The organism is Clostridium sp., assembly GCF_017888565.1.
Taxonomy (GTDB): Bacteria; Bacillota; Clostridia; order Clostridiales; family Clostridiaceae; genus Clostridium.
The window spans coordinates 1-57,671 of the sequence record NZ_JAGHFX010000074.1; the positions used below are offsets into that span (position 1 = coordinate 1).

At 29.3% G+C, this 57,671-nt stretch carries 38 protein-coding genes, 1 pseudogene and 1 riboswitch (1 of these 40 running past the window's edge); of the genes and pseudogenes, 33 read left to right on the top strand and 6 right to left on the bottom strand.

Annotated features, from left to right (window positions below; translation table 11 throughout):
* Window positions 1-478: 478 nt before the first annotated feature.
* The 15 genes and pseudogenes from J7M87_RS14245 to J7M87_RS14315 all read left to right on the top strand — a co-directional run.
* Window positions 479-1,039 (top strand): annotated as a pseudogene (locus J7M87_RS14245) (ATPase, T2SS/T4P/T4SS family); the annotation flags it as partial.
* Between the two features lie 16 nt (window positions 1,040-1,055).
* The gene (locus tag J7M87_RS14250) at window positions 1,056-2,258 is read left to right on the top strand and encodes a type II secretion system F family protein (RefSeq protein ID WP_291651827.1); all 1,203 of its coding nucleotides are present in this window, start codon (window positions 1,056-1,058) and stop codon (window positions 2,256-2,258) included.
* Window positions 2,259-2,582: 324 nt separating this feature from the next.
* Window positions 2,583-2,999 (top strand): prepilin-type N-terminal cleavage/methylation domain-containing protein, encoded by a 417-nt coding sequence (locus J7M87_RS14255; protein ID WP_291651829.1) that lies wholly within the window; start codon window positions 2,583-2,585, stop codon window positions 2,997-2,999.
* A gap of 171 nt (window positions 3,000-3,170) precedes the next feature.
* On the top strand, window positions 3,171-4,367 hold the full coding sequence (gene pilM / locus J7M87_RS14260) for a type IV pilus assembly protein PilM (protein WP_291651831.1): 1,197 nt from the start codon (window positions 3,171-3,173) through the stop codon (window positions 4,365-4,367).
* Between the two features lie 12 nt (window positions 4,368-4,379).
* The gene (locus J7M87_RS14265; protein ID WP_291651833.1) at window positions 4,380-4,928 is read left to right on the top strand and encodes a PilN domain-containing protein; all 549 of its coding nucleotides are present in this window, start codon (window positions 4,380-4,382) and stop codon (window positions 4,926-4,928) included.
* Window position 4,929: 1 nt separating this feature from the next.
* Window positions 4,930-6,210 carry a hypothetical protein gene (locus J7M87_RS14270; protein ID WP_291651835.1) on the top strand — a complete coding sequence of 427 codons (1,281 nt, stop codon included), beginning with the start codon at window positions 4,930-4,932 and terminating at the stop codon, window positions 6,208-6,210.
* An 8-nt stretch (window positions 6,211-6,218) separates the two neighbouring features.
* Window positions 6,219-7,127 (top strand): prepilin-type N-terminal cleavage/methylation domain-containing protein, encoded by a 909-nt coding sequence (locus tag J7M87_RS14275; protein WP_291651837.1) that lies wholly within the window; start codon window positions 6,219-6,221, stop codon window positions 7,125-7,127.
* 21 nt (window positions 7,128-7,148) lie between these two features.
* A complete protein-coding gene (locus J7M87_RS14280) occupies window positions 7,149-9,233 on the top strand; it encodes a hypothetical protein (protein WP_291651839.1) in 2,085 nt (694 codons plus the stop codon).
* A gap of 13 nt (window positions 9,234-9,246) precedes the next feature.
* Window positions 9,247-9,843: a type II secretion system protein gene (locus J7M87_RS14285; RefSeq protein ID WP_291651841.1), complete on the top strand. Its 597-nt coding sequence runs from the start codon at window positions 9,247-9,249 to the stop codon at window positions 9,841-9,843.
* A gap of 14 nt (window positions 9,844-9,857) precedes the next feature.
* Complete coding sequence (locus tag J7M87_RS14290; RefSeq protein ID WP_291651843.1) at window positions 9,858-12,668, top strand: VWA domain-containing protein; 2,811 nt, start codon at window positions 9,858-9,860, stop codon at window positions 12,666-12,668.
* Window positions 12,669-13,234: 566 nt separating this feature from the next.
* On the top strand, window positions 13,235-14,974 hold the full coding sequence (gene kdpA, locus J7M87_RS14295) for a potassium-transporting ATPase subunit KdpA (RefSeq protein WP_291651845.1): 1,740 nt from the start codon (window positions 13,235-13,237) through the stop codon (window positions 14,972-14,974).
* Window positions 14,975-14,990: 16 nt separating this feature from the next.
* On the top strand, window positions 14,991-17,057 hold the full coding sequence (kdpB, locus tag J7M87_RS14300) for a potassium-transporting ATPase subunit KdpB (protein WP_291651847.1): 2,067 nt from the start codon (window positions 14,991-14,993) through the stop codon (window positions 17,055-17,057).
* 15 nt (window positions 17,058-17,072) lie between these two features.
* Window positions 17,073-17,666, top strand: coding sequence for a potassium-transporting ATPase subunit KdpC (gene kdpC, locus J7M87_RS14305; RefSeq protein WP_291651848.1), 594 nt, complete (start codon window positions 17,073-17,075; stop codon window positions 17,664-17,666).
* A gap of 150 nt (window positions 17,667-17,816) precedes the next feature.
* Window positions 17,817-20,522 carry a sensor histidine kinase KdpD gene (locus J7M87_RS14310; protein ID WP_291651849.1) on the top strand — a complete coding sequence of 902 codons (2,706 nt, stop codon included), beginning with the start codon at window positions 17,817-17,819 and terminating at the stop codon, window positions 20,520-20,522.
* On the top strand, window positions 20,497-21,195 hold the full coding sequence (locus J7M87_RS14315) for a response regulator transcription factor (protein ID WP_291651850.1): 699 nt from the start codon (window positions 20,497-20,499) through the stop codon (window positions 21,193-21,195). The genes J7M87_RS14310 and J7M87_RS14315 overlap by 26 nt, the downstream gene beginning before the upstream one ends.
* A 235-nt stretch (window positions 21,196-21,430) precedes the next feature.
* Here the strand turns inward: J7M87_RS14315 and J7M87_RS14320 are convergent, their stop codons facing one another.
* Window positions 21,431-22,840, bottom strand: coding sequence for a glycoside hydrolase family 1 protein (locus J7M87_RS14320; protein WP_291651851.1), 1,410 nt, complete (start codon window positions 22,838-22,840; stop codon window positions 21,431-21,433).
* Window positions 22,841-22,987: 147 nt separating this feature from the next.
* Entirely contained in the window at window positions 22,988-24,367 is a 1,380-nt protein-coding gene (locus tag J7M87_RS14325; RefSeq protein ID WP_291651852.1) for a PTS transporter subunit EIIC, read from the bottom strand.
* Between the two features lie 275 nt (window positions 24,368-24,642).
* Window positions 24,643-24,740: riboswitch (purine riboswitch) on the top strand.
* 154 nt (window positions 24,741-24,894) lie between these two features.
* Between J7M87_RS14325 and guaB the strand changes: the two genes are divergently transcribed.
* Both guaB and guaA read left to right on the top strand, forming a co-directional pair.
* Complete coding sequence (guaB, locus tag J7M87_RS14330) at window positions 24,895-26,343, top strand: IMP dehydrogenase (RefSeq protein ID WP_291651853.1); 1,449 nt, start codon at window positions 24,895-24,897, stop codon at window positions 26,341-26,343.
* Between the two features lie 267 nt (window positions 26,344-26,610).
* Window positions 26,611-28,152: a glutamine-hydrolyzing GMP synthase gene (gene guaA, locus J7M87_RS14335; protein ID WP_291651854.1), complete on the top strand. Its 1,542-nt coding sequence runs from the start codon at window positions 26,611-26,613 to the stop codon at window positions 28,150-28,152.
* A gap of 92 nt (window positions 28,153-28,244) precedes the next feature.
* On the opposite strand, the gene J7M87_RS14340 is transcribed toward guaA, so the two are convergent.
* The gene (locus J7M87_RS14340; RefSeq protein ID WP_291651855.1) at window positions 28,245-28,973 is read right to left on the bottom strand and encodes a MurR/RpiR family transcriptional regulator; all 729 of its coding nucleotides are present in this window, start codon (window positions 28,971-28,973) and stop codon (window positions 28,245-28,247) included.
* A 437-nt stretch (window positions 28,974-29,410) separates the two neighbouring features.
* Here J7M87_RS14340 and J7M87_RS14345 point away from each other — a divergent pair, with 437 nt between their 5' ends.
* The 6 genes from J7M87_RS14345 to J7M87_RS14370 all read left to right on the top strand — a co-directional run bounded on the left by J7M87_RS14345 (window position 29,411) and on the right by J7M87_RS14370 (window position 37,463).
* Window positions 29,411-30,196 (top strand): carbohydrate deacetylase, encoded by a 786-nt coding sequence (locus J7M87_RS14345; RefSeq protein WP_291651856.1) that lies wholly within the window; start codon window positions 29,411-29,413, stop codon window positions 30,194-30,196.
* A gap of 69 nt (window positions 30,197-30,265) precedes the next feature.
* Window positions 30,266-31,828, top strand: a complete 1,563-nt coding sequence (locus tag J7M87_RS14350) for a PTS transporter subunit EIIC (protein WP_291651857.1) — start codon at window positions 30,266-30,268, stop codon at window positions 31,826-31,828.
* Between the two features lie 54 nt (window positions 31,829-31,882).
* Window positions 31,883-33,208 (top strand): 6-phospho-alpha-glucosidase, encoded by a 1,326-nt coding sequence (locus J7M87_RS14355; RefSeq protein WP_291651858.1) that lies wholly within the window; start codon window positions 31,883-31,885, stop codon window positions 33,206-33,208.
* 1,095 nt (window positions 33,209-34,303) lie between these two features.
* Window positions 34,304-35,491 (top strand): iron-containing alcohol dehydrogenase, encoded by a 1,188-nt coding sequence (locus J7M87_RS14360; RefSeq protein ID WP_291651859.1) that lies wholly within the window; start codon window positions 34,304-34,306, stop codon window positions 35,489-35,491.
* A complete protein-coding gene (locus J7M87_RS14365; protein ID WP_291651899.1) occupies window positions 35,484-36,140 on the top strand; it encodes a cyclase family protein in 657 nt (218 codons plus the stop codon). Before J7M87_RS14360 ends, J7M87_RS14365 begins: the two co-directional genes overlap by 8 nt.
* A gap of 117 nt (window positions 36,141-36,257) precedes the next feature.
* Window positions 36,258-37,463, top strand: coding sequence for an MFS transporter (locus J7M87_RS14370; protein WP_291651860.1), 1,206 nt, complete (start codon window positions 36,258-36,260; stop codon window positions 37,461-37,463).
* Between the two features lie 214 nt (window positions 37,464-37,677).
* Here the strand turns inward: J7M87_RS14370 and J7M87_RS14375 are convergent, their stop codons facing one another.
* Window positions 37,678-38,331, bottom strand: coding sequence for a hypothetical protein (locus J7M87_RS14375; protein WP_291651861.1), 654 nt, complete (start codon window positions 38,329-38,331; stop codon window positions 37,678-37,680).
* A gap of 429 nt (window positions 38,332-38,760) precedes the next feature.
* On the opposite strand from J7M87_RS14375, the gene gltS reads away from it, so the two are divergent.
* Window positions 38,761-39,957 carry a sodium/glutamate symporter gene (gene gltS / locus J7M87_RS14380; RefSeq protein WP_291651862.1) on the top strand — a complete coding sequence of 399 codons (1,197 nt, stop codon included), beginning with the start codon at window positions 38,761-38,763 and terminating at the stop codon, window positions 39,955-39,957.
* 198 nt (window positions 39,958-40,155) lie between these two features.
* Here the strand turns inward: gltS and J7M87_RS14385 are convergent, their stop codons facing one another.
* Window positions 40,156-40,578 (bottom strand): GNAT family N-acetyltransferase, encoded by a 423-nt coding sequence (locus J7M87_RS14385; protein ID WP_291651863.1) that lies wholly within the window; start codon window positions 40,576-40,578, stop codon window positions 40,156-40,158.
* 214 nt (window positions 40,579-40,792) lie between these two features.
* Window positions 40,793-40,972, bottom strand: coding sequence for a hypothetical protein (locus J7M87_RS14390; protein ID WP_291651864.1), 180 nt, complete (start codon window positions 40,970-40,972; stop codon window positions 40,793-40,795).
* A gap of 187 nt (window positions 40,973-41,159) precedes the next feature.
* Here J7M87_RS14390 and J7M87_RS14395 point away from each other — a divergent pair, with 187 nt between their 5' ends.
* From J7M87_RS14395 to pcrA, 9 genes are all read left to right on the top strand, one after another.
* A complete protein-coding gene (locus J7M87_RS14395; RefSeq protein WP_291651865.1) occupies window positions 41,160-41,978 on the top strand; it encodes an N-acetylmuramoyl-L-alanine amidase in 819 nt (272 codons plus the stop codon).
* Window positions 41,979-42,557: 579 nt separating this feature from the next.
* A complete protein-coding gene (locus tag J7M87_RS14400; RefSeq protein WP_291651866.1) occupies window positions 42,558-48,668 on the top strand; it encodes an NPCBM/NEW2 domain-containing protein in 6,111 nt (2,036 codons plus the stop codon).
* An 873-nt stretch (window positions 48,669-49,541) separates the two neighbouring features.
* Window positions 49,542-50,894 carry a glucose-6-phosphate isomerase gene (locus J7M87_RS14405; protein WP_291651867.1) on the top strand — a complete coding sequence of 451 codons (1,353 nt, stop codon included), beginning with the start codon at window positions 49,542-49,544 and terminating at the stop codon, window positions 50,892-50,894.
* Window positions 50,894-51,337, top strand: a complete 444-nt coding sequence (locus J7M87_RS14410) for a YaiI/YqxD family protein (protein ID WP_097033001.1) — start codon at window positions 50,894-50,896, stop codon at window positions 51,335-51,337. Before J7M87_RS14405 ends, J7M87_RS14410 begins: the two co-directional genes overlap by 1 nt.
* Window positions 51,338-51,465: 128 nt before the next feature.
* Window positions 51,466-53,514, top strand: coding sequence for a triple tyrosine motif-containing protein (locus J7M87_RS14415; RefSeq protein ID WP_291651870.1), 2,049 nt, complete (start codon window positions 51,466-51,468; stop codon window positions 53,512-53,514).
* A gap of 58 nt (window positions 53,515-53,572) precedes the next feature.
* Window positions 53,573-54,325 carry a lytic transglycosylase domain-containing protein gene (locus tag J7M87_RS14420; protein WP_291651872.1) on the top strand — a complete coding sequence of 251 codons (753 nt, stop codon included), beginning with the start codon at window positions 53,573-53,575 and terminating at the stop codon, window positions 54,323-54,325.
* Between the two features lie 198 nt (window positions 54,326-54,523).
* On the top strand, window positions 54,524-55,240 hold the full coding sequence (locus tag J7M87_RS14425) for a pseudouridine synthase (RefSeq protein WP_291651874.1): 717 nt from the start codon (window positions 54,524-54,526) through the stop codon (window positions 55,238-55,240).
* Between the two features lie 518 nt (window positions 55,241-55,758).
* The gene (locus J7M87_RS14430) at window positions 55,759-56,580 is read left to right on the top strand and encodes a DUF5692 family protein (RefSeq protein ID WP_291651876.1); all 822 of its coding nucleotides are present in this window, start codon (window positions 55,759-55,761) and stop codon (window positions 56,578-56,580) included.
* 381 nt (window positions 56,581-56,961) lie between these two features.
* A protein-coding gene (gene pcrA, locus J7M87_RS14435) for a DNA helicase PcrA (protein WP_291651878.1) crosses the window boundary here: on the top strand, window positions 56,962-57,671 show its beginning. Its footprint extends 1,516 nt past the window's final position; the window shows 710 of its 2,226 coding nt (coding positions 1-710); the start codon lies at window positions 56,962-56,964; its stop codon lies off the right edge, out of view.

Here is a 57,671-nt window from a genome sequence, read left to right on the forward strand (position 1 = left end):
TATAAGATTATTATTATTACCAAATGAAATATCACTTAGCTTATAAAAGTTAAGTGATATTTTGTTGTATATAAGAATAAAATTTGTAGAGAAATATTGACTATAAAAATTAAATCAAATATAATTTAATTATATATTTGATATATATATATATTCTCTCTTATAAAATTAATAATATTTGAATTCTTTAAAATCGCTTTGAAATAACACTCAATTTATGTTGGGTGTTATTTTTTTGTATAAAATAAAAAAGTCGTCCTAAGACGACTTACTTATATATGCCCAACATATTATTTATCCTATAGAATAAAATATCAAGAAAGATAATAAAAGTCAATTATTTTTTTGTCGTCAAAAATTCGTCAAAAATAATAATTAAATTTAATCAATTTTAATTAACTGAAATTTTTAATAATGTCTGTAAAAGTGGCTTTTTAAGTAGATATAAAGATTTTAATATAGATTATAACAGTTATAAAATATTTTAAGACAAGACCCAGATATAGTTATGATAGGAGAAATAAGAGATGAAGAGACTGCACAAATAGCAATAAAAGCAGCTATTACAGGACATTTAGTTTTAAGTACACTTCATACTAATGATGCTCCATCATCAATGACTAGATTAGTTGATATGGGAGTTGAACCTTATTTAGTTGCAACTTCGATTTCAGGAATAATTGCTCAAAGATTAGTAAAAAAAGTATGCACCAATTGTAAGGAAGAATATATGGCTTCAGATTATGAAAAACATGTATTTAATATAGAAAATAATGATTCTTTAAAATTATATAGGGGTAAAGGATGTGGCCATTGTAATAATACGGGATATAGCGGCCGAATAGGTGTATATGAAATAATGGAAATAACAAGAGAGCATAGAGATGCAATAAATAGAACGAGAGATTCAAATATTTTAAAAGATATATCTATAAAACATGGAATGACAACACTTGCAGATGAATGTAAGGAATTAGTTTTAAATGGGACAACTACTATAGAAGAACTTGCAACTATAACTTTATTAAGGGATATATAAGGGGTGATAAGAAGTTATGAAAAATTTTAAATATAGGGCTATGAAAAATGATGGAACTAAGATAGAAGGAAAATTTGAAGGTAGTTCAAGAGATGATGTAATAAATATGATAACTTCAAGTGGATATTATCCTTTAATGATAGAAGAAATAATTGAAAGTAAACAAATCGAGTTTAAGCTTTTCGAAAGAGTAACAACAAAGGATTTAGCAATTTTCTGTAGACAATTCTATACTATGCTAGATGCTGGAGTTACAATAACCAATTGTTTAAATATTTTATCTAATGAAATTCCTAATAAAAAGTTAAGAGAGCTCTTATCTATAATTGAAGATGATGTTAAAAAAGGAGAGCTATTATCAGAATCAATGGCTAAACATAGAAAGTATTTTCCACAGCTTTTAATAAGCATGGTAGAGTCAGGTGAAGTTAGTGGAAATCTTGATGAAATGATGCTTAGAATGTCTGTTCATTTTGAAAAGGAAAATAAGATTAATAATAAGGTTAAATCAGCAATGACATATCCAAGCATCTTAAGTATAGTTGCTGTAGTAGCAGTTGTCTTTATCATGACATTTGTAATGCCAACCTTTATAGAAATGTTTGAAGGAGAGGGAGTAGAACTTCCTTTAATAACAAGAGCTATGCTTGGAACCAGTAAGTTTCTAAGTAATAATTTAATTCTTATATTAATAACTGTAGCAATTATAGTTATACTATTTAGTATTTATAAAAAAAGTCCAAATGGAATGGTGAATATAAGTAAGTTAAAGTTAAAACTTCCCATAATAGGGGCTTTAAATAAAAAGATAATTGTTTCAAGATTTACAAGAACATTATCTACATTACTAGCATCAGGAGTATCTTTAGTACATGCCCTGCCAACAGTTGCAGGAGTATTAGAAAACAAAATAGCAGAAGATGCAATTTTAAAAATAAGAGAAAGAGTAGTAAGAGGAGATGGATTAAGTGCTCCAATAAGAGAAAATGCTATCTTCCCCAAAATGCTATCTTCAATGATAAAAATAGGAGAAGAATCAGGTTCCTTAGATGACATCCTAAACAAAACAGCAGACTTCTATGATGATGAAGTTGAACAAGCTATCCAAACAGCAACATCAATGATAGAACCATTATTGATAGTCATAATGGGAGTAGTTATTGGAGGAATAGTAATTTCAATAATGCTACCGATGTTTGATATGTACACTCAGATGTAATAAATTGAGAATTAAGCATAATGATATGTAAGTGATTCTTCATTTGGTAATTTGAAGCTGTGAAAATAATGTGGATGCCCCTAAGAGTTCTCGGAAAAACTACTGCGAAAGAGTTTTAGTTAACTCGCTTCGCTCAAATAATTAAGCAACACTAAGGCCTAGTAGTTCTTCCTTCACCAAGTACTTCTAACTACTCGCTACATGCTTATTTCACGTATTCTATTTATCTTCGCCAACTTATATTTGTATTTAAATTTAAATACTTATTTAAAATGATTTAAATTGAAAAATTTAATATAAATTAAAAATCAAGGAGGAATTTAAATGGTTAAAAATTTAAAAAACAAGAAAAAAAAGAAAGGGTTCACACTTATTGAACTTATAATAGTTATAGCAATTATAGCTATATTAGCGGCTTTAGCTATTCCTAAGTTTGGTGAAGTTAGAAAAGATGCTGCTTTTAAATCAGATATAGCTAATGCTAAAACAATTGCAAATGCAGCAACAACATTATTAGCTGAAGAATCATTAACAGGTCCGATTTATATTGACAACACAGTTACTTCAGGAAATAAAATTGAGGAATATTTACAAAATTCACCTAAACCAAAAAGTAAAGGATATGTACAGTATGTAGTTACTATAAGTGGAGAGAATGTGACTGTTTCAATGACTAAAACAGCTGATACAAATACTAGTTCATTACCTCTATTCCCAAATCCAGCAACATCAGTAAATTAATTTTTTTAGGTTTATTTAAAGCAAGATGCAGACCGATTCTGCATTTTGCTCATAAAAAGATTTTTAGCTCGCCTAAAAATAAACCTTAATTATTTCATTTCAATTTTGTATTAGCAAAAGAGAAGTTTCATTCTTTCATTTCAATTATCAATTGTTCCCGGAGGTGATTTAATGCCAAGTAAAAAGTTCAATTTATCAAAGTTAAAAGAAATAACTAGTATGGATGTAAAAGATATAGGAAAGCTTTTTAAGAAGGAAAAATCTGAGGATTTGAATTCTTCTTATGAAGGAAATAAAACTGAAAAGAAAAGTAAGTCTAGGGAAAGATCAAAGGCTGTTTTATCTATAGATTTAGGAACTAATTCTATAAAGTTAGTAGAGGGTAAATTTCAAAAGAAAAGGCTTATTTTAAATAAGTTAATACAAATACCAACACCAGAAGGTTGTATTGCAGATGGAAAAGTAATGAATCTTCAGGAGGTAGTGGATGTATTAGATTTTTTAATAAAGGAAAATAGTATAAAGGCCAAGGATGTAATATTTACAACTAATTCATCTTCAATAATAAATAGAGATATTTTAATACCTTTAGTTAAAGAAGAAGAGATGGAAACTGTAATTAGATATGAAATACAACAATATTTACCTATAAATTTAGATGATTATATAATTCAATTTATAGTTTTAGATGAAATTGTTGATGATGTAGGAGCAAAGCTGAAAATAAATGTAACATCATTTCCAGAGAGAATGGCTTTTGCATATTACAGTGTAGTAAATTCATTAGAGTTAAATCCATATGCATTAGATGTTACTTATAATTCAGTAAATAAAATAGCTAATTATGCTGAGTACACAGCAAAGAATGGACAAGTTGTGGGAGGTACTGTTGCTTTTGTTGATATGGGAGCAACCTCTATTAATGTGGCAATATTTAAAAATGGTAAATTAGATTTTACAAGAATGATAAAGTCTGGTGGGGATAATATAGATTATGCCTTAAGCCAAAGCTTGAATATGTCAATAAAATCAACAGAATCTATAAAAATAAAAGAATCAAATCTTTTAATAGACGATGACAAGGACATTTCAAACATAACTATAAAAAAAGCTGTTGATGAAATATTAGAGGAGTTAGAGAGAATACTTCAATTCTATAGTAATAAATCTAATACAACCATAGATAAAATTTATATTTATGGAGGTTTATCAAATTTACGAAATATCAATTTATATATGAAAAATAAGTTATCAATAAATACTCTTAGAATAGATGAAATAAAAAATGTAGATATAGCATCTAAGGATTTAATAAATGAAAATCTAGGTCAATATTTAAATGCCATAGGCGCAATTATAAGATTGTAAGGAGGACATTATATGATAAGAGATATGAACTTTTTTGCACCTTATCAAGGTCAGAAAAAAGAACAGAAAAATAAGAATATTTATGTTTACTCCTTAGCAGGTTTCTTATCTGTAGTTATAGTTGGGAGCTTGGCTTGGAATAGTACAAATATAATTTTATTAAATAGTAAGATAAAAAATTATAATGAAAAGTTAAGTCAAGAGGATATAAAAGAAAAGATAGCTAAATGGGATGATATTAGTAGAAAAGATGATATTTTAAATAGATATGATACTGAACTTAGTAAAATAGTAGGTTCATTAAAAACTAGGGAAGTTGTAACTACAGAATTATTAGATAAATTGAGTGCAACATTACCAACAGAAGTAACATTCAATAGTATAAACATAACTAATACAGAAATTTCTATCCAAGCTGTTTCAACAAGTAGAGTTGCAATAGGTGAAATAGAGCATAACTTAAAGAAACTAGATAATATACAAGATGTGTATATTGGTGGAATATCAGGGGATGAAATTTATACCTTTGATATAAAATGTGTATTAAAGGATGTTGAGTAAAATGAATATAAGTAAGAGAGAAAAGTATTTAATAGGAATTTTATTAACTGTATTAATATGTTTTGTTTATTATCAATTTATCTATACTAAGCAAGTTGGAAAACTAGCTACTAAAAGAGCTGAAAAAAATCAAGTTGAGCAAAGATATAATGATGTAATGGAGAATATATCAAATCTAGATTCTAAGGAAGAAAATTTAAAAATATTAAAATCAACAGTGCTTGATAAATCTAAAAATTTATACCCAACTATAATGCAAGAAAAAATAATAGTTGAATTAGATAAATTACTAAATGATAGCGGTCTTAAAGGAAATATTGCATTTAATCCTATAGAAGTAGCATCTGTAGAAAAAATGGTATCACCCGAAATTCAAAGGGCAGAAAGTTCATTAAAAGCCATAGCAGATGAATATTCAGGAGATGCAACAAAAGATGAAACTAGTAATATAGAATCTAATAATGAAAATAATAATACATCTACTGAAGGTAATGAGGGACAAGCACCTCAAGATTCTCAAGAAGTATCATCAGAACAAAATGGAGCAACATCAGAACAACTTAAAGTTGCAATTAATTTTTCAGGAAGCTATGAAACTTTAAAAAAGTTTATTTCTTCAGTACAAAACTATGAGAGAAAAATAGTAATTACTAATATAACAATATTATCAAAATCACAAGAAGAGCTAACTGGAGTTATGAATTTAGAATTCCATGCAGTACCTAAATTATCAGATGAAGATATGGAATATTTACTTTGGACATTAAATAATGTATATGGAAAAGAAATCTTATTTAGTAGTGGAGCGGCAAGTGGAGCTTATGCATCAACCATAGAAGAACAAAACAATAAAGAAGATATTAATGATTTTGTAATGATGTTAAGGTCATCTTTATCTGAACTACCTACAGTAACTATTGGAAGAGCTAAGGATGAATCAAGGGAAAGTTATATTTATTCAGATAATGATAAGGTTGAAGAAGTAGAAATAAGCTTTGATGAAGCAGCAGGGAAAACATACTATAAGTATAAAACAGCTAATTCATATTATCCTAAAGATAATTCCTCAGAGGGGAAAGAGTTTACCTCAAAATCAGATGATATAGTACTTGAAATAATGAGTGAAAAAAGAGGTGAAAGCTCAGATAATTCAGGAATAAAGTTAAAGGTAGTTAATAATACATCTAAAAATATTGAAATCATAGTTAAAGATGATGATACTTCAAATCCTAGAGTTTCAGTAACAAGTGAAGGTAATACTGTAAATGTTACTAAGAAGTAGGTGTTAATATGAAAAGTAATAAAGTAAAAGCAAAGAAAGGGATGACATTAATTGAGGTAATAATTAGTGTTGCCCTTTTATCAATATTAATAGTACCTTTATCAGGTTTAGTAATGTCCAGCTTAAAAAATAATATAAGTGCAGAGTATAGACAAAAGGCAAGCTATGTAGGGCAAAAGGTTTTGGAAGAGTTAAAGGCCTATGATGAAATAACTATAAAGGATGATACTGGGAGAAAGTATTTTGAACTTTTAGATGGAGATAAGATATTTAAAAATGCAAGTGAAGATATGTTTCAAGGCAGATTTCAAAGAACCATATATGGAAGTATTTCAGGTACAGAAGGAAGAGAAGAGGAAATTTATAATGTTGAAGTTGAATTGAAAAAGGATTTGAATTTTCAATATGAGAATGTGAATAATTTAGATAAAAATAATAATGCAGCTTTTGTGTTAAATTTTATTAAGGATAAGAGTGATAATAATAAAATAAAAATACAAGATAGCTCAGAGAATAGTTATGCTATTTCAAATGAATTGATAATGGAGATGAATAAAACTTCAAGTAGTCTAATTGTATATAAAAAAAATGAATCTACACCTTTAGTAACCGTTAATAAAATGAATGTAGATAATAATATTATTGTTTTATATATCAAAGAAGGCTTTTCTCAAAATGTAAATATAGAATTCAAAAATAACACAGAAGAAACCGTAGAAATTCATTTAATAAGTAATGATAATAATTTTTCTAAGTTTAAGATATATTCAAGCATTGGAGATGTTATTTTATATGAAGAGAAGCAAATAGAAGAGAATCCAGTTGCAGATATGTATAACTATAAAGTTACAGTTAAAGATAGCGAAAATAATATTTTGTTTGAAGGCTCTTCAAGTAAAAATGTGAATATAAAATAGGTTTATGGAGGTGAATTATAGATGAAGGCTAGAAAAAAGAAAAAAGGATCTACCTTTGTAATAGTAGTTGTAGTAATGGCAATTATTTTTACAACTGGTACAACAATATTAGCAGTTACAGCAAATGATTATAAGATGAGAATAAATCAAAGTAAAAAGCTTCAAAACCTTTATGAAGCAGATTCTGGATTAGATGTAGTTGAAAATATAATAATAAAAACCTCACAAGAAGCCATAAAATATGCAGATAAAGAAATTAAAAAGGAATTTACTGAATTAGATGATAAAGATAGAAGTAAAGATAAAATAAATGAATTATTTAAAGATAAGTTTTATGAATTCTTAACTGTAAGAAATAAAGAAGTTCTAAATGCAAAGGAAGTAGAGATTTTAGAATACTTAATTTTAGAGAAGAAATATATAAAATCTATACTCGAAAGTGGTAAGTTGGAATATGATTCAGCTATAAGTAATAAAGATAAGAGATTTATAATTGAAATACCAGAAGGTGGATATGTTAAAAATATTAATAATGGGAAAGTAAGTAATATAACTATAGAAGTTAAATCAAACTTTGAAAGTACTGAGGGACAATTAAAAAATAAAAAAACAGTTTCTACTAAGTATTCCATAACAGCTCCAGACTATAATTCAGAAATAACTTCAATAAATATTTATCCAGTTTTTGATGGAAAAGCAATAACAGCAGATGGAAATATGAATGTTGAAAGTTTAGGAAATAAAAGTATTGTAAATATAAGTGGAGATATATGGATACAAGGGAATAATAATTTAGGAACTAGTCCAGAATATACTTTTGATAAATACATTGGTGGTATAAAACTAGATAATACAAGTTTTAATGTTGATGGAAATATATATACTGCGAACACATTTCATTTAAATAACTTAGTAAATGAATCATCAGTAAATGGGGATATATATGCAAAAAATATTTATGTAGGAAAATCTATAAATTCAAATGTTTCTAAATTAAATAATATATCTTTTGAGAAAAATGTTATTGTAAATAATGATTTAGCTTTAAATGCTACAAATAGTAGTATATTAATAAAAAATAATTTTTATGGGATCAATGAAAAGACAACTGAGGTTTCAACAGCTGATAAAGCTCTAAATTCAAGTAGTATTATTGTAAATGACACAAGTGATACTTCTACAATAACAGTAAATAACGATTCATATATTATGGGAGTTGCATATTTAAATGCAACAGATGAAAGTGGGAAAAAATATCAAACAGGAGAATCAGTAGCAGTAAAGGGAAATTATCTAGCTTATACTGATGTTGATGATGTTTTAAATGGACAAGAGAATGTTACTTTAAAATATTATTCACCACTACAATTATTAGAAAGCAAAGATGGACAATATAATGCAACTATGAAGGCAGAGTATTTCTCAAAGTATTATTCTAGAGGTAATAATTCTTATAGATTTAATGATGGCGGAGTAAGTTTTAGAGGAAGTGTTAAATCTGTTGGGACAAGCATTGAAGATAGTAATGGAAACATATTAAAATCAAATATAATTGATAAAGACTTAAATTTAGTAAATGAACAAAGAAATGAATTTGCAAGAAATGTATTTGCTATGGGGGATGCTACAGGCTTTAATAATTTGTATGATGGACAAGAGGTTAAACGTAAAGTTAGTAATCAAATTGATTTTAATGAAATTAGAAGAGTTCAAGGAAACTCATTTGATACAAGTGAAGGTGTAGTTATTTTAAAAGGAGCTGAAAATGAGAATATTGAAATAAAAAATGGGGGAATTAATGGGAAAAATATAGAGATAAATAAGGGACTAATTATAACTAATGGAGATATAACAATAGAAGGCAACTTTAATTTTACTGGAAATATAATAACTACAGGAAATATAATTCTAAAGGGTGAAGGAGAAAAAAATATAACTTATGATCCACAAGTTGTAAGAAATATAATAGCTTTAAATAATGATTTATTAAAAGATATTTTTGTAAAATCACAAGGTGATAGAGAAGAAGTAAAGGTTACTTCATCATCAGAGCTTTATAGTGTTGATAAATTCCTTACAAAATCTTTATGGAGAATTGTTAAATAGAAGAGGTGGAATTATGAGAAAAAAGACAAAAGGCTTTACTGTATTGGAACTTATACTTACATTAAGTCTAACAGTTGTAGTTCTTGGAGTAGTTTACACCTTTTTCTTTAGTAATAGCAAGACATTAGCAAAAACAGAAATCAATTCTGACCTTCAATTAGAGTCAGAAGTAATTCAAAAAGAATTATTACTATATGGTACACAAGCAGAAGGAATAAGTAAACTCAATAATGTTACTATTAAAGATACTAATAAATACAATTATGAAGGCTCAATAGATGATAACGGAAAGTTAGATGTCACTGAATTAAGATTTAAAATAGGAGCAGAGTATTTTACATTTATATATGATAAGGGAAATAATAAATTAGTTTTAAAAAAAGTTAATGAAGATGGAACAGAAGTCACAGATTCTAAATTAAATCTTCCTAAAATATTATCATCTAATGTTACAGAATTTAAAGTTAGACCTTTAGATTATAGAATGAATCCAAATGGAAATTTTAATGATGCTACAGGTTTAGAAATTTCATTAGTTTTAAATAAGAAAAAGGGTTATTCGGATGTAACTATGCCAGTAAGTGTCATAGTTAAGTTTAGAAATAAATGATATGGGGGGATAAAATGGTTAGTAAAAGAAAGTTTAAGATAATAAGTATTATAACAAGTTTGTTTGTTATATCAACTTTAATATCCCTTAAGAGTTTGAATGTTAAAGCAAATAATGTTTCTTCAAAACCAAGTTTTACAATTACTAATTTAAGTGCAACACCAAATCCTGCAAAAGTTGGTGAAGATATATTAGTTTCAGGTAAAATAGTACCTGGAGATTTTGAAACAACTGTGCAGCCTAAAGAAATAGTTTTAGTGTTAGATACTTCTGGGAGTATGAGTGAAGAAATAACTTCTAATCAAAAATGTACTGAGCAAAAAATATTTAATTATTGTATTAAACATAATAAATTTGGTGATCATTATGAGACAAGCACTAGAATTGCTGAATTAAAGAAAGCAGCAAAATCATTTATTGATACTATGAAAGATGTACCTAATTTAAAAATTGGAATAATAAAATATGCATCAGATGCCACAATAGTATCAGAGTTAAAAAGCGTAAATGATTCATCATTAACTACTGCTATTAATGGATTGAATGCAAATGGTGGAACTAATATAAGAGAAGGATTAAGAAAAGCAACATATTTATTAAATAAAATAAATAGTAATGCAAACAAAACTGTTGTTTTAATGACTGATGGAAATCCAACATACTATTCTAAATATGATCAATTAGATGATACTGATCCTAGCACATATGGTACTGGTAATTCAACAACTAATGAAACAATGACATATACTAAGAATTTAGCTAGAGATCAAATAGGAGCTAGACAATATAATGCCTATTCAATTGGTTACGGATTAGATACTTCTGGGAGCACATATCTAAAGCAGATACATGCAGCTATGAAAAATTTATCGACTAATACAGATCTGAGTGAAAAGGATGGTTTTTTTTCAAAAAGTGATGGTTCAATAACGGAGATATTTAATCAAATAGCAGAGAATATAAAAAACAGCTATGAATTAAAAGAAGTTTCTTTAGATATAGACTTTAATCAATCTTTTAATCTTAATATAGGTGGGAGTGTAATTAAAGTTGGTAATATACTCTATGAAAGAACTTCAAATGATGAATATACTAGGAAGACTGGAAAGATAATTTACCATGCAGAACCAATTAATTTTAGTTTTATAGTAAAGGGGAGCCAAGTTGGGCAGTTACAATCAATATTAGATAATATAGATATTAACTTCTTGTTTGATAATGAAAATCTTACTGTAAATTCTAAGGTTGATGTAAAGGTAGATATAATATCGAATGAATTACCTAATATTTCAGCTAGACTTATAAGTGGAGATAATTTAGAAATTAAGAAGGATGAAGAAATAACTCTTAAGTATGAAATAAATCCACAAGATTTTATCTATAATAATTCAGCTAATTCAGGTGATATAGATGTTGTTGTAATTACAGAACTTGGTAGAAAACAAGGGAATTTAGATAGTTTAAAAAATGGAATAAAAAATAAATTGACAGATCCATTTCAAAGTGAAAGAAAGGCTAAATTTTCTTTTATAACATTCAATAAGAATGAAGTTAAAAAAGAAGCATCTTTAAAAAGCTTTGAGAATTCTAATAACTATTATCATGATATTAGACTTACTGTAGATAGTTTAAAAGAAGGAAGTGTGTTCGAATCTTCAACAAAAGATATTAGTGAAGCTTTAAATAATGCGTATGAGGAGCTAGAAAGAAATTCTAGGCCTACAGCAACCAAAAATATTGTAATAATATCTAATAATGATATTAACTACAGTAAACAAGCTGCAAATAATATAAAGAGTAAGGGATATAATATAGTAAGTTTATCTTTAGAAACTGAAAACTTAAATAAGAACTTATATAAACTTCATATTGATTTGGGAGGTAAATCTGACAGCATATTTAATATAAATAATAATTACAATAATATAAATAACTCAAGAATGGACTTAGTAAGAGAAAAAATAATGTCTTATTCTGCTGCTAAGCCATATGAATTTAAACCTGTTATAAACTTAAATTTAGGAAGTAATTTTGAGCCGGTATCAGGAATTGTAAGGTCTACAGAAATTGGTAAACAAAATATGGGAATAGTAGAGGTTCCAACTATAACTTATAATTTAACTCAAAATAATAATTATCATGCAGAAGGTAAGGTAATAGAAATTAAATTGAGAGCTAATAATCTTGTAAGTGGAACTTACACCTTTGGAAAGCAGTCGGATAATATTATGGTGTATAAAAGTATTTTAGGTAATACGATTGTTACTAATATAAATACTCCTATAGTTACTGTAAAGGAAGAAGTTAAAAATGTTACTCATGGATTATACAATGGAATTATAAGTAATGGAGCTACAGACAAAAAGGAAGTAAGTATCCAAGAAAATAATAATGGTACAAGCTTTGAAATGGCAAAAGCCTCAACAGTAACCTTTGGTTCTAAATTTACCATAGGTGGAAACAGTGTTGATTTTGCCTTAAATATAGATAATAAATTTATAACTGTAAGTACAAATGATATTAAGATATATAAAGTTTTAAAAGATTCCTCAGGCAATAGTATATTAACAGAAATAATAAATGGAAATAGAGTTATAGAGAATCAGGGAGATAATAAATTTAAAATATCTATTAATAATATTAAAGAAGGTAATCAAACTTCTGGCACAGATATACTAGTTATATATCAAGCTCGTGTTAAGGATGATATTTTAACGGCACAATCATTAACAAATGAAATTAAGTTTAGTAATTTATCAAAGTCAGTTAATATAATGACTCCACAGTCTTCTGATGAAAGGCCAAGCTTACCAGATTTATTCTAAAGCAAAAACATTATTTCTTAAGGGGGTCGCGTTTCGCGACCTCCATTGTATTTAATATAAAATAAATAATATTTCAAGGATCTCACGGTTCGTTAGGCTCTTGAATTTAAAATGAATTATCATTTATAGTATCTTAGTTTTAACTAAGAATGTCATAGGGTATGATAATATATATATGCTTAATGATAATTTATTTTAATTATATTGGAGGATTTGACCACGGATGAACTTAAAAATATTAAATGGAAGCAAAGCTTTTAAAAGCTTAAGAAAAGTATATGAATCATAATGAGACTATTTGCTAGTAATTATTTAAAAACTATATAAAAGACATGTATCTTCAAGGAGGTCGCGGAACGCGACCTCCTTTTTGGTACAATCAAAATAATCTTTATACAATCTTAATGTCATCCTTATTAATCCTAACACTATCTTTATATGGATTTTTATATAATTTTAGATGAAAGGGGGAAGGAAATAATGATAGTTGTTACTAGTTTAATTGGTTTAGTAGCCTTATCGCTATTTGTTTATTTAACTTATATTTTATTAAGAGGTGATAATGAATGATTAACTCAATAATACAGTATTCATTATATTTGATAATTTTAGTTGTACTAGCTATTCCATTAGGAAAGTATATTGGGAAGGTAATGAATGGAGAAAAAGTTTTCTTAAGTAAGGTATTAAATCCAATAGAAAACTTTATATACAAGATATTAAGAATAGATAAAGATGAGGAAATGGATTGGAAAAAGTATTCAGTTTCAATAATTGCTTTTAGTGTTATAGGATTTGTAATTTTATTTTTATTACAAATGGTACAAGGTATATTACCTTTAAATCCTGAGGGCATTAAAGGAGTTACTTGGGATTTAAGTTTTAATACAACATCAAGTTTTGTAACTAATACAAATTGGCAATCTTATTCAGGAGAAAGTCAATTGAGTTACTTAACTCAAATGCTCGGATTGACAGTTCAAAACTTTGTATCAGCAGCAGTAGGTATAGCAGTTTTATTTGCACTTATAAGAGGGTTTACTAGAGTGAAAGGAAAGACTATAGGAAACTTCTGGGTGGATGCTACAAGAAGTATAATTCATATTTTAATGCCATTATCAATAGTTGTATCATTATTAATAGCATCTCAAGGAGTTGTGCAAAACTTTTCATCATACCAAGAAGTTGAATTATTACAACCTATAACTCTTGAAGATGGAACAGTTATAACAAAACAAGTTGTACCTCAAGGACCAGCAGCAAGCCAAATTGCAATTAAGCAATTAGGAACTAATGGTGGGGGATTCTTTGGAGTTAATTCAGCTCATCCATTAGAAAATCCTACACCTTTTTCAAATGCAGTAGAAATGTTATCAATATTATTAATTCCAGCAGCTTTATGTTTTACATTTGGAAGAAATATTAAGGATAAGAGGCAAGGTAGAGCAATATTTATTGCAATGTTTTTAATGTTAGTTATTGCTCTTTCAGTAATATCAATAAATGAAGCAAATACAACACCTCAATTAGCTCAAAATGGAGCAGTAGATATATCTGCAATTAATCAAGCTGGTGGAAATATGGAGGGTAAAGAAAGCAGGTTTGGTATAGCATCTTCTTCTACATGGGCAGCATTTACAACAGCAGCATCTAATGGATCAGTAAACTCAATGCATGATAGTTATACTCCTTTAGGTGGAATGGTAACTATGTTACTTATGCAGCTAGGGGAAGTTGTATTTGGTGGAGTTGGTTGTGGATTATATGGAATGTTAGCTTTTGCAATTATAGCAGTGTTTATGGCAGGTTTAATGGTAGGAAGAACTCCTGAATATTTAGGAAAGAAAATAGAACCATTTGAAATGAAGATGGCAATGTTAGTTTGCCTTGCAACACCAATTGCAACACTAATAGGAAGTGGTATAGCAGCAGTAGTTCCAAGTGTATTAGATAGTCTTAATAACTCAGGTGCACATGGTTTCTCAGAAATGCTTTATGCATATTCTTCAGCAGGTGGAAATAATGGATCAGCCTTTGCAGGTTTTGCAGCAAATACACCATTTATAAATGTTAGTATTGGACTAGTTATGTTATTTGCAAGATTTGTACCTATGATAGCAACACTTGCTATTGCGGGTTCATTAGTTAAAAAGAAGAAAGTAGCAGTAAGTGCAGGAACATTACCAACACATGATGCATTATTTATAGGTCTTTTAGTGTTTGTAGTACTTTTAGTTGGAGCATTAAGTTTTTTTCCAGCACTTGCATTAGGACCAATAGCTGAATTCTTCCAAATGATAGGATAGAATGGGGGGATAATATATGAAAAATAATAATAGTATTTTATCTGATAAAAAAATGGTTAAAAGAGCAATAAAGGATTCATTTGTAAAGTTAAATCCTAAGATACAAAAAGAGAATCCTGTAATGTTTATAGTATATATAGCTTCTATTATAACAACTATTTTATATTTTATAGCTTTACTTGGAATTAAAGATAATTCTCCAAGCTTCATATTAGGAATAACAGTTTTACTATGGTTTACAGTTTTATTTGCAAACTTTGCAGAAGCAATTGCAGAAGGACGTGGAAAGGCTCAAGCAGATGCATTACGTTCAGCAAAAAAAGATGTTGTAGCAAGTAAAATACCATCAACAAAAGAAAAAGATAAAGTTGAAAAAGTAAATTCAACAGAACTTAAAAAGGGCGATATTGTTATTGTTTTTGCTGGAGAGCAAATTCCAGCAGATGGGGATGTTATTGATGGTGCAGCTTCAGTTGACGAAAGTGCAATAACAGGAGAGTCAGCTCCTGTTATTCGTGAAAGTGGTGGAGATAGAAGTGCAGTAACTGGTGGTACAACAGTAATTTCTGACTGGCTAGTAATTAAAGTAAGTAATGATCCTGGTGAAAGCTTTATGGATAAAATGATAGCTATGGTAGAAGGAGCAGCTAGAAAGAAAACACCAAATGAAAAGGCCCTTGAAATATTACTAGTATCACTTACAATAATTTTTCTTATAGTAACAGTTTCTTTATACACTTACTCAGTATTTATTTCTAATGAAGCAGGTATGGTAAACAGTACTTCAATTACTTCCTTAATTGCATTATTAGTTTGCTTAGCACCAACAACTATAGGAGCTTTATTATCAGCAATAGGTATAGCTGGAATGAGTAGACTAAATCAAGCAAATGTTTTAGCAATGAGTGGAAGAGCAATTGAAGCAGCTGGTGATGTTGATATATTAATGTTAGATAAGACTGGAACAATAACTCTTGGAAATCGAAAGGCAAGTGAGTTTATACCAGTTGATGGAGTAGATATAAAAGAGTTAGCAGATGCAGCTCAATTAGCATCACTTGCAGATGAAACTCCAGAAGGAAGAAGTGTAGTAGTTTTAGCTAAAGAACAGTTTGGCATTAGAGGAAGAGATATGAGTAGTCTTAATGCAACCTTTATCGAATTTACAGCTAAAACAAGAATGAGTGGAGTAGATTTTAATGGAAATGAAATAAGAAAAGGAGCTTCAGATGCAGTTAAAAAATATGTATTAGAAAAAGGCAGTTTCTTTTCAAAGGAATGTGAAGAAAAGGTTAAAGAAATAGCTAAGGTTGGGGGTACTCCTTTAGTTGTTGCTAAAAATAATAAGGTATTAGGAATAATACACTTAAAAGATATAGTTAAACAAGGAGTAAAAGAAAAATTTGCAGATCTTAGAAAAATGGGTATTAAAACTATAATGATAACTGGTGATAATCCACTTACTGCAGCAGCAATAGCAGCAGAAGCAGGAGTTGATGACTTCTTAGCAGAAGCAACACCAGAAGGAAAGCTAGATATGATAAAGGATTTTCAAAAGAAAGGTCATTTAGTTGCAATGACAGGTGATGGAACAAATGATGCTCCAGCTTTAGCGCAAGCAGATGTCGCAGTTGCAATGAATACAGGAACTCAAGCAGCAAAAGAAGCTGGTAATATGGTTGATTTAGATTCATCACCAACTAAACTTATAGAAATTGTTAGAATTGGTAAGCAGCTTTTAATGACAAGAGGATCTCTAACAACATTTAGTATTGCAAATGATATAGCCAAATACTTTGCTATAATACCACCATTATTTCTAGGTCTTTATCCTGAATTACAAAAATTAAATATAATGAGATTAAGTAGTCCAGAAAGTGCAATACTTTCAGCTGTTATATACAATGCTTTAATAATAATAGCACTTATTCCATTAGCATTAAAAGGTGTAAAATATAGAGAAGTTCCAGCTAGTAAGTTATTATCAAGAAATCTTTTAGTATATGGTCTTGGAGGAATAATAGCCCCATTTGTAGCAATAAAGATTATAGATATAATAATAACTATGCTTGGTTTAGTATAATAGGAGGTATAAATTATGAAAGTTATAAGTAAAGCATTTAAATTTATACTAGTATTTATGATAATATGTGGATTAATATATCCAGTTTTTATAACAGGTGCTTCACAGTTACTATTTAAAGAAAAAGCAAATGGTAGTATTATAGAAGTTAATGGAAAGAAATATGGTAGTGTATTACTTGCTCAAGAATTCACTGGAGATGAGTATTTATGGGGACGTGTAATGAACTTAGATACAAGTACATTTACAGATGAAAATGGAGAAGTATTAATGTATGCAACTCCTTCAAATTTAAGCCCCGCAAGTGAAGAATATGAAAAATTAATAAGTGAGAGAGTTAAAAAAATAAAAGCAGCAAATCCTGATAAAAAAGATGAGCCTATTCCAGTAGATTTAGTTACATCATCAGGAAGCGGACTTGATCCTCATATTTCAGTTGCAGCAGCTGAATATCAAGTGGACAGAATTGCAAGGATGCGTAATATAAGTACTGATGAAGTAGAGCAAATAATTGAAAAATACACAAAGGGAAGAACATTTGGAGTATTTGGAGAAGAAACTGTAAATGTATTACAAGTTAATCTTGCCTTAGATGGTGTTTTAAAATGAACAATGTAGAATGTAAAATGTAGAATTAAGGTGAAAACTCCTGCGGAGTTTTTAAAATTTAAATTTTTAGCAATTCAGCTTTAGCTGATTTGCTTCCTTAATTTTCAATTATCCATTGTCAATTATTAATTGAAAATAGGGGTGCTATAAATGAATGAAACTCGTCCTAATCCAGAAGAATTATTAAAAAAAATTAATGAAGAAGAATTAGAAAATAAAAGAGGAAAGTTAAAAATATTTTTTGGATATGCAGCTGGTGTAGGTAAAACCTACGCTATGCTGGATGCTGCTCATGCTGCAAAAAAAGCTGGAGTAGATGTAGTAGTTGGATATATAGAACCACATACAAGACCAGAAACTTTAGCTCTTTTAGATGGATTAGAACTTTTACCAAAACTTGAAGTTGAATATAAAGGAATAACTTTAAAAGAGTTTGATTTAGATGGAGCATTAGAAAGAAAGCCAGAATTAATATTAGTAGATGAGCTTGCACATACAAATGCACAAGGGCTAAGGCATAAGAAGAGATATAGTGATATAGAAGAGTTATTAAGTGCAGGTATTGATGTTTATACTACAGTTAATGTTCAGCATATAGAAAGTCTAAACGATATAATTGCATCAATTACTCATGTTGTAGTAAAGGAAAGAGTGCCAGATAGATTTTTTTATGATGCATTTCAGGTTGAGCTTATAGATATAGAACCTTCAGATCTTATGGATAGATTAAATGCAGGTAAAATATACAAGAAAAATCAAGCTAAAAAGGCACTTAATAACTTTTTTTCTAAAGAAAATTTAGCAGCATTACGTGAAATTGCATTAAGAGAAACTGCTGATAGAGTAAATAAGGAAGTTACTGTTAATAAGAGCTATAGTAAAGGTATATATCATACAAATGAGCATATATTAGTATGTTTAAGTTCTTCACCTTCAAATGCTAAAGTTATAAGGGCAGCAGCTAGAATGGCAGAAGCTTTTCATGCAAGGTTTACAGCTCTTTTTGTAGAAACAATAGTTTCAAAGGAGTTAGGTGAAAAAAATATTCAAAAGCTTAGAGAAAATTTAAAGCTTGCTGAAGATTTAGGTGCAAAGGTAGAAACTGTATATGGAGATGATGTGCCATATCAAGTTGCAGAATTTGCAAAATTAAGTGGCGTATCAAAGATAATACTTGGAAGAACAAAAAGAAGAAAGTTTTTGTTAAGGTCTAAGTTAGGATATGTAGATAGAATTATAGAGTTAGCTCCAGAAATAGATTTATACGTTATACCAGATAGTGAAGATATTGTAGCTAAAAGAAGGTATCAAGTTAAAAATATAAAGCTATCAAGCTCTGATATAGTAAAAACACTAGGAATACTAGCACTAGCCGTAGGAATAAGTGCAATTTTATATAATCTTGGATTTAGTGAAGCTAATGTAATAACAGTTTTTATACTTGGTGTTTTATTAATATCAAATAAAACTGATGGAATTATTTATGGAGGAATTGCTTCATTAGCAAGTGTAATATTATTTAATTTTCTTTTTACAGATCCAAGGTTTTCACTTGATTTTTATGACCCAGGATATCTAGTTACGTTTATTACAATGCTAACATCTGCACTAGTTACAAGCACATTAACTAACAAAGTTAAATATCAAGCAAATGTATCAGCTGTGATTGCTAATAGAACAAATATATTATTAGAAGCAAGTAGAGATTTAGAAAGAACTAACAATTTAGAAGATATAATATTAACAGCTCAAAGACAATTACATAAGTTTTTAAAAAAGCCAATTATAATATATGAAGTAGATAATGAAAATATAAAAAGCATATACAATTATAAGTTTGAAGATGGTAGTGAAATAGATAGGGAATATATAAGTGAAGATGAAAAGGCTGTAGTTAGTTGGGTAATAAAAAATAGAAAACGAGCAGGGGTTAGTACAGATACACTTCCAGGTTCAAAAGCTATGTATATACCTCTTTCTGGACAAAATAGTGTTATGGTTGTAATAGGAATAGTAATGAGAGAAAATGAAAATATTGATAGTGGAGAAAAGTCATTACTAGAAGCAATGCTTAATCAAATTTCATTTGCAATAGAGAAATATATTTTAAATGAGTCAAAGAAAAATGCCTTAATGCAAGCTGAAAATGAAAGATTTAGGGCAAATTTATTAAGAGCGGTATCTCATGATTTAAGAACACCACTTACTAGTATATCTGGAAGTGCTAGTTCTATATTAAATAATGAATTTGATGAAGAAACGAAGAAAAAGTTAATATCAGATATTTATGATGATTCAGTTTGGTTAATAAATTTAGTTGAAAACTTATTATCAGTTTCTAGATTAGATAATGGAAATGTAAAATTAAATACTGAACCACAATTAATTGAAGAAATAATAAATGAAGCACTTGAACATGTAAATCGTAAAATTTCAGATTATAAAGTTAAAGTCAACTTAAAAGATGATTTATTAATGGTAGATGTTGATGTAAGGTTAATAGTTCAAGTAATGATAAATATAGTAGATAATGCAATTAAATATACTAAACCAGGAGCAGAAATTCAAATAAATGTGCTTACTAAAGGTAAAAAAGTAATAGTAGAAGTAGCAGATAATGGCGCAGGAATAAGCAAGAAAAATCAAGAGTGTATTTTTGATATGTTCTTTACTGTTAACGGAAATAAAGGTGATAGTAGAAGAGGTTTAGGATTAGGGCTTGCTCTTTGTAAGTCTATAATTAAGGCTCACGATGGAGAAATATATGTTAGAAATAATAAACCTCATGGAACAGTAATAGGATTTACATTATCACAAGTGGAGGTAAATAATGAAGGTATCAATTTTAGTAGTTGAGGATGATAAGGCAATAAGAAATTTTATATCTGCCACCTTAGATATTCATTCTTATAATTGCCTTACAGCAGAAAATGGAGAGCAAGCAATAATTCTTGCAACATCACATAAGCCAGATATAATTATACTAGATTTAGGTCTACCTGATATAGATGGTGTTGATATAATAAAGAAAATAAGAACTTGGTCTAATTGCCCAATAATAGTTGTAAGTGCTAGAAGTGAAGATAAAGATAAAATAGAAGCTTTAGATTCTGGAGCAGATGACTATTTAACTAAGCCATTTAGTGTAGATGAATTGCTTGCAAGAATTAGAGTAGCCATCAGAAAGATGAATTATGATAACTCAAAAAAGGAAGAAAGCACTGAATTTATAAACGGAGATTTAAAGATAGATTATGTATCAGGATGTGTTTTTGTAGGAGAAGAAGAAACTCATTTAACTCCAATGGAATATAAACTTTTATGCTTGCTAGCAAAAAATGTAGGTAAAGTTCTTACTCATACTTATATTTTAAAAGAGATATGGGGAGCAGCATATGAAAGTGAGGTTCCATCATTAAGAGTTTTTATGGCTACCTTAAGAAAGAAGATAGAGAAAAATTGTGAGAAAAATACTTATATACAAACTCATATAGGGGTTGGCTATAGGCTTGTAAGGATACAAGATTAAACTAAATTAATGATCTTCTATTTAGGATATAGCAGGTAAGTATGGAGTATAATGAAAAAGGTTATAAGAATAAGATAAAAATATTAAAAGCTAATAATGATTTAAAGAAATTTTCAATGGTATCACGTTTGGTTAGATTCTTGGAATTACAATAAAATTATAGTATGATATACAGAAATAATTTATTTTAAAGGAGGTCGCGTTACGCGACCTCCTTTAACTTATAATAAAATCATTAATTATCTAATTCTCCGTTAGTTTCAATAACTTTTTTATACCAATAAAAGCTATCTTTTTTTATTCTTTGTAGATCTAAGATATCATCATCAGTTCTATTTACATAAACTAATCCATAACGCTTTCTAAATCCTTGAGCAGAGCTTAAAAGATCCATAAATGACCAAGGACAGTAGCCCATAAGATCAACACCGTCTTTAATAGCTAACTCGCAGGCTTTTATATGTTCTCTCAAATAATCTATTCTATAATTATCGTGAACTTTTCCATCTTCTAAAACATCTGGAGTTCCAAGACCGTTTTCTGTTATTATTATTGGAAGATGATATCTTTGCCAATACTCATTTAAAGCAACACGAAGTCCTGATGGATCTATAGCAGCTCCATATTCTGTTGCAATTAAATTAGGGTTCATTGACATTTTAAATAATCCGTAAATATTAAAGTCAACAGTTCCTTCCCTAAGTCCAAAAGGATGTTCATTATCTTCTGGTAAGTATGAAGCACAATTAGTTCTATAATAATTGATAGCTATAAAATCTATTTTAGCTTTTTTTAATATTTCTTTATCACTTTCTTCAGTATAAGGCATTATGTTTCTCTTTTTTAAATATTCAATATAATAACCAGGGTATTCCCCATGATAATGCATATCTAACATATAATAAACTTTAAAATTATCATTCATTCTAGCTGCAAATACATCTTCTGGCTTAGTTGTTAAAGGATAAGTTACAGAAGAAGAAACAGCAGGACCTATTTTAGCATCTGGTATAATTTCGTGACATGCATTAACAGCTAAGGCATGGGCTAAACAAAGATTATAGTCCATTTGAGCTCGCATCTTATCTATTTTATATTTATCTGTTTCATTATAAATATTTATTCTTTCTTCAACTCTAACGATTAAGTTATGCTCATTATGAGGCTGCCAGTATTTTACCTTACTCTTAAATTCCTCAAAACAAATTTTAGCATATCTTTCAAAAGCATAAACTGTTTCTCTAGATTCCCAGCCATTATATTTTTCTACTAATGCAAATGGTAAATCAAAGTGATATAGAGTTACAAAAGGTTCAATATTATTTTCAATTAGTTTATCAATAACTTTATGATAAAAATCTAATCCTTTTTTATTTATTTCTCCATCACCATCAGGAATTATTCTTGCCCAAGAAAGCGAAAATCTATAAGTTTTCATTCCTAGTTCTTTCATAAGTTTTATATCTTTTTCATAGTTATGGTAAAAATCAGATGCTACTTTAGTGTCAGCTTGCAAATGAGACTTCTTAAAAGCGTTAAAGTCTGCAACGGTCATTTTTTTACCGTCTTCCTCCCAAGCACCTTCAATTTGAAAAGCTGATGAGGAAGCACCCCACATAAAATCCTTTGGAAAAGTTGTATTCATAAAAGTTTCAGTCCTTTCATTTACTTTATAGGAATTTATAAAAAAATTATTTTCTGAATAACTCTTTATAAAATCTTTACTTTATTTATGAAGTTCTTCTATGTAGTTTTGCGATGACTTGGATCGAATGCGACAAGATAAGCAAAATTACATAGATGAACTTTTTATATCCTCAAAGCCTACTATATACGTTAAAATAGCAGAACCAAAGAATGCAATAGCGCACCCAGCTAAGTAGCTTATAAATCCTGTAGTACCAGCTTCAGCATATACAGGAATAGTTAGTATTCCTTGATTTGCAAATGCGTTTCCAAAGGCACCGCCAAATCCCATAACACCTCCACCAATAGCACCACAAATTACTGCACATATCATTGGTTTTTTTAGTCTAAGGTTTGCTCCATAAATTGCAGGTTCAGTTATTCCAAATAAGGCTGTAACAGATGCAGATAAAGAAATTGTTTTTAAATCAGCATTTTTAGTTTTGAAAAATACGCCTAAGGCTGCACCAGCTTGTGAAAAGTTAGCAGCACCTGCAAAAGCAAGTAGGTTTTGTCTTCCAGTTTGAGCCACATCATTTATTCCTATTGGAAGTAATGCTCTATGAGCTCCAAATATAACTAATACACACCATAATCCACCAATAAAAGCACCACAAAGAGCAGGACTTAATTCATAAACATATTTATATGCAAAGTTAATAGTGTTACCTATATATATTCCAATTGGTCCAAAAATGAATAATGTAGCTGGAAGCATTATGACTAATGATAGCATAGGAACCACTAGTATCTTTATAACTTCAGGGATATACTTTTCTAAAAGTCTTTCTATATAAGATAATGCCCATATAGCTAAAATTATAGGAATTACTGAAGATGTATACCCAGCTTTTGTTACAGATAAACCTAAAAATTTAACAGCTTCATCACCAGTCATTAAAGCGGTAAAGGCTGGATAGCAAAGCGTCGCCCCAATAACCATAGAAATTATTTTATTAGCTTTAAATACCTTAGCAGAAGTATATCCTAGCATAATAGGCATAAAATAAAATATTGCATCTGCCATAGAGTTAAATATTATGTAGCTTTGGGTAGTTTTAATATCAATGTTATGTTTATTTAAATAATACATAGCAAGGACTGATAAAATTCCCTTAATCATTCCAGAACCAGCGATTGCAGGAATAATTGGAGTAAAGATTCCAGCAATATTAGTTAAAATTGAATTAAATATATTTTCTTTTTTTTCATAACTATTACTTTTACTTGTATCTGATAGAGTAGGAGTTAATTTTATTAATTCGTCATAAACTTTAGTTACTTTATTTCCAATAACTATTTGGAGCTGTCCCATGCTCTCTACAACTGTAATTACTCCTTCAATTTTACTTAAGTTATTTTTATTTACTTTTGACATATCTTTAATTTTAAGCCTAAGTCTAGTCATACAATGAGTTAATTCATTAATATTGTCTTCTTCGCCTAGGTTTAGAAGAATATCTTTTGCTATTTCTTTATAATTCATTTTACATCTCCATTCTTTAAAAGTTTTATTAATTAATAATATATATTATATAATAAAATAAAACAATAATAAATCAAGTAGATATGAGCATATAAGTAATTTAAAAGAACTAATCATATATTATTTGAAATAAACTGAAAAATAATTATAAAATTAAAAATCATTATTTAGAATAATCTGACAATATAGATATCAAATAAATAAAATAATTGAAATATAAATTGCAAACTTATTGACAAGCATATGGTGTAGATATATAATATCTATAAATTAAAAATAGTCAGATATAAATAACTCGTATATCCTCTGAATATGGCAGAGAGTATCTACCGGAAACCTTAAATTTCCGACTATGAGTGATTTTGATATACTATACCTATATTTGTCATATAGTGTTTTAGGCATATTAACTTCACTTAGAAGATTAGTATGTCTTTTTTTGTACATAAAAATAGGAATGAAAAGAAATATTTGATTCATAAATCAAAAAAAGTGAAAGAAAAAAATCATTTTAAGGGGGAAGACTAATGGCAACAATTATTAAAACTGCTTATACTTTTGACGATGTATTATTAGTACCAAATAAATCAGAGGTTTTACCTAATGAGGTTAGCTTAAAGACTAAATTAACGAAAAAAATAACATTAAATATTCCATTAATGAGTGCAAGTATGGATACTGTAACAGAATCTAAGATGGCTATTGCAATTGCAAGAGAAGGTGGAATAGGAATAATTCATAAGAATATGACTATAGAAGATCAAGCTAAAGAAGTTGATAGAGTAAAAAGACAAGAAAATGGAGTAATAACAGATCCTATATTCTTATCTGAAAATCATACAATAAGACAAGCCCAAGAACTTATGGCTCAATATAGAATATCAGGAGTTCCAATAACTAGAGGAACTAAATTAGTTGGAATAATAACTAATAGAGATATAGTTTTTGAAACAAATTATGATAGATTAGTTTCTGAAGTTATGACAAAAAGCCCACTAATAACATCTGGAGAAGGAACTACATTAGAACAAGCCCTTGAAATATTAAAGAAACATAAAATAGAAAAGCTTCCTTTAGTTGATGATGATAACAACTTAAAAGGATTAATAACTATTAAAGATATAGAAAAAGTAAAAGCTTTCCCAAATGCAGCAAAAGATGAAAAAGGTAGATTATTATGTGGAGCATCAGTAGGAGTAACTAAAGACATGATGGATAGAGTAGATGCTTTAGTTAAAGCTAATGTTGATGTTATTACATTAGATACAGCTCATGGACATTCAAAAGGAGTTATGGATGGAGTAAGAAAAATAAAAGCTAAATATCCAGAACTTCAAATAATAGCTGGAAATGTAGCAACTGCTGAAGCTACAAGAGATTTAATAGAAGCAGGAGCAGATTGTGTTAAGGTTGGTATAGGACCAGGATCAATATGTACAACAAGAATCGTGGCAGGTGTTGGAGTTCCTCAATTAACAGCAGTTATGGATTGTGCGGAAGAAGGAAGAAAACACGGGGTTCCAGTAATTGCAGATGGAGGATTAAAATACTCAGGAGACATAGTTAAAGCATTAGCTGGTGGAGCATCTGTTGCAATGATGGGATCAATGTTTGCAGGTTGTGAAGAAGCACCAGGAGAAATGGAAATATATCAAGGAAGAAGCTACAAAGTTTATAGAGGAATGGGATCACTTGGAGCAATGGAAAAGGGATCAAGTGACAGATATTTCCAAAATGGAACTAAGAAATTTGTGCCAGAAGGTGTTGAAGGAAGAGTCGCATTTAAAGGCGCTGTAGCAGATACAATTTATCAATTATTAGGTGGAATAAGATCAGGAATGGGATACTTAGGAGCACCTGATTTAGAAGATTTATATGAAAATGCAAAATTCGTAGTTCAAACAGCATCAGGAATAAGAGAAAGCCATCCACATGATGTTAACATTACTAAAGAATCACCAAACTACAGTAAATAATGGACAATTGATAATGGACAATAGGGGAAATAACTTAGGACAGGCTGAGTTAGAGTGAAAAATGAAGGAATGGAGATTTATTTAAAATTAAAATTTTAAATATCATAATGAAAGAATTAGTGAATAACTTAAGCAAGTTGAGTTAATAGAAAATGAAATTTTATTAATAAGCTATATTTGATTAATTACCATAACTTTTTCACTCTTTCATTCTTTCACTTTTTGATTTAAACTTATATTATTAGATAATAAAAAATGGAGGTACCCATGAATAAAGAGTTAGTTTTAGTTGTTGACTTCGGTGGACAATATAACCAATTGATAGCTAGAAGAGTTAGAGAATGTGGTGTTTATTGTGAAGTTCACCCACATACTTTAAGTGTTGATGAAATAAAAGAAATGAATCCAAAGGGAATAATATTTACAGGTGGACCAAATAGTGTTTATGGAGAGGATTCTCCTTTATGTGATAAAGCTTTATTTGAAGCTGGAATACCTATACTTGGAATTTGTTACGGTTCACAATTAATGGCTCATATGCTTGGAGGAAAGGTTGCTACTGCTCCTGTAAGTGAATATGGAAAGACAAAGGTTGATGTAAATGTTGATTCAAAAATATTTGATGGAGTATCAGCATCTACTATTTGTTGGATGAGTCATACAGATTACATAGAAAAAGCTCCAGAAGGATTTAAAACAGTAGCTAATACTCCAGTATGTCCAGTTGCTGCCATGGAGTGCCAAGAAAAGAATTTATATGCAGTTCAATTCCATCCAGAAGTTATGCATACACAAGAAGGAACAAAGATGATATCAAACTTCTTATATAATGTTTGTGAATGCTCTGGTGATTGGAAAATGGATTCGTTTGTAGAGAAAACAATTCAAGAAGTACGTGAAAAAGTTGGAAATGGTAAAGTATTATGTGCATTATCAGGTGGAGTTGATTCATCTGTAGCTGCTGTATTACTTTCAAAAGCAGTAGGAAGTCAATTAACTTGTGTGTTTGTTGATCATGGTTTACTTCGTAAAAATGAAGGAGATGAAGTTGAAGAAGTATTTGGACCTAATGGACAATATGACTTAAACTTTATACGCGTAAACGCTCAAGAAAGATTCTACGAAAAGTTAAAAGGTATAGAAGAGCCAGAACAAAAGAGAAAAATAATTGGTGAAGAATTCATAAGAGTATTTGAAGGGGAAGCTAAAAAGATAGGAGCAGTAGATTTCTTAGTACAAGGAACTATTTATCCAGATGTAATTGAAAGTGGACTTGGAAAATCAGCAGTTATAAAATCACATCATAATGTTGGAGGACTTCCAGATTATGTAGATTTTAAAGAAATAATCGAACCATTAAGATTATTATTTAAGGATGAAGTACGTAAAGCTGGTTTAGAGCTTGGAATACCAGAAAAATTAGTTTACAGACAACCATTCCCAGGACCAGGTCTTGGAATACGTATAATTGGTGAAGTAACAGCTGAAAAAGTTAGAATAGTTCAAGAGGCAGATGCAATTTACAGAGAAGAAATTGCAAAGGCTGGAGTTGATAAAGAACTTGGTCAATATTTTGCAGCACTTACTAATATGCGTTCAGTAGGAGTAATGGGAGATGAAAGAACTTATGATTATGCAGTAGTTCTACGTGCAGTAACTACAAGTGACTTCATGACAGCAGAATCAGCAGATCTTCCATGGGAAGTACTTGGAAAAGTAACAACTAGAATTGTAAATGAAGTTAAGGGTGTTAACCGTGTAATGTATGATTGCACAGGAAAACCACCTGCAACTATTGAATTTGAATAAACTATAAAACACCGAGAAAGCTATAGATATGAGCTTTCTCGGTGTTATTTTTATTTACATTTCGAAAATACCAAAAGCACAAATCAAAAGATTTATGCTTTGGGTGTTTTTGTATAACGATTAATGAGATACTCCATCAAATTTAAAGAGTTACCAAAAAAGTAATTTAAGTTTTGATTTTCATGATCTGTACCAGTAGCTCCACTTTCTACGATGAAAGAAAGGTCACTTTTGGCGGTGTAGCTACTATTTTCAGTAGCTGTCAAGGCAATAACTTTACCGCCATAACTCTTACACTCATCCATTTTGAGCAAACCGTTTTTGTTTTCACCTGATTGGGAAAATGTAATTAAGGTATAAGGTGTTTGATCTGATACCAAACTGATTTCCACACCTTCTAAATCAATAGCATAAATTTTTTTCAAGAGTAATTTACGATAAGTATAATTAACTAGGGTTTGACAAAATCCTTCACCAAACAAGTAGATTTTTTTATTTGAGAAAGCATCATTAAAATAACTATCTATTTGATCCCAGTCTTGATTTACCATCACAAAGGGTAAAGCTTCCAATTGATTTGTCGACTTATGTGAAAATTCATTTGAAAGGAAAAAAATTAGTTCTTTGAAATTATTAAAGCCAGCTCTTTTTGCTAATCGACTGATTGAAGATTGGGAGGTATAGTTCATTTGTGCAACACTACGAATGTCGATGACGGCTTCGCTTTTAATTGCTTCAATAATGTTTTCGATTATTTTTTCATCTTCATCGCGAAAGTTACTGTTTGGAAATAAACGATTTAAGTAGTAAATTTTGGCCATGATCTCACGCTCCTGTGAAAGTATATTCATAAAATGAAACCGTAACCATGCTGTTGTATAAGCATTGTGTACGCTCTTTCTATATACTATACTACTACTATAAAGAAAGCAAATACAATTGTATGAATGTAATTTCTTTAACTAATATGTTAATCTGTTATGAAAAAATAGCTTAATAAATCTTAGATTTTCTCGTTCTTTGAAAAATATATAAGTTTCATTATCTTTGTGTATGGGTAATAAATCTGAAAAAAATAATCAAACTTGTATAGTTTATTGGAGTAAAAAAGAGAGAAATTAATATTTGTTTTGTTCATTGTTCTTTTCTCCCTTAAAGGGAGAGTAATTAGTTCTAGTCGAACTTAGTGCATTTTTAAAACTGAGAAGGGCAATGCTCATATAACTTAACAAATCGTCTTTAATGAAAGAGGGAAGTTATGAAAAAAGTAATTATCAACGCCGATGATTTTGGTTATTCTTCGGCAGTCAATCTAGGAATCATAAAAACTTATAAAGAAGGTATTCTGACCTCGACAACTTTAATGGCTAACATGCCAGGACGTGATGAAGCTATTATGCTTGCTAAGGAAAATCCAGATCTTGGAGTCGGTGGTCACCTTGTTTTAACTTGTGGAAAACCTTTAACCAAAGGAGATTCACTCATAAATGGAAATGGAGATTTTTACAGTTTAGCTGAATATAAAAAACATCGTAACGAAATGTGTGATGAAGAAATTTTTCAGGAATGGTCCCATCAAATCGATTATTTAATGGGTCATGGACTGCAGTTGACACATTTGGATAGTCATCATCATGTGCACTCTTTTCCTGAAAATTTGGAGGTAACAAAAAGAATTGCCGAGAAATATCATTTGTGTTTTCGAAATATCTTTGGATTAGAAGAAAATATAGAGCTACCTTATCAAAAGGGAATTAAAGGTTTTCTAGATTTGATGGATCATTCATCTATTCGTGATTTAACAATACCTTTTGAAGAAAATAGAATCAGATGTTTCGATGAAATTCAAACAGTGCTTGACCAAATTGAAGATAATGAGATAACAGAGCTGATGGTTCATCCGGCTTATGTAGATGAGATTCTGTATTTCAATTCTTCATTCAATGTTCAGCGGACTAAGGAAGTATCAATTTTGTGTGATTCACAAATGAAGCAACTCTTTGAAGGAAATCAGATTGTGACATGTAGCTATAAAAATGTATAAGTACTTATTGGGTAACAACTTTTTTAAAGTTGGAATAATTAAATTAAAAATAGAAAAGGGGGAAAATATATGAAAGAGAAGTTTATTAAATCAGCTAGTGTTTTTTCAAAAGCAATTATTCAGCCAGTAATGTTTATGGCGGTAACTGGAATCATTTTATCAGTTTGTGCAATTTTGAAACTGGAAATTATGCCAAACTTCACAAAAAATATTGGAGACTTTATCTTTAATATTTTATCTGGAGGGATGATTGGTCAGCTAAGTGCAATATTTTGTGTAGGGATTGCTGCAGCATTAGCAAAACCAAAATATAAAACGGATGCGGCAATTTTAGGGATTATTACATATTTAATCTTTTTATACGCAAATAATTCTTGGTTAACAATTACGGAGCGATTGGCTATTGCTGGTGAACAGGGACTTTATGGTACTGGACAAGGAATGGTCTTTGGTATTCAAGTAACTGATATGGGGGTTTTTCTAGGAATTTCTTTAGGTGTGTTCGTCGGTTGGATGGTTAATAAATTCGGAGATATTAAGCTACATAAGTATTTATCACCATATTCTGGTACAAAGTCCGTTTACATCTTGATCGTATTTGCAACAATTCTGTTTGCAATAGGGATTACTTATGTTTGGCCAATCGTTAATTCAGTAGTTGAAGCAGTAGTAAAAACGACTACAACTGCGGGATCAGCCGGCTTTTTCTTCTATGGTTTCTTAAATCGTCTACTTTTACCGTTAGGTCTGCACCACTTTTTATGGATGCCAATTTTTTATACTCCTCTTGGTGGTACTGCAGAAATTGTAGGTCAAGTATATAACGGTGCATTCAATATCTGGCTAGCAGAACTAGGAAATGCAAGTCAAATTACAACGATGCATCCATCGATAGGTTATCTATCAAACTTTGGTTCAATTTCTCTACCAATCGGTATTGCCTTTGCGCTTTGGAAAACGGCACGTCCAGAAAATAAGAAGAAGGTTGCTACGATTTTAATTCCAACTGTAACTACAGCTTTCTTGGCTGGTGTTACTGAACCGCTAGAATTTTTATTCTTGTTCTTATCACCAGTTTTATGGTTAGCGCATTCTGTAGTATATGGATTAAGTTTGTTCATTACAAACCTAGTAGGGATTAATATCCAGTTTGATACAGGAATCAATATGATTATCAATAGCTTTGCGTTTCCAACACGTTTGGGTCACCAATATTTAATTCCAGTAATCTTTATTGCAACTGCTGTTTTAGAGTATTTTGTATTCAAAAAATTGATCGTGAAATTAAATATTCCAACATTAGGTCGTGAAAAAGCTGAGGTGGCAAGTGAGCCTGTAGTTGATTCGATTGTAGTTAATTCTGATTCAGAGTTTGAGCCACAAATTCAAAATATCGTTGCTGGTTTAGGTGGTGCGGACAATATTGAAAACATCATTAATTGCTACACAAGATTACGTGTTGATGTAAAAGATGAAAATAAAGTCAACATTAAAATATTAAAAGAAAAGGTCAAAGCTTCCGGAATTGTTGATAAAGGTAAACACATACAAATTGTTATTGGTGTGGGTGTCGAACAAGAACGTGAAAAAGTTGAAGCGTATATAGAGTATCTAAAAAAAGTACATGCATAAAGTAACATGCATAAATGGAGAAATAGTTTTTGAAAAATTGGAGGAAGATAGAAAATGGGTAATAAATTTGTAATGGTTGGTGGCGGTTCTACTCAGTCACCTGGTATTTTAGAAGTTTTAAGAAAGCGTGCGAAAGAATTAAATTTAAGTGATTTAGTTCTATATGATATTGATGAGGAAAGAGTTTCTTTGCTTGGACAATATACTAAAATGTATTATAAAGAATTAGGCTCTAAAGTAAACGTTACGTACACAACAAATATTGATGAAGCTTTAAAAGGTGCAGATTTCTTATTTATGCAAATTCGTCCAGGTTTGAATAAACAAAGAGCTATTGATGAAAAAATATGTTTAAACAATGGTGTTGTTGGTCAAGAAACTTGTGGTTTAGGTGGATTCTCCTTTGCCATAAGGGTAATCCCAGCTGTTTTAGAAATTGTTAAAAAGGTGAAAGAAATTTGTCCTAAGGCTTGGATTTTAAACTATACAAATCCAGAGGCTATTTTATCAGAAGCAATTTATCGTGAGTTTCCAGATGCGAATGTTTTATGTATTTGTGATATGCCGATTTCAATTGAAGGAGCGATTGCAAAGTACTTTAATAAAGAGCATCGCGATTTAACATTTAAATATTTTGGACTTAATCATTTTGGCTGGTGGAGCAATGTCTATGATGAAAATGGTTTTGATTTGTTACCGCAATTACGTGAAGATGTTCTTTCTGGTAAAATTGATACGCTTTTGATGTCAAATGATGAAACTGTTGGAGATCAGTATTGGGTGGATACTTATAAACAAATGATCAGTCTCTTTAAACGTTTCCCAGAGTATTTCCCTAATTGTTACTTGCAATATTATTTGACTCCAGATGAAATGGTGGCACATGATGACGTTTCCTTTACTCGTGGAGATTATGTAATGCAAGGTAGGGAAAAACGTATTTATGATGAATGTCGTCGAGTGATTGCAGCTGGATCAGCTAAAGATTCTTCATTACATGCAGGTGTTCACGGTAATTATATAGTTGATATTGCTTATGCGATTATTCATAATACTAGGGAAAGATTTATAGTTAATAAAAAGAATCACGGAGCAATCTCCAATTTTGATCCAGAAGCGGTTGTTGAGACTCCAGCCTATGTTGGTTCAATGGGAGCTGAAACGATTAATATTGGTGAAATACCAACTTTCCAAAAAGGCTTGATGGAAATGCAAAAAGCCTATGAAAAATTGACTGTTGATGCAGCAATATCTGGATCTTACCAAGCTGCTTTAGAAGCTGTTATGCTTAACAAAACTATACCTAATTATACTGTGGGAAAAAAGGTATTAGATGAATTATACGCAGCTAATAAAGGTTTATGGCCTGAATTAAAGTAAGATATTAATAACAAATAAAATGTAAGTCGAAAATAGGGATAGGTTCTTTTGAAACTTAAATCCCTGTTTTTTACGTTTATATTAGTTGCTGTATTCATTGAGTTATTATTTTATTTAGAGCCCTAATAAATTATAGTACTAATGAATAGAAAGATGTTTCTTTATTGACATTAATTATAATTCAAATTGTATATTAAGTCTTAATTCATAAATAAGATTACAAAAAACATGTATTTTATAAGTATAGTACTTTAAATACATGTTTTTTTTGATTTTGTAAATGTAATTCTGGCATATATACTAAAAGAGAAAAATACCGAGAATATTTTATAGTATAAAACGATTTAATGAAGTTTACAGAGAATTATATTTTCTCAAACATAATTGATACTTGTGTAATGTAATTGTCGGGATTAGCTTCAGAGACTTCATCTATTAAACTTTCTTCGTATGAATAATCGTATAATTTTAAATTATGTATTTTTGCATATTCTACAAATAAGTGATATGAATGGTATGCTTCAATATAAGATCCTTTATGATAGACAACTAAATAATTTCCAGCTGGTTTAACATCTATATAATTTTTATTTTGATAACTGAACCTAAATTATCAACAACAGTATAGTACCAACTGTAATAAGTTGATTGGGTATGTATCGTAAATGCTTTTCCAAGGTACTACACCTCCTAGTTCCCTTCCACAATGAAAATTATGTTTTCTTCTATATTTTAAGTGTTCACTCAACAATTTATGTTGAATATTTGTGCTGGCATCATAAGGAATTTCTTTACCCTTAATTATATAGGTTTTAGGATGGTATTCAACGTATATAATATCTGGATTGACTTGCATGGCTTTGTCTATGACGTCACATTTGTCATTCATCATTTTGATAGTATGGTCTAGCTTCTCTCTTGAAAGTGTTAATTTTTTTATTTGATTATGAAACAATGAATATGTTCGTGAGGCATTACGTGTTTTAATATATGATTTAATTTCTTTTAAAGATAAACCAATTGACTTTAAAGCCTGTATAGTAACAATATACCATAAAGTAGTAAATGTAAAAAGTATTAAAAGGTGGTAAGGAAATGTTAGATGTAAATTATTTTTTTCATGGAACACGTATTATAGAAGGTTGTGGTGTTCTAAATCAAGTCGGTGATGAAGCAAAGGCTTTAAATGCAAAAAAAGCTTTAATTGTAACAGATGCTTTTTTATCAAAGACTGAGTTTTATGAGACTATTAAAAACAGTCTTGAAAATGCAGGTGTCCAAGCTGTATTAGGAACAAATGTAAAGCCTAATCCTAGAGCTACTGATTGTGATGAGATGGCAAAAATGGCAAAAGGAGAGGGAGTAGATTTAGTTATTGCGTTTGGTGGTGGATCTGCAATGGATCAAGCCAAAACAGTTGCATCTTTACTAACAAATGGTAAAACAGCTGTTGAGTGGGGAGATGTTGAATTAGAAAATAATATTATGCCATTATTCTGTATTCCTACTACTTCAGGAACTGGAAGTGAAGTAACATTTTGTGCAGTAATTACAGATGAAAAAAGACATTATAAAATGACAGTTGGTGATCCGGTACATATGATTCCAACATTAGCTATCTGTGATCCAGAAGTAACTTTAAATCTACCAAAACCATTAACAGCAGCTTGTGGTGTTGATGCTTTAACACATGCCATTGAAGCTTATACAGTTAAGGTTCATCAACCATTAACTAATGCATTGGCTTTAAAGTCTATTTCTATGATTAGTGAAAACCTTGTTTTAGCTTATGAAGATGGTCAAAATCGTGAAGCGAGAAGAAATATGATGATTGCGAGTACAATGGCAGGTATGGCTTTTATTAGTTCTAATGTTGGTGCAGTTCATGCAATTGCAGAAACAGTAGGAGCATGGTTTGACACTCCTCATGGAGTAGCTAACTCTTTATTTTTACCTTACGTTATGGAATATAATATTCCTGCTTGCACAAATAGATTTGTTGATGTATCTAAAGCATTAGGAGTTGTCAGAAAAGAAGGTATGACAGATTTTGATTACGCTATTGCAGGTGTTGAATTTATCAAGGAGTTAAATAGAAAGTTAAATATTCCTACATTAAAAGATTTATCAGAAATATCTGTAGATAAATTTGAACAAATCGCTAAAAAGTCTGCTGCAAATGTATTATCAAATGACAATGCAAAAGACATTGGTGAAGATGAATATCTTGAAATTTTAAATAAAGCTTATATGGGATATGAGAAAATATGTGAAAATGCATAAAATTAAAAAAATTGTAGACTTATCATGGGAATTTACTAGTAAAACACCTATTTATCCAGGTGATCCTGAACCATCTGTTGAAGTATCTACTACTTTAGAAGTAGAAGGTTATAACTTATCTCGTTTAGTAATGGGTACTCAAACTGGTTCACATGTTGATGCACCATATCATTTTTCAAACGAGGGCGCTACAATTGATGAAATGGAGTTAGATTTCTTTTTAGGTGATGCAGTTGTTATTCGTGTAACAGATAAGAAGGCTGAAGAAGAAATTACTATGGAAGATATGAAACCATATGATCATTTAATTGAACCAGGTAAAATTGTATTATTTAATACAAATTGGTATAAGAAACGTGGAACTGAAGAATTTTTTCAGCACCCATATATAAATGGAGAGGTAGCACAATATTTAGTAGATAAGGGTGTTAGTTTTATTGGGATTGACACAATCAATGCTGATAAAACTGGAGGAACAGAATTCCCAGTGCATGACTTATTTTCCAAAGAACGCTTAATGATTGGTGAAAACTGGGCTTATTTTGATCAAATTGATTTTGATGATTCATATGTTATTGCAATACCTATGAAAATTATAGGAACAGATGGTTCACCGGTACGTGCAATTGCAGTTCAATGGGAGGATTAATAATGGAAAATAAAAAAGTCATCTCATATGGAACCTTTTGGGATGTAATTACATATCCACTTATTGGAATTATCTCTGATAATCGTAATTCCAAAAAAAGGTAGAAGAAGACCTTTCTTGCTTATCAGTGCAATTCCATTTGGTGTAATTACATGGTTACTTTTTACATCTTGGGACTTGGGTGAACTACAACAGAAAATATATTTTATAATTGTCGTTCTACTTTTTTATACGGTACAAACAACCACTGATGTTCCTTATACTTCACTAAGTAGTGAAGTCACAGATGATTACAATAAACGTAGTCAATTAGCTATGATTCGAACATTTTGGGCAACTGTTGGAGTAGCTATATGTGGAGGAGTTATGGCATATACATCTTACCTTGCACCTATTGTTGGTGGAAAACGTCAAGCTTGGTCTTGCTGTTTTGCTATCTTTGATCTTATTTGTACTTTAAGTATTTTAATAGGTTGGTATGCATCAAAGGGGTATGAAAATAAAAATGCAATTGTAAAAAATCAGGTAAGTATAAAATATATTCTGAATGGTCCATTTAGAAATAAACCATTTTTACATTTAACAGGTGCATTTATATTTGGTATTTTAGCACAAGTTATATTTTTAGGGATTTTAGTTTATTATCTTAGTAATAACTTAGATTTGAATGAAGCACAAATTTCAGCAGTAAATATAATTATGTGGCTAGTAGCACTATTTTGGGTTTTCCCTATTGATATGTGCTCTACTAAGATTTCAAAAGCAATAGCATGGGTTATTTCTATGGGAATATGGCTTGTTTGTATGATTGTTTTTCCAGTATTATTCTTAAAAGAAGGTTCATCAATAGGCCCAATCATTATGAGTAGTATTTTAGTAGTTGGATTGAATGCATTATATCAAGTAGTTTATGCAATGATTTCAGATTGTGTAGAAGTAGATGAACTTATTTCTGGTGAAAGAAAGAAAGGACTTTACTATTCTTTAGCAACGGTATCACAAAAACTTGCTTCTGCTATTGGTGTAAGCATTTTAGGTATATCAGTAGATAGAATAGGGTATAATGCTTTGGTTGATGTTCAAAGTCAATCAACCCTACAAGGTTTTCATTTAATATTTATTGTAGGAACAAGCATATGTTTGATTTTGTCTATATTATGTATGGTAACAAATCCATTGACTAAAGCTCGTTATTATGAGGTTATTAAAGCTTTGAAAGATAAAAAGTTGGGTGAAGAAATAAAAATTGATGGTTTCAAGGATTTACTTATCTTAAAGAAAGATAAAAATAACTTAGATTTTAAGGGTTACATAAAAATGTAGTTATTTTTTACTTTCTTTTTATTAAAGTCATGGAAGTTATTTACATAAATTGTTTTTTAGTTGCTCTTGCAAAGATTTGAAAATAAATATATTTTTATAATTAAGCAACTTATATTTAATTATCTTAAGTATTATAAAAGGAGTAACTAAATAAAAGTTACTCCTAAATTTTTAAATTAAAGGATTATAAGCGTTGTTCTAGATAATAGCTATATTATCTATATTTTTTAGAATTTTCATATTCTGATCTACACCAGTAAAAATGCTCTTCATGAGAATAATTATTGTCATTATAGTCATCTTTATCATTCTTTTTACAACATTTATCATCGTCATCAAGCTTTCGCCAGTTCTTATTACCCTCTTCATTCTTCTTGCAACATTTTTTCTCATCATCTTTTTTGTCATCGTCACGTTTTTTGCAGTATCTATCAAGGTAATCTTCGTAATATTTCTTGCAGCGCTTATCATCATCTTTATCGTGCTTCTTGCACCATCTATCATAATCGTCTTTATCATGCTTCTTACATTTTTTATCATCATCATGCTTCTTACAGCATTTGTCATAATCATCGTCATCATCTTTTTTGTCATCGTCACGTTTCTTGCAGTATCTATCAAGGTAATCTTCGTAATATTTCTTGCAGCGCTTATCATCATCTTTATCGTGCTTCTTGCACCATCTATCATAATCGTCTTTATCATGCTTCTTGCATTTTTTATCATCATCATGCTTTTTGCCGCATATATCATAATAGTAATCATCATGCTTTTTGCAATGTTTCTTATAATAATCGTTACCGTATTTATCTTCATCCTTATAATCTTCAGACTTATAAGAATCATCATAATAATAATCACGTGTCATATCAGATTCATCCCCACTTATCATTAGTATATTTGAACATTATATCTCTATAATGCACATAGTCTATAATATGTTGATAATCCTTCCATTGTTACAAAATATCCTATTATTAATAAAAGGTAGGTGTTAAAAAGATATAAATCAAAAAATATTATTTAGATTTTACTTATGGAAATATTTAAAATTTTACCATTAGATAAATGATATTTTGAGAAGTCAGATCAATCTTAGTTTATTTTTAGATATACTATCCTAGACATTTAAATATGGTATTTATAAAGTAAATGTTAACAAGTGAATTTGGAAAATATAATGAGTTGACAAAATAAATATTTTATAGTAATTTTAAATTTTAAAAGCATATTTTAATAAAAAATAAGATAGTTTTACATATTATAAATATAAACTAAAGAGGAGAGAAGTGAATACATGGAATTTAAACTAGATATTTTTCAAACAATGGCTTTAGCAACTGCTGTATTTTACTTTGGAGTATATTTAAGAAAAAAAATAAAAGTATTGGAAAAGTATTGTATACCATCTGCTGTAGTTGGTGGAATCACTTTTGCATTAGTAATGTTAATATTAAAGATAACACAAATAGCAACAATAACATTAGATATTACACTTCAAAATGTTTTTATGACTGCATTTTTTACTAGTATAGGATATACAGCTAGTGTTAAAGTATTAAAAAATGGTGGAGTAAAAGTAGCAATTTTCTTAGCTTTATCAATATTATTGGTGGTTTTTCAAGATTTAATAGGAGTAGGATTAGCAAAAGTATTTAATTTAAATCCACTATTAGGATTAGCAACAGCATCAATTCCATTAGTAGGAGGACATGGTACAGCGGGATCTTTTGGACCACTATTAGAGGAAATTGGGGTAAAAGGAGCTACTACAGTTTCTTTTGCATCAGCAACTTTTGGGTTAATAATGGGAAGTATTTTAGGGGGATTCCTTGCAAAATCTTTAATAGAAAGAAATAATATTAAGACTCCAAAGGAATGCCATGATAAGGATATTCCTTTAAGTGATTTTCATCATGATGAATCTGCTATTCTAAGTTATAATAGGATTATGAAAGCAGCTTCATGGATTTTTATTGCAATGGGAATTGGGTCTATAATAACTAATTATATACAAAGTTTAGGTCTAACATTTCCATCATATATAGGAGCAATGATTTCAGCTGCTATTATTAAAAATATAAGTGATTTCAAGGGATTTGAAATTGAAGATAAGGAAATAGAAACTATAGGTGGAATTAGCCTTTCTTTCTATCTTTCATTAGCATTGATGGGGTTAAAGCTATGGGAATTATTTGACTTAGCACTTCCTATGATTGTTATGCTTGTTTCACAAACTATTCTTATGGGGATTTTTGCATTTGTAATTGTATTTAGAATTATGGGGAGAAATTATGAAGCTGCAGTTTTTTCATCAGCGGCATGTGGATTTGGTATGGGATCAACAGCAAATGCAATAGCAAATATGGATGCACTTACAAATAAGTATGGATTTAGCCAGACTCCTTATTTGGTAGTTCCAATTGTAGGTGGACTATTTATTGATTTTATAAATTCTGCCACAATAACATTATTTATAAATATATTTGGTTAATAAATAAATTAGCATATTAAAGTAATAGACATCTCAATATCTTAAAATTATGAGATGTCTATTTTATTTAATATTATAGAAAATTTTTAGGTAACTTTTATGTAAACTATTTAATTAAAAATTTAAAAAATTTAAACTAGTAGTTTATTAAAGATTTAAGATGCTATTTAAGTAAAATAGCAAAAGTCAGAGCATATGTTATTTTATAAAACCTTTATCTTTCATTTTTTGCATATCAGCAAATAGCCCCATACCAGTTTTTAGTTTTCCAAAGCCTACTTTTTCATAAAAGGGCTCTTTTCCAGGAGCAGCATATAAAATAAAATTGCATTCAGGAAGTTTTTCTTTAATACTATTTAAAATTAATCTTCCTAATCCTTTACCTTGATATTCAGGATTTATTGCTACATCATAAATTGCAGCTTGCCTAATACCATCAGAAATAGCTCGTCCAAATCCGACTAGTTTATCATCATCAAAAACAAATATAACTGTATGACTATTTTCAAAGGATATTCTTTGAATTTTAGAATCTGAATAAGACATTCCAACAGTTTTTAATATTTCTATCACATCATTCCAATTAATATTTGAACAATTATATTGAACTCTTATACTCATAAGTACCCCCTAAATTTATAAAATTAGTTTATATTATAGCATAAAACAAATACACATTTAAGAAAGATAAAGGTGCAGTCTCAGAAATTTATTTAATATAAAGTTTATTAAATTTCAAGTAAGCTTTATTGCCTTAAAAAAGTTAATCTCTTATTTTTATAAAGGGGCTCACGTAACTCGAGCCCCTTTGAAAGATGTAATATAGTAGTAAGCCTTATAAGTCATCTACATCTTGCTCTTCACCATATCTTACTGTTCCTTCAGCACTAAAGCTGTCATTAGGATCTTTTTCAATAAAATATCCATCATTAGGTTCTTTGGAAGGTTTGGCATGACTTGTGCAAGAGTTAGTTTGTACATTAGCTAAATCTTTAATTTTTCTTATTTTTTCCATAAAATCACAACCTTTAATAATAGAGTATAAAGCATTATTTATTATCTCCAGCTAGTTAAATAATATTTAAAAATAATTTGAAGAAATTTTTAAAAATCTTTAAAATTTTTAAAAAAGTGCATATGTAATAGATGTAAGAAGCTGGCTTCAAAATAAAAAATTAAAATTAAAAAGGAGAGGATTTAAAATGGCTTTAGTACAAAGACTTATATCATCAGACAAATACAGTATAAAGTGTCCATATTCTATGACACCAAAGGGGATATGCATTCATAACACTGCAAATGATGCAAGTGCATCAAATGAAATATCTTATATGCAATCAAATACTAATAGTGTATCTTTCCATATTGGAATAGATGATGTGGAAGCTATTCAAGGAATACCATTTAATCGCAATGCTTGGCATGCAGGAGATGGATCAACAGGGGATGGAAATAGAAATTATATATCTGTTGAAATTTGTTATTCAAAATCAGGTGGTACTAAATTTATAAATGCTGAAAAAAGAGCAGCAAAAGAAGTTGCAGCACTATTAAAACAATATGGATGGGGCATAGCACAAATTAGAAAACATCAAGATTTCAGTGGGAAGTATTGCCCTCATAGAACTTTAGATATGGGATGGCAAAGATTCTTGAATATGATTCAAGCTGAACTAGATACTTTAAACCCACCAACAACTGAATTATATAGGGTTAGAAAAACATGGGAAGATGCTGCATCACAAATAGGAGCATTTAGTAACTTACAAAATGCAAAAGATTGTGCAGATGCAAATCCTGGGTATAGTGTATTCAACAGCAATGGAGTTAAGGTATATCCAGTTTCAACTATAGTAGTTGGATCTAAAGTAAGAGTTACTGGTACTAACTATGCAACAGGAGAAACAATTCCAGATTGGGTTAAGCAAGGAACTTATACAGTTAGTCAAATAACAGATAATAAAGCATTATTAAAAGAAATAACAAGCTGGGTGTATTTGAAGGATTTAGCACTAGCCTAGTAGAAATGAAAGAGTAGATGAATTTGATTTAAATTTATCTACTCTTTTAAATTTATTTGTATTAAAAGAGGGCTTTTAATTATAATGAGTATTTAATATAAATCTATTTATGCATAGTATTGAAATAATAACAGAAAATAATATATACTAACAATTTTGATATTTTGCTTAAATAAGTGTACTACTATTTAATATACAACTAGTTTTAATTATGCAGATTATTAATTGAAACATGTATTTTTTATGTAAAGTAAAAAAAGTTATACAGTAAAAAAATCTCGTAATTTTAAATTTAAAATTTTCTTAACTAATATAAAGATTTAGTTAAGGAAATTTTTATAATAAAATATTAAGAATGTTATGGTTAAGAAATTCGATATATTAGCTAATAATTTCCTATAGATTAGCTTTTGGTAAGATATTACAATATAAGTAAAAGTTTACATAAGGTGCTGAGCGAGAATATTTAATATTAGAGATGATAAATCTACTGGGAAGATTACAGCTATATCAGATAAAGGGGGGATAAGTAATTATATTAAATTATTAAATTATTAAATCTTAGGGGGAAGAGAATTTATGAAAAAGAATAATAGACTAATAGCATATATTACAGTTTTTTGTATTGTAATTAACTTTTGCATAAATATATCTATGGTTAGGGTATTTGCTAGAACTACAGAGAAAACTACTACAATAATAGATGTTACTGACTTTGGGGCAGACCCAAGTGGTAAAACTGATAGTACTATTGCAATTCAGAAAGCTTTAGAAGCCGCAAAGGAAGTTAAGGGACATGTTACTTTAAGTTTTCCAAGCGGAGAATATGGTTTTTATAAGGATTATGCATCTAAGCGTCAATACCATACTTCCAATACTAGTAGTTTAGATAATCCTACAAAATGGATTGGTATGCTAATTGAGGATCAAAAAGATCTTACAATTGAAGGGAATGGATCTCTTTTTAATATGCATGGTGATATTATGGCAATTGCTGTTGTTCGTTCAGAAAATGTTGTTTTACAAAACTTTGTATTAGATTATGAAGTTCCTGATACAATGGATGTTACATTTGTTGGCCAAGGTGAAGAAGATGGAAAACCTTACACTGATATTTATGTTCCAGCAAATTATAATTATGAAATTTCAGAAGATAAACAGCATATAACATGGTTAAGTGAAAATAGTCCATATACAGGGAAACCTTATTGGTCAGATAAAGATACTCTTGGTGGGTACCTAGTTATATATAAAGGGTATGATGAAACTGTAAGAAGACATCAAACTAAAGTAGTGTATGAGGGGAAAGAATATATTGATGCAGATCCTTTTGTAGGATTAGAAAGCATTGTTGAACAAGGAGAAAATATTCTAAGATTTAAATATAAAGATAGAAGACCTACTGATCAAGAGGTAGGAAATGTAGCTTTACTTAGTAACTCAGCTAGAAGAAGAACAGCTGGAGCATTTATTTGGGAAAGTAAAGATACATTAGTTAAAGACATAGATGTTCATTATTTAAGTGGATTTGGTTGGTTAACTCAAATGAGTGAAAATACTGAATTTAATGGAATAGACTTCTTACCTAGAGAAGGAACAGGAAAATATACTACAAGTAATGCAGACCAACTTCATGTAGCTGGTGCTAGTGGATATTTTAATGTAATAGATTGTAATTTCTCTATGGCACATGATGATCCTATAAATGTACATGGGACATATCTTCGTGTTGAAGAGGTGATAGATAATAAGACTATAAAATTAAAATATATACATTCACAACAAGGTGGATTCCCTGCATACTTCCCTGGGGATGAAGTAATGTTTTATAGTAGACTAAATTTAGAAGTTCCAACTGGTGCAAATGAAGGGGCTACCTTTACTGTAAAAAGTGTGATTAATCCAGGTGAAGATTATAATGGAGAAAAGCTAAGCATGAGGGAGTCTGTTGTAACTTTTGATGAGCCTTTTGATGAAGATGTATTAAATTCACTAAAAGTAAAAATAAAAAGAGGAACAAATCCTGATGCAAATGTAGATGAAGAACCACTATATGTTGCTGAAAATGTAACTTATGCTCCAGATGTTCATATAAAAGGAAATGTTATGCGTTCTATACCAACAAGAGGTATATTATGTACAACTAGAAATGAAGTTATAATTGAAGATAATGTTTTTGAAAGTCTTGCTATGGCTAGCATATATCTTTCAAACGATGCTGATTATTGGTATGAATCTGGCCCTATTAGAAATATGACAATTAGAAATAACACATTTAACGTAAGACCAACTGGTCAAACTGAATGGGGAACAGTAAGCCCTATATTCGTTGATCCAGTTATAGTAAATCAGGCTGTTGCAGCTCCAGGATATACTCTGCCAGCGGTAAAAGGAGATCCTGTACATCAAAATATCACAATCGATGGAAATACCTTTAATATGGCTGCATTTAATTTAATAACAGCAAAAGGTGTTAAGGGGATGAATTTCACTAATAATAAAGTAGTTCGTGATAGTGTAAGTATGGGGTTAGAATTATCTGCTTACAATAATAATTTAGCTGTTGGAGAATCAACAAAGGTACAGGCTGTAGCAGATGAAACAATTCTAGATATAGATGCATTTATATTTGAAAATTGTAAAGATATTAATATAGAAAATAATACTTATGATTTTGGTATAAATATGAATGTTAAACTTAAAGGAACAGATAGCAGTGAACTTAATATCAAAGGTGATGAGCTTTCTGTAAATGGCACACCTAATATTACAACTGTAGATGAAAAAGTTCAATTAGCATCATTAAATCCAGAAATAGTTAAAATAGATGAAGATGGTAATGCAGTAGCATTAAAAGAAGGGATTGCAGAAATTATTGCTTATTATAATTGGAAAGGTTCGTTAGTAAAATCAGAGCCAATAGAAATAAATGTAGTAGGTGGATCAAAGATTGACTCCATTACAATTAGTGGTGATGAACTTATAAATAGTAGAGGTGCAAGTATTAAGTTAACTACAGATTATAAAGGAGAAGAAAAAGTAAAATGGTTAGTAGAAGATGCTATAACTGGTCTTAATACTAATGGAGCTTCAATAGATGATGATGGAAATATAACTGGATATAAAGATGGTCTATATAAAGTTAAAGCTTCAGTAGCAGGAGCAAATGATACTAAGATTATTGTAGTATCACTTCCAGATAGTTTTGGTATAAAGGGTGAAAACAATGCAGCTCTTAAAGATGGATTTAATATAGAGAATGAAAATTCATCAAAGTGGGATGGTAATGGAGAAGAAGATCAAGTTGTAATCACTGGAGAAATGGGAGACCTTTATGGTGGTAACAATAGTGCTAAAAATATTATAACTTATGATATCCCAGAGAATATTTCAAAGGATGATATAAGAGTACAAGTCACAATAGATGGATTACCTAAAAATGGGGACAACTATAATTCTGCAGGACTATTGCTATATAAAGATAAGGACAACTATGTTAGGTTAGGAACAAAAGGTCATCAAAGTAATATTGCATTAGATAATGAAATTGCTGCAAAGGATGTAGAATCAACATTTGGTCAAAAATTAACTAGTAGAAAGGCTACTTTTGAAATTGAAAAATTAAATGGAATAATCAAAGTGCGCTATAAGGATGTTGATGGCAATAGTAAATGGTCACAGCAACATACGGTTGGAGAAAATGTTGGGCTTGGGGATGATTATAAAATTGCTTTTGCAGCATGGACTAAAGAGGTAGTTCCAATGGTAGCAACATTTTCAAATTTAAAGGTTGGAGTAGCTTCAGAAGTGACTACAGAAGACTTAGAAGTTGAAAATGGGGTTGCTATATTTGAAGGAATGCTTAATAATGCACCAACTATAAAAAATGAAACTATTACTGAAAGTCCAGTTATTGGAGATACAGTAGATGTAACTTATGACTATGTTGATGCTGAAAAACATGATAAGAAGTCATCTTTATATGCATGGACATATATAAAGAATGGTAACACTGTTACTGAATATACATCTACTCCTAGTTTTAAGTCAAAGGCAACAGGTACTTTAGAGTGTAAAATTTATGTTACAGATAAATATGGAAAGCCAAATAAGGAAGTTGTTACTTTAGTAACTGAAGTTAATACAAATTCAGAAGAAAGCTATTTATTAAAATCTTTAAGTATTAATGGAAATGAAATAAAAGAATTTAATAAAGATAATTATGAATATAGCTATGATATTCCACAAGAAATAAATAAGTTTAATTTGTCTTATGGTCTTGTTAATGAAGCTTTAGGAACAGTTAAGGTTGTAGATTCAGAGGATAGACCTTTAGTTGAAAATAATGGAGCCTATACATTACCAGAAGATAAAACAGTTAAGATATTAAGATTAGATGGAGATGTAGTAAAAGAAACTTATTCAATTAATTTTGTATCATATTTAAGTAATAAAGCAGGTATTTCAAACCCTTCTATAGCTGATAAAAAAGCTGAAGTAATTAAAGAAAATGTAGATAGTTATTTTGTTTCTTTATCAGATGATAGGAATATAGAGAAATTAAGCTTTGATATAGATAATGGTGTTAAGGATGTTAAGGTATATCGTTCATTCTATATGAATCCAATAGGTGGAACATTAGAAGGAAATAAATATACTACAGAAAATATTGATTTATATAGTGGATTAAACATCTTCAATATTGATGTTACAGCTGAGGATGGTTTTGTTAAAAGACATAGGGTTCATGTATTCCGTTCAGGATATAATGATTCTTATTTAACAGGTATTAATATAAATGATAAGTTAATAGGAGGATTTGATAAAGATAAGACAGAATATAGGATAGGTATTGGTTCTAAGGAGGCTAAGGATTTATCAATAGATGCATCAGCAGTTACTGATAAAGATGCAAACACAAGCATTACAGTTAATGGAGTAAGAACAGAGGGTGGTAGTAGAGTAGCAGATAACCTTAAATCAGGATTAAATACTGTTGTAATTTCAGTAAAGGCAGAAGATTTAGTTACAACTACTAATTATACTTTAAATATTATTGTTGAATCAGAAGAAAATGCTGATTTACTAGATATTACTTCAGAAGATATAGTATTTTCACCTAAGTTTAATCCAGAAAATTTAAATTATACTGCTAAGACAAATAAAGAAGAGTTTACACTTACAGCAACAGCACAACATAGTGATGCAAAGGTGGAGATTATAGCAGGTAAAGAAAGGTTTGAAGGTGTATCTTCAGCAACTGGAACAATTAAGTTGTATGAAGGGTTAAATAATGTACTAGTTAAGGTAACGTCACCTAATAAGACAGTTAAGACATATACTATAGCCATAGATGCAAATGGATATCATTATTTATCAGACTTAAAAGCAGATTTTGTTGAAGTTGGCTATGGAAATTTAGAACTTGATAAAAGTAGTAGCGGTGGAGTAATTAGATTACCAGATGAAAATGGGAATGCCATATCTTATGAAAAGGGGTTAGGAGCTCATGCAACATCAAAGTTAATTTATAATATTGAAGGTAAAGGTTATACAAGATTTAAGAGTTTTGTAGGAATAGATTATTTTCAATATGAGAATGAAGCAGCTCCAAGTTCAGTAATATTTAAGGTTTACTTTGATGAAAGTACTGAACCAGTCTGGGTAAGTGAAGAGATGTTAAGAAATTCATCAGCAGTAGAAATCGACCTTGATATAACTAATGTAAATAAAATTACTTTAGTTGCAGATGCAGGTGCTCAGAACTGGAATGATCATGCTAACTGGGCAGATGCTAAATTTGTAAAGGCCATGGATAAATTACCAGTAGATGTTGATAAGACATTATTAGAAAAAGTTATAGAGTATGCTGAGGATGTAAAATCAAAAGGCGCTCTTGAAGGTGTTGTTCCAGAAGTAGTTAAAGAATTTGAAGAAGCATTAGAAAATGCTAAAGCTGTTTTAGCAGATGGAAGTGCTACAGAAGTTCAAGTAGACGAAGCTTCAAAGAGATTGGTTAATGTAATTCATATGCTAGAATTCAAGAAAGGTGATAAAGAACAACTTGAAAAATTAGTTACAATAATAAATTCTTTAGATGAAAGTAAATATATACCATCAACTTGGGCTAATCTTCAGGCTGAACTTAAAAAAGCTAATAAAGTGATAGCAGATGAAAATGCAATGGAAGCAGAAGTAAAAGATGCTTACAATAAATTAATCAAAGCTTATTTAGACTTAAGATTAGCACCAGACAAATCAAAGCTTGAAGAATTAATAAACAAAGCTGAAGCAATAGACACATCTAAGTACACTAAGAAAAGTGTTAATGCACTTAATAAACAATTAAAAGATGCTAAGAAAGTTTTAGATAATAAAGAAGCTACTCAGCAAGAAGTAGATGAAGCATCAAAAGGTTTAGAATTAGCTTTAGGTAATTTAGAATTAGCAGAAGAAAATAACAACAACGGAAACAATAATAATAATAATAATAATAATAATAATAATAATAATAATGGAAGCACTGGCAATGGCGCTACTGATAACGGTGATGCTGGAAGTGATGGTAATGGAAAAGGGAATAATTCAAATAACTTACCAAGTACAGGAGGAACTTCACCAGTAGCAATAGGTTTATTTGGAACAATAATTTTAATTGTCGGGGTAGTATTATCAAAAAGGAAAAGATAATGAAGGAATGAAATAATTAAAGGATTGAGGTAAAAATCCTTTAAGATTTAGAAGTTTAAAAAAGAGTAGATGAATTTGAGAAAAATTTATCTACTCTTTTAAATTATAAAGGTTATATACATTAAATTTAATAATTTTAGATGAGCTAAAAAATCATTTAGATATTGATTCAAGAGAAGAATTTTCAAAGAATTTTAATGGTACACTTTTATTTGCATGTCATGATAGATATTTCAGAAATAATATAGCAAGCAGGGTAGTCGAATTATCGAATTGATTTCTTGTTTCTTATGATGGGAATTATGAATATTATAAAGAGAAAGTAGCACAGATAAAAGATATAAATACTAAAACAGATATTATAAATACAGGATAAGTAAAATCAAAGAAGAAAAACCTCATGTGCCTATAAAAGAATTGAAAGTAAATGGAAGAAAAGTAAATTAGAAAAGATTATTTACATCATTATATTATGTTTTTTCAAAATTATAAATAAACAGAAAATCTCTAGTATAAAAGATTATTAAGAATTAATAATAATAATAGAGTTTTTTATAGACATATATGTTTCAATTAATAATCTACATAATTATGATATTATAAAATTAAAAGTTAATAGTCCTATCTAAGTAAAGAATAAAATTGAAAGAATATATATTATTTAATTTTTTATATAAGTTGCTGAAGTGGTAACTTTACTTAATACTATAAATTTCAAAGACAATTTAGTTAAGTATAGAATATTTATTACAACTTATATATTTAAGAAAAAGTTCAATGATAGGAAAAAAATAAATCATAGATTTATAAATGTGATATAATATAAAAGAAATAAAAGGAAAAATACACAATGAAAAATTCGGAGGTATAGCTATGAATAAAGGTTTAAGATTAGATTTATCTAAGGTAGAACCATATGCAAGTTTGCAAGAATTAGATCATATGGAAGTAATGGTAAAGGGAGCTCATGAAACTCTTCATAATAAAACAGGAGCAGGAAATGACTTTTTAGGATGGTTAGATTTACCTGTTAACTATGATAAAGAAGAATTCTCAAGAATAAAAAATGCTGCTGAAAGAATTAAAAAGAATTCTGAAGCTTTAATAGTTATAGGGATTGGTGGTTCATACCTAGGACCTAGAGCAGCTATAGAAATGTTAAACAGCAACTTCTATAATGTATTAGGTAATGATAAGAGAAATACACCAAAGGTATTCTTTGTTGGTAACAATATAAGTTCAACATATTTAGCAGATCTTTTAGATGCTATAGAAGGCATGGATATAAGCGTAAATGTTATTTCAAAATCAGGTACTACAACAGAGCCTGCAATAGCATTTAGAGTATTTAAAGATTATATGGAAAAGAAATATGGAATTGATGGAGCTAAGGAAAGGATTTTTGCAACTACTGATAAGAGCAGAGGAGCATTAAAATCATTAGCTGATGAAATGGGATATGAAACATTTGTTATTCCAGATGATGTTGGAGGAAGATTCTCAGTTTTAACTGCAGTTGGTTTATTACCAATAGCTGTTGCTGGAATTAGTATAGATGAAATGATGCAAGGAGCTGCTGATGCAAGAGAAGCATATGCTACTCCAGATCTTAAAAATAATGATTGCTACAAGTATGCAGCAATGAGAAATGCTTTATATAACAAAGGTAAAGATGTAGAAATATTAGTTAACTACGAACCAGGTTTACACTACTTCAATGAATGGTGGAAACAATTATTTGGCGAATCAGAAGGAAAAGACCAAAAAGGAATATTCCCTGCTGCAGTTGATTTCTCAACAGATTTACATTCAATGGGACAATTCATTCAAGAAGGTAAGAGAATAATGTTTGAAACTGTTCTAAATGTAGAAAAAGCTAAGAGAGAAGTTAAAATAGAAAAGGCAGAAGGCGATCTAGATGGATTAAACTTCTTAGCTGGAGAAACTATAGATTTTGTTAATAAGCAAGCATTTAACGGAACTTTATTAGCACATAATGATGGTGGAGTTCCTAACATGGTAGTAAATATTCCAGAGCTTAGCCCATATTACTTTGGATATATGGTTTACTTCTTTGAAAAGGCTTGTGCAATAAGTGGATATATCTTAGGAGTTAATCCATTTGACCAACCAGGAGTTGAAGCTTACAAGAAAAATATGTTTGCTTTACTTGGAAAGCCTGGATATGAAGAATTAAAGGCTGAATTAGAAGCTAAATTAAAATAATGAGAATTATAGTAGATGGAGATGCCTGTCCAGGTATCTCCATTATTCAAAAAATAGCAAAAAAATATGGGTTAGAACTAATAGTATTTTGTGATATCCATCATTACATAACTTTAGATTATGGTGAAGTCAAAGTTGTAGATAGTGGATTTCAAAGTGTAGATATGTATGTCGTAAATATATGTAAGTCAAATGATGTAGTAATTAGTCAAGATTATGGAGTTGCAGCAATTTGTTTAGGGAAAAAAGCTCATATATTAAATCCAAAGGGATATCTATATACAGAAGAAAACATAGATAGAATGCTAGAAGAGAGACATATATCTCAAAAAATTAGAAGAGCTGGTGGAAGGACATCAAATCCTAAAAAAAGAACTTCAGAAGATGATTTAAGATTAGAAAAAAGTTTAATAAAGACAATAGAATGTAATTTTAGGGGATAAACTGTAGAAAAACAAAATACGGTTTGTCCTTATTTTTATTTATTGATGACAAAATTCGTTTTATATTTTCTTATATAAACTGTATAATAATATTAGGGAAAATTGAGAAAAAATAGGGTGTGAAAAATATGAGCGAATTATTAATAACCTTTGATAAGGAAAGTCCATCAGTTATAGATGAAAAAATAAATATAAAAGTGATTTCAGAAGAGGATAACTCAGTTGAATATAAGTTTTTAGAAGGGGCGCCTGGTGAAAGAAATTTAACTTGGAAGCCAATTCAAGATTTTTCAAATAAAAAGGAATGTGAGTGGAGGCCTAGAAAATCTGGAGATTATATGATAATGGTTCAATACAAAGAGAAGGATTCTAAGGAATTAAAAAATACAAAGATAAATTATCAAATAAAAGGTATAGAAGAAAAGGAAATCTTAGAATCTAATAAGAAAAATAATAAGTTAATAAAAGATGTAATAATTGATAAAACGTCATTGATTACAGGGGAAAAAATAAATTTAGAAGTGCTTTCATCAGAAGAAGAGATATTGTTATATAGGTTTTGGATAAAAGGAAAGCAAGGTTGGGAGCCTCTAAAAGATTACAGTACAGAAAATAAGTTAACCTATACTACAACAAAATCAGGTGATGAAGAGTTACTTATTGAATGTAAAAGACCATCTTCTAAAGAAAATGTAGATGATTTTACTACTGTAATATTTAAAGTTAAAGAGCAACCTCTTATAGAAGTTAATACTTTTGAATGTTTAACAGAAAATTTATTAATAAATGAAGAGTTAATATTTAAGGTTGGTGTAAATTGTGATAAAAGTAGGACAATCCTATATAAGTTTTTAAGAGTAGATACTAATGGAAGAATAACATGTATTCAAGATTATTCTACCAAGAATATAGTATCATTTTCTGAAAAACAAAAAGGTGATTTCAAGCTTTTATGTTATGTAAGAGATATTTTTTCTAATAAGCAATATGATGATAGAGCATGTATGATGTATTCTATAAAGCCTTATGACGAAATAAAAATAAGGAATTTTTCATCTGATTTAAATTCTCCTCAAGTAGCTGGAACTAATATAACGTTTAAGTCATCTGTAATAGGTGGAAAGGAAATTTTATATAGATATATAGTTGAAGGTCCAGCAGCAGAGGATACAGGATATATAAGGTCTAGAAGTTTTAACTGGGAAGCTAAATTAGATGGAGAATATAAAATAATCCTTAAGGCTAAAGATATATCTTTTGATGGAGAATATGAAGATATAAAGGAATTAAACTTCAAAATAGATAAAAAAGGTGAAAAGCCAGTAAATATTTTAGATATTTTTTCAAGTAAAACTAGGGGATGCATAAAGGATGAACCAATTAATATAAAAGTTAAAGCGGAGGGTGGAACATCACTTAAATATTCATTTATAGTTTATAAGGATGGGAAAGAAAAAGAGAGAAGTAATTATGGAATAACTAACTGGGTTAATTTTACTCCAGAAGAAAGTGGAGAATATGAAGTTGAAGTTAGAGTTTTAGACAAATATTCATCTAGGGAATATGATGTACATGATTTTGTTTATTTTAAGGTTAAGGACTATCAAGAAGCTGAAATAGATTACGTTTTACTTTCTCAAAAGGAAATTTATTTAGTTGGAGATATGATAGAATTAGAAACTATAGTTCAAAATACTAAGAATATATTATTAAGATATGTAACTAAAATTAATGGACATGAGGTTGAGGATACTGGATTTATTGAAAGTAAAAGGCTTAGAGTTAGACCTAAATGTTCAGGAAAATATACATTTGAGATTTACGCAAAGAATACTTTATGCAATGAAGATTATGATATTAAGAAAGAAGTATCACTTTATGTTCATGAAGCTACCCCTGTTAGTAATACAAAAGTTAAAATTAAAAATAAAAATATAGCTATTAATAATGAAGTAACCTTTGAAGTAACTAGTGAAGGTGGAAAAGAAGTTTGTTATGAATTTTATATTATGGAAAAAGGAAATTGGGTAAGAGTGCAAGCTTATAGTAGAAAAAATTATTATACTTTCGTACCATTTTCTAGCGGAAGTTATAGGATATTAGTTCTTAGCAAAAGTTATTACAAAAAGGTGAATTATGAAGACTATATAAGTTTAGAATTTGAAGTAGAGCCTTAAGGAAATATATTTTTATCCGATAATATTATCAAAAGTGTAATTTCGGAGGGCGAAAGTAGTGGATATTCCTAAGGTAGAAGATTTTATGGGAAGTATGGTTAGTAAGGAAGTATTAAAAAAGGCAATGGGAGATAGGCCTGAATTTGATATAGTATATGAAGCACTATTAAAGAATAATGAAGTAAACTCTTCAAATAATAATAGTGAAGAAAATTCTAATACTTATGTGACTACTGGAGCTGGACAAAGGCTTGAACAAATACCACTTAGAATGAGAAAAGAACCTATACAAACAGGTGAATTAATATTAGATGATACAGTAAAAAGAAGTACAACTATTAACATAAATTCTAATGAATCTAATATAGTAGAAATCAATGAAGATTCTTCAAGTGATGTGGAAAAGATTTATTCTACTGTTGATAAATATTCACAAAAATACGGCGTAGATAGAAACTTGATACTTGCTATAATAAAACAAGAATCTAATTTTAATCCTAATGCAGTATCATCAGCGGGAGCAAAGGGATTAATGCAATTAATGGATTTTAATTCAGAAGCATATGGAGTGACTAATCCATTTGATGTTGATCAAAATATAGAGGCAGGAGTTAAACATATTAAGGATTATTTAAATATGTTTGATGAAGATTTAGAGATGGCACTTATGGCATACAACGGAGGTCCAGGAACAATGGAAAGAAGAGGAGTAAGGTCACCTAGTGATTTATACAAGATGCCAGAAGAAACTCAAAATTATGTTCCCAAGATATTAGAAAATTATAGATATTATAGCAATAAGCAAGATTAGTGAATGGTAAAAATTATGGGGAAAATTAAGGCAAGCTGAATTTTAATGAAAGAATTAAAAAATGAAAGTGGATATAATTTTACAAGAGTTATATCCACTATTTTTTATTCTTTCATTCCTTTTCCTTGTTTATTTTTGCTTTAAGTAATAAAATAGTGGGTAAAGGCTCAACATAATATCAAGAAGGAAGGTGCTTTGATGGAAAGGCTAGATAAGGTTTTATCTAATTTAGGGTATGGAACTAGAAAAGAAATTAAGCAGGCAGTTAGAAAAGGGCTTGTTGAGGTAAATGGTGAAGTTGCAAAGGATAATGGTATGCAAATTGATCCAGAGGTTGATAAGATTTATGTAAATGGAGAAGAAATATTTTATAGAAAATACATATATTTAATGATGAATAAACCAGATGGGGTTATATCTGCAACTCATGATAATAGAGATGAAACTGTTATTGATTTATTGGAAATTGAACATCAAGTATTTGAACCATTTCCTGTAGGAAGATTAGATAAGGATACAGTCGGATTATTATTATTAACTAACGATGGAGAATTAAATCATAGATTAATATCTCCAAAGTGGAAAGTTGATAAAGTTTATTATGCGAAAATAGATAAGAAGGTTACAGAAGAAGATATTAAGAAATTTAAAAGTGGAATTACTTTAGATGATGGGTACACATGCAAAGAAGCTAAACTAGAAATCTTAGAGGCTTCAGATAGTGGATCAGAAGTTAGGATTACTATTCAAGAAGGAAAATTCCATCAAGTAAAGAGAATGTTTGAAGCTGTTGATAAAAAGGTAGTTTATTTAAAAAGAGTTGAATTTGGAACCTTACAACTAGATGAAGACTTAGAAGAGGGCGAATATAGAGAATTAACTGAAGAAGAAGTTAGAATTTTAAAAGGCTTTTAACGAATGTTTGAATAAAATGAAGGGTTATCATTCATAAAGTATAAACTTTACAATAATATTTTCAAAATATCTTGCATTTTATAAAAAGATGGACTATAATATTTTTGCAAGGATAAATAAAAGGAATAAATAGCCCCCTTTTTATTTATTGCTTATTGCTAAAGCGCAACCTGGCCCCAAGGGTTGCGTTTTTTGTTTGTTTAAAAACAAATGTAAATGTTTACTAGATATTTAATTTATAAATTGAATAAAAGAAAACAATTTCAATTATTATATTAATTTGATATACTTTGATTCAATTTTGCTACTATATATAAATCTTAAAAAAACTTTTTAATAAATATTTCATTAAGTGTAGGTAATAATACAATTACTTGCAAGAAAAGATTTATTTATAGAAATAAATGAATAATTTTAAATCAAATAGTAGAAATATTGAAGGATTGACGATTATACTACAAAAGTGTAAAATTATAACAGGTAAAATATTTACACAATAAATTTTAGGGGGAGTCATAATGAACATTATACCATGGTGGCAATATTTGCTTTCAATGACAGCTTATATTGCTATTTTATATTTATTAGTTGAATTAGCTAGAAAGTACCTTAAAACAACTACTGTTATAGGTGTTTTAGCTATATTTACATTTCCATTATGGTTTAAAACTTTTGGAGATAATTGGTTTAGGCTTGGTAAAGTGTTATTAGTTGTCATTCCAACGTGTTTTGTAAACATTTGTAGAATGAGCAACAAGTATAAAGGGAAAGGTATAGAAGTTTTAAAGAAAAACTGGGTGTTTTGGGTATTATATGTTGTTCTTTTCTTAAACATATTGGAAGCTTCTATAAAAGACCTTACTTTAGGAAATTATTTAAACTTTGCTGCTGGAATATTATGCGCAATAACAATACCACTTCCACCAAAATATTGGAAGTTTGGATCTAAGGAAGGCTGGGCAGAGTTGATTTGTGATATTCCACTAATGTGGTGTTTATTTTATACTACATGGAATGCAGGATTTGTTTATGCCGAAAATACTGGATATTTTGCAAGCTCAATATGTATATTAATAGTACCAGAAATTTATTCTTTAATTAGAAAAAGGTCAGATTTATGGTTACATGCTAGAGTTTATACATTAGCAATTCATATTTTTATAAGGGCTACCTTTGGAGATATATTTGCCCCAATAATGGGATCAGATGCTTGGAGAAATGAAAGTATAATGCCTATAATAGGAATGTTCAATTTAGCATTTGGTATAATATATACAATATGGTGGTTTAAGAAATTAAGTAATGAAAAAAATCAAAACCTAAATACTTTAATTTCTTAAAATTTCTATATTCTGTTATTAATTTATGTTTAAATTAATAAAAATTAAGTTGAAATAAGTGTGAAAATAGATATACTAGAATTCTAAAATAGTATATCTATTTTGTTTATATAAATAAAAATAATAAATTTTTAATGTACATCTATTTAATGCCTTTAGTACTTATATGTTTTAAAAATTTGTTAGTTTTATATTTTATTTTTTCTTCAAGTAGACATATATAAGGCTACGTTGATTTGAATCAAAGTGGGGGAAAAGTAAATTTATATATATCTACTTATATATTTTTTAAATTACTATAATCTAATTAATTCTTTTAGGCAACAATATAAAAGATATGTATGTTATAATATGTTAGTAATAGGAAAGGAGTCTGTACGGATGGATTTAAAGTCATTACTTAACAAAGAACAATATGAAGGGGCTACTACTATAGAAGGTCAAGTATTAATATTAGCAGGAGCTGGTTCAGGTAAAACCAGAGTTTTGACTCATAGAATGGCTCATATGATAGACGATTTAGGAATTTTACCATATAAAATATTAGCTATTACTTTCACTAATAAAGCTGCAAAGGAAATGAAGGATAGAGTTAAAGCTTTAATAGGTGAAAGAGCAGAGGATATGTGGATATCTACATTTCACTCAACTTGTGTAAGAATACTTAGAAGAGAAATAGAAAAGCTGGGATATAAGAAGAGCTTTACAATATATGATACTTCAGATCAAAAGACACTTATAAAAGAGTGTATGAAAGCTTTAAATATAAATGATAAAGATATAACTGAACAAGAGATAATGAGTAAAATAGGTAAGGCTAAGGATAATATGCAAAGCCCTGCAAGTTTTATGAGAGAGCATGAAAGTAATTTTAGAGAAAAGAAAATAGCGGATGCTTATGAAATGTATCAAAAGAGATTAAAGGAAAACAATGCCTTAGACTTTGATGATTTAATATTTAAAACTGTAGAGCTATTTAAACAAGATAAAGAAACCTTGGAATTCTATCAAAGAAAATTCCAATACATTATGGTAGATGAGTATCAAGATACTAATAAAGTTCAATATGAATTAATTAGACTTTTAGCAGA

Coding starts and splice junctions, on each gene's coding strand:
- pilM (WP_291651831.1), top strand. CDS start 3,171: ATGCCAAGTAAAAAGTTCAATTTATCAAAGTTAAAAGAAATAACTAGT.
- J7M87_RS14320 (WP_291651851.1), bottom strand. CDS start 22,840: ATGAATACAACTTTTCCAAAGGATTTTATGTGGGGTGCTTCCTCATCA.
- J7M87_RS14250 (WP_291651827.1), top strand. CDS start 1,056: ATGAAAAATTTTAAATATAGGGCTATGAAAAATGATGGAACTAAGATA.
- J7M87_RS14360 (WP_291651859.1), top strand. CDS start 34,304: ATGTTAGATGTAAATTATTTTTTTCATGGAACACGTATTATAGAAGGT.
- J7M87_RS14280 (WP_291651839.1), top strand. CDS start 7,149: ATGAAGGCTAGAAAAAAGAAAAAAGGATCTACCTTTGTAATAGTAGTT.
- J7M87_RS14430 (WP_291651876.1), top strand. CDS start 55,759: ATGAACATTATACCATGGTGGCAATATTTGCTTTCAATGACAGCTTAT.
- J7M87_RS14265 (WP_291651833.1), top strand. CDS start 4,380: ATGATAAGAGATATGAACTTTTTTGCACCTTATCAAGGTCAGAAAAAA.
- J7M87_RS14275 (WP_291651837.1), top strand. CDS start 6,219: ATGAAAAGTAATAAAGTAAAAGCAAAGAAAGGGATGACATTAATTGAG.
- J7M87_RS14350 (WP_291651857.1), top strand. CDS start 30,266: ATGAAAGAGAAGTTTATTAAATCAGCTAGTGTTTTTTCAAAAGCAATT.
- J7M87_RS14395 (WP_291651865.1), top strand. CDS start 41,160: ATGGCTTTAGTACAAAGACTTATATCATCAGACAAATACAGTATAAAG.
- J7M87_RS14400 (WP_291651866.1), top strand. CDS start 42,558: ATGAAAAAGAATAATAGACTAATAGCATATATTACAGTTTTTTGTATT.
- J7M87_RS14290 (WP_291651843.1), top strand. CDS start 9,858: ATGGTTAGTAAAAGAAAGTTTAAGATAATAAGTATTATAACAAGTTTG.
- J7M87_RS14355 (WP_291651858.1), top strand. CDS start 31,883: ATGGGTAATAAATTTGTAATGGTTGGTGGCGGTTCTACTCAGTCACCT.
- J7M87_RS14325 (WP_291651852.1), bottom strand. CDS start 24,367: ATGAATTATAAAGAAATAGCAAAAGATATTCTTCTAAACCTAGGCGAA.
- J7M87_RS14270 (WP_291651835.1), top strand. CDS start 4,930: ATGAATATAAGTAAGAGAGAAAAGTATTTAATAGGAATTTTATTAACT.
- J7M87_RS14315 (WP_291651850.1), top strand. CDS start 20,497: ATGAAGGTATCAATTTTAGTAGTTGAGGATGATAAGGCAATAAGAAAT.
- J7M87_RS14345 (WP_291651856.1), top strand. CDS start 29,411: ATGAAAAAAGTAATTATCAACGCCGATGATTTTGGTTATTCTTCGGCA.
- guaA (WP_291651854.1), top strand. CDS start 26,611: ATGAATAAAGAGTTAGTTTTAGTTGTTGACTTCGGTGGACAATATAAC.
- J7M87_RS14385 (WP_291651863.1), bottom strand. CDS start 40,578: ATGAGTATAAGAGTTCAATATAATTGTTCAAATATTAATTGGAATGAT.
- J7M87_RS14255 (WP_291651829.1), top strand. CDS start 2,583: ATGGTTAAAAATTTAAAAAACAAGAAAAAAAAGAAAGGGTTCACACTT.
- J7M87_RS14405 (WP_291651867.1), top strand. CDS start 49,542: ATGAATAAAGGTTTAAGATTAGATTTATCTAAGGTAGAACCATATGCA.
- J7M87_RS14425 (WP_291651874.1), top strand. CDS start 54,524: ATGGAAAGGCTAGATAAGGTTTTATCTAATTTAGGGTATGGAACTAGA.
- J7M87_RS14410 (WP_097033001.1), top strand. CDS start 50,894: ATGAGAATTATAGTAGATGGAGATGCCTGTCCAGGTATCTCCATTATT.
- kdpB (WP_291651847.1), top strand. CDS start 14,991: ATGAAAAATAATAATAGTATTTTATCTGATAAAAAAATGGTTAAAAGA.
- kdpA (WP_291651845.1), top strand. CDS start 13,235: ATGATTAACTCAATAATACAGTATTCATTATATTTGATAATTTTAGTT.
- J7M87_RS14285 (WP_291651841.1), top strand. CDS start 9,247: ATGAGAAAAAAGACAAAAGGCTTTACTGTATTGGAACTTATACTTACA.
- J7M87_RS14310 (WP_291651849.1), top strand. CDS start 17,817: ATGAATGAAACTCGTCCTAATCCAGAAGAATTATTAAAAAAAATTAAT.
- guaB (WP_291651853.1), top strand. CDS start 24,895: ATGGCAACAATTATTAAAACTGCTTATACTTTTGACGATGTATTATTA.
- J7M87_RS14365 (WP_291651899.1), top strand. CDS start 35,484: ATGCATAAAATTAAAAAAATTGTAGACTTATCATGGGAATTTACTAGT.
- gltS (WP_291651862.1), top strand. CDS start 38,761: ATGGAATTTAAACTAGATATTTTTCAAACAATGGCTTTAGCAACTGCT.
- J7M87_RS14390 (WP_291651864.1), bottom strand. CDS start 40,972: ATGGAAAAAATAAGAAAAATTAAAGATTTAGCTAATGTACAAACTAAC.
- J7M87_RS14415 (WP_291651870.1), top strand. CDS start 51,466: ATGAGCGAATTATTAATAACCTTTGATAAGGAAAGTCCATCAGTTATA.
- kdpC (WP_291651848.1), top strand. CDS start 17,073: ATGAAAGTTATAAGTAAAGCATTTAAATTTATACTAGTATTTATGATA.
- J7M87_RS14375 (WP_291651861.1), bottom strand. CDS start 38,331: ATGACACGTGATTATTATTATGATGATTCTTATAAGTCTGAAGATTAT.
- J7M87_RS14340 (WP_291651855.1), bottom strand. CDS start 28,973: ATGGCCAAAATTTACTACTTAAATCGTTTATTTCCAAACAGTAACTTT.